The 57671-nt window shown below is 37.4% G+C and carries 34 protein-coding genes and 1 other annotated feature (1 of these 35 running past the window's edge); of the genes, 27 read left to right on the forward strand and 7 right to left on the reverse strand.

The window, feature by feature from the left end:
- The first annotated feature begins 196 nt into the window (after positions 1–196).
- Positions 197–315, forward strand: a sequence feature (Thr leader region).
- 21 nt (positions 316–336) lie between these two features.
- The 4 genes from thrA to PMI_RS00020 all read left to right on the forward strand — a co-directional run bounded on the left by thrA (position 337) and on the right by PMI_RS00020 (position 13534).
- Positions 337–2796 carry a bifunctional aspartate kinase/homoserine dehydrogenase I gene (thrA, locus tag PMI_RS00005; RefSeq protein ID WP_012367433.1) on the forward strand — a complete coding sequence of 820 codons (2460 nt, stop codon included), beginning with the start codon at positions 337–339 and terminating at the stop codon, positions 2794–2796.
- 2 nt (positions 2797–2798) lie between these two features.
- Entirely contained in the window at positions 2799–3728 is a 930-nt protein-coding gene (gene thrB / locus PMI_RS00010) for a homoserine kinase (protein WP_004248956.1), read from the forward strand.
- A gap of 3 nt (positions 3729–3731) precedes the next feature.
- A complete protein-coding gene (gene thrC, locus PMI_RS00015; protein ID WP_012367434.1) occupies positions 3732–5024 on the forward strand; it encodes a threonine synthase in 1293 nt (430 codons plus the stop codon).
- A gap of 179 nt (positions 5025–5203) precedes the next feature.
- Positions 5204–13534, forward strand: coding sequence for a calcium-binding protein (locus PMI_RS00020; protein ID WP_012367435.1), 8331 nt, complete (start codon positions 5204–5206; stop codon positions 13532–13534).
- A gap of 83 nt (positions 13535–13617) precedes the next feature.
- Here the strand turns inward: PMI_RS00020 and yaaA are convergent, their stop codons facing one another.
- Positions 13618–14403 carry a peroxide stress protein YaaA gene (gene yaaA / locus PMI_RS00025; RefSeq protein WP_004245218.1) on the reverse strand — a complete coding sequence of 262 codons (786 nt, stop codon included), beginning with the start codon at positions 14401–14403 and terminating at the stop codon, positions 13618–13620.
- A gap of 302 nt (positions 14404–14705) precedes the next feature.
- Here yaaA and tal point away from each other — a divergent pair, with 302 nt between their 5' ends.
- The 7 genes from tal to nhaR all read left to right on the forward strand — a co-directional run bounded on the left by tal (position 14706) and on the right by nhaR (position 24075).
- Positions 14706–15659: a transaldolase gene (tal, locus tag PMI_RS00030; RefSeq protein ID WP_004248961.1), complete on the forward strand. Its 954-nt coding sequence runs from the start codon at positions 14706–14708 to the stop codon at positions 15657–15659.
- Positions 15660–15843: 184 nt separating this feature from the next.
- Positions 15844–16827 carry an SEL1-like repeat protein gene (locus PMI_RS00035; RefSeq protein ID WP_004245216.1) on the forward strand — a complete coding sequence of 328 codons (984 nt, stop codon included), beginning with the start codon at positions 15844–15846 and terminating at the stop codon, positions 16825–16827.
- A gap of 161 nt (positions 16828–16988) precedes the next feature.
- Positions 16989–17576 (forward strand): molybdopterin adenylyltransferase, encoded by a 588-nt coding sequence (mog, locus tag PMI_RS00040; RefSeq protein ID WP_012367436.1) that lies wholly within the window; start codon positions 16989–16991, stop codon positions 17574–17576.
- Positions 17577–18100: 524 nt separating this feature from the next.
- Positions 18101–20026 carry a molecular chaperone DnaK gene (gene dnaK / locus PMI_RS00045; RefSeq protein ID WP_012367437.1) on the forward strand — a complete coding sequence of 642 codons (1926 nt, stop codon included), beginning with the start codon at positions 18101–18103 and terminating at the stop codon, positions 20024–20026.
- A 106-nt stretch (positions 20027–20132) separates the two neighbouring features.
- The gene (dnaJ, locus tag PMI_RS00050; RefSeq protein WP_004245212.1) at positions 20133–21269 is read left to right on the forward strand and encodes a molecular chaperone DnaJ; all 1137 of its coding nucleotides are present in this window, start codon (positions 20133–20135) and stop codon (positions 21267–21269) included.
- A gap of 542 nt (positions 21270–21811) precedes the next feature.
- Entirely contained in the window at positions 21812–22990 is a 1179-nt protein-coding gene (gene nhaA, locus PMI_RS00055) for a Na+/H+ antiporter NhaA (RefSeq protein ID WP_004245211.1), read from the forward strand.
- 188 nt (positions 22991–23178) lie between these two features.
- Positions 23179–24075, forward strand: coding sequence for a transcriptional activator NhaR (gene nhaR / locus PMI_RS00060; RefSeq protein WP_012367438.1), 897 nt, complete (start codon positions 23179–23181; stop codon positions 24073–24075).
- 94 nt (positions 24076–24169) lie between these two features.
- Here nhaR and rpsT read toward each other — a convergent pair whose 3' ends face one another.
- A complete protein-coding gene (rpsT, locus tag PMI_RS00065) occupies positions 24170–24430 on the reverse strand; it encodes a 30S ribosomal protein S20 (RefSeq protein WP_004248964.1) in 261 nt (86 codons plus the stop codon).
- 430 nt (positions 24431–24860) lie between these two features.
- Here rpsT and ribF point away from each other — a divergent pair, with 430 nt between their 5' ends.
- The 9 genes from ribF to PMI_RS18780 all read left to right on the forward strand — a co-directional run bounded on the left by ribF (position 24861) and on the right by PMI_RS18780 (position 37168).
- On the forward strand, positions 24861–25802 hold the full coding sequence (ribF, locus tag PMI_RS00070) for a bifunctional riboflavin kinase/FAD synthetase (protein WP_004245208.1): 942 nt from the start codon (positions 24861–24863) through the stop codon (positions 25800–25802).
- A 29-nt stretch (positions 25803–25831) separates the two neighbouring features.
- A complete protein-coding gene (ileS, locus tag PMI_RS00075) occupies positions 25832–28642 on the forward strand; it encodes an isoleucine--tRNA ligase (RefSeq protein ID WP_004248968.1) in 2811 nt (936 codons plus the stop codon).
- A gap of 3 nt (positions 28643–28645) precedes the next feature.
- Positions 28646–29161: a signal peptidase II gene (gene lspA, locus PMI_RS00080; protein WP_041707077.1), complete on the forward strand. Its 516-nt coding sequence runs from the start codon at positions 28646–28648 to the stop codon at positions 29159–29161.
- 70 nt (positions 29162–29231) lie between these two features.
- Positions 29232–29702: an FKBP-type peptidyl-prolyl cis-trans isomerase gene (gene fkpB, locus PMI_RS00085; RefSeq protein ID WP_004245205.1), complete on the forward strand. Its 471-nt coding sequence runs from the start codon at positions 29232–29234 to the stop codon at positions 29700–29702.
- Positions 29683–30636, forward strand: a complete 954-nt coding sequence (ispH, locus tag PMI_RS00090) for a 4-hydroxy-3-methylbut-2-enyl diphosphate reductase (RefSeq protein WP_012367440.1) — start codon at positions 29683–29685, stop codon at positions 30634–30636. The genes fkpB and ispH overlap by 20 nt, the downstream gene beginning before the upstream one ends.
- 242 nt (positions 30637–30878) lie before the next feature.
- A complete protein-coding gene (dapB, locus tag PMI_RS00095; RefSeq protein WP_012367441.1) occupies positions 30879–31700 on the forward strand; it encodes a 4-hydroxy-tetrahydrodipicolinate reductase in 822 nt (273 codons plus the stop codon).
- Between the two features lie 435 nt (positions 31701–32135).
- Positions 32136–33299: a glutamine-hydrolyzing carbamoyl-phosphate synthase small subunit gene (carA, locus tag PMI_RS00100; RefSeq protein ID WP_012367442.1), complete on the forward strand. Its 1164-nt coding sequence runs from the start codon at positions 32136–32138 to the stop codon at positions 33297–33299.
- A 16-nt stretch (positions 33300–33315) separates the two neighbouring features.
- Positions 33316–36543 (forward strand): carbamoyl-phosphate synthase large subunit, encoded by a 3228-nt coding sequence (carB, locus tag PMI_RS00105; protein WP_012367443.1) that lies wholly within the window; start codon positions 33316–33318, stop codon positions 36541–36543.
- 481 nt (positions 36544–37024) lie between these two features.
- Entirely contained in the window at positions 37025–37168 is a 144-nt protein-coding gene (locus PMI_RS18780) for a Hok/Gef family protein (RefSeq protein ID WP_012367444.1), read from the forward strand.
- Positions 37169–37239: 71 nt separating this feature from the next.
- Here PMI_RS18780 and PMI_RS00110 read toward each other — a convergent pair whose 3' ends face one another.
- The 3 genes from PMI_RS00110 to PMI_RS00120 all read right to left on the reverse strand — a co-directional run bounded on the left by PMI_RS00110 (position 37240) and on the right by PMI_RS00120 (position 46630).
- Positions 37240–44316: an Ig-like domain-containing protein gene (locus PMI_RS00110; protein ID WP_012367445.1), complete on the reverse strand. Its 7077-nt coding sequence runs from the start codon at positions 44314–44316 to the stop codon at positions 37240–37242.
- Between the two features lie 298 nt (positions 44317–44614).
- The gene (dkgA, locus tag PMI_RS00115) at positions 44615–45445 is read right to left on the reverse strand and encodes a 2,5-didehydrogluconate reductase DkgA (RefSeq protein WP_012367446.1); all 831 of its coding nucleotides are present in this window, start codon (positions 45443–45445) and stop codon (positions 44615–44617) included.
- A gap of 27 nt (positions 45446–45472) precedes the next feature.
- Entirely contained in the window at positions 45473–46630 is a 1158-nt protein-coding gene (locus tag PMI_RS00120; RefSeq protein ID WP_004248982.1) for an iron-containing alcohol dehydrogenase, read from the reverse strand.
- Between the two features lie 187 nt (positions 46631–46817).
- Between PMI_RS00120 and PMI_RS00125 the strand changes: the two genes are divergently transcribed.
- On the forward strand, positions 46818–47600 hold the full coding sequence (locus PMI_RS00125) for a class I SAM-dependent methyltransferase (RefSeq protein ID WP_004245193.1): 783 nt from the start codon (positions 46818–46820) through the stop codon (positions 47598–47600).
- A 177-nt stretch (positions 47601–47777) separates the two neighbouring features.
- Here PMI_RS00125 and PMI_RS00130 read toward each other — a convergent pair whose 3' ends face one another.
- Positions 47778–48449, reverse strand: coding sequence for a DedA family protein (locus tag PMI_RS00130; RefSeq protein WP_004248983.1), 672 nt, complete (start codon positions 48447–48449; stop codon positions 47778–47780).
- Positions 48450–48573: 124 nt separating this feature from the next.
- Complete coding sequence (gene metC / locus PMI_RS00135; protein ID WP_004245190.1) at positions 48574–49767, reverse strand: cystathionine beta-lyase; 1194 nt, start codon at positions 49765–49767, stop codon at positions 48574–48576.
- A 330-nt stretch (positions 49768–50097) separates the two neighbouring features.
- On the opposite strand from metC, the gene exbB reads away from it, so the two are divergent.
- The 6 genes from exbB to hybC all read left to right on the forward strand — a co-directional run.
- The gene (exbB, locus tag PMI_RS00140) at positions 50098–51108 is read left to right on the forward strand and encodes a tonB-system energizer ExbB (RefSeq protein WP_004248988.1); all 1011 of its coding nucleotides are present in this window, start codon (positions 50098–50100) and stop codon (positions 51106–51108) included.
- A gap of 6 nt (positions 51109–51114) precedes the next feature.
- Entirely contained in the window at positions 51115–51543 is a 429-nt protein-coding gene (gene exbD, locus PMI_RS00145) for a TonB system transport protein ExbD (RefSeq protein ID WP_004245188.1), read from the forward strand.
- Between the two features lie 1832 nt (positions 51544–53375).
- Positions 53376–54500 carry a hydrogenase 2 small subunit gene (hybO, locus tag PMI_RS00150; RefSeq protein ID WP_004245185.1) on the forward strand — a complete coding sequence of 375 codons (1125 nt, stop codon included), beginning with the start codon at positions 53376–53378 and terminating at the stop codon, positions 54498–54500.
- The gene (gene hybA / locus PMI_RS00155; RefSeq protein WP_004245184.1) at positions 54497–55510 is read left to right on the forward strand and encodes a hydrogenase 2 operon protein HybA; all 1014 of its coding nucleotides are present in this window, start codon (positions 54497–54499) and stop codon (positions 55508–55510) included. The genes hybO and hybA overlap by 4 nt, the downstream gene beginning before the upstream one ends.
- Positions 55497–56678: a Ni/Fe-hydrogenase cytochrome b subunit gene (gene hybB / locus PMI_RS00160; protein WP_004245183.1), complete on the forward strand. Its 1182-nt coding sequence runs from the start codon at positions 55497–55499 to the stop codon at positions 56676–56678. The genes hybA and hybB overlap by 14 nt, the downstream gene beginning before the upstream one ends.
- Positions 56675–57671, forward strand: the 5' portion of a protein-coding gene (hybC, locus tag PMI_RS00165) for a hydrogenase 2 large subunit (protein ID WP_004248989.1). The gene runs 707 nt beyond the window's last position; the window shows 997 of its 1704 coding nt (coding positions 1–997); the start codon lies at positions 56675–56677; its stop codon lies off the right edge, out of view. The genes hybB and hybC overlap by 4 nt, the downstream gene beginning before the upstream one ends.

The raw sequence follows: 57671 nt of genomic DNA on the forward strand, positions 1-57671 counted from the left end.
TCTGTAACTCCCCCTTATTAGTAGTAATATGTATACTACAATATAAGTAATGCTCGAATAAATTTTATTTAAATTGTAGGTAAATTGAGGCAATAGAAAAGAAAAAATTTGACATCTCTCTCGCTTTGCTTTAACCAGTATAGGGTCAAACTAATTTTGAGACAGACAGGATTGTTATGCGTACTTACAGCCCAGTGACTATGAATACAATTATTACCACCACCACCACCGGAATTTTATATTGCGGGGCGGGCTGTCGCATATAAAAAACAAAAAACGAAAAAGCCCGCATTGAGAAATGCGGGCTTTTTTTTGGCGAAAAATCAGGAGAGCTGTATGCGAGTGTTAAAATTTGGGGGAACTTCAGTTGCCAATGCAGAAAGGGTGCTGAATGTTGCTGATATCGCTGAGAAAAAACGAGAGCAGGGACAAGTCGCTCTGGTATTATCAGCACCTGCCAAGATAACGAATTACTTGGTGGCAATGATTGAAAAAACGGCAGAAGGAGAAGAACCTCTCACTCAAGTACGAGAAGCAGAGCAAATCTTCGCTAATCTATTGCAAGGTTTACGAGAAAATCAACCTGGTTTTGATTACCAAGGTTTAAAAGACAAAGTTGAGCGTGAGTTTGCTGAGATTAAACATATCCTGCATGGTATCTCCCTATTAGGGCAATGTCCTGATAGCATCAATGCTGCGATGATTTGTCGTGGTGAAAAGCTTTCGATTGCCATTATGGAGTCGGTGTTACAAGCTAGAGGATATAACGTTACCGTCATTGATCCGGTTAAAAATCTCCTTGCTCAAGGTCATTATCTCGAATCGACAGTGGATATTCCTGAATCAACTCGCCGTATTTCCGCCCTTAATATTCCGAAAGATCATATGATCTTGATGGCAGGTTTCACTGCCGGTAATGAAAAAAATGAGCTTGTGGTTCTCGGTCGTAATGGCTCAGATTATTCAGCCGCCGTATTAGCCGCGTGTTTACGTGCACAATGTTGTGAAATTTGGACGGATGTTGATGGTGTTTACACCTGTGATCCACGCCTCGTCCCAGATGCACACCTATTAAAAGGCATGTCCTATCAAGAGGCGATGGAACTTTCTTACTTTGGTGCCAAAGTCCTTCATCCACGCACTATTGCACCTATTGCTCAATTTCAAATCCCTTGTTTAATTAAAAATACGGGCAATCCAGAAGCACCGGGTACGTTAATAGGTGATGGTCAAAAAGATGACAGCACGCCGGTAAAAGGGATCACTAACCTGAATAATATGGCAATGATCAATGTATCAGGGCCAGGTATGAAGGGAATGGTGGGTATGGCGGCTCGTGTCTTTTCTGTGATGTCGCGTGCAGGAATATCGGTAGTATTAATTACTCAATCTTCATCTGAATACAGTATTAGCTTTTGTGTACCGCAAAAAGAGCTAATTAGAGCGCAAAAAGCACTGTCAGAAGAATTCTATCTAGAGTTAAAAGATGGCGTACTTGATCCGTTAGATATTATGAACAATGTTGCTATCATCTCGGTTGTCGGTGATGGTATGCGCACCCTTAAAGGGATCTCAGCCCGTTTCTTCTCTGCTTTAACTCGAGGCAATATTAATATTGTTGCTATTGCTCAAGGCTCTTCTGAACGCTCTATCTCTGCAGTTATTACTAATGATGCAGCGACGAATGCGGTGCGTTTATGTCACCAAATGCTCTTTAACACTAACCAAATCGTAGAAGTCTTTATTGTCGGTGTCGGTGGTGTTGGCAGCGCGCTAATCGAGCAGATCCATCGTCAACAAGCATGGCTAAAAAACAAACATATCGACCTACGTGTTTGTGGGATTGCCAATTCACGTGCGATGCTAACCAATATGCAAGGTATCGATTTAGATAATTGGCAACAAGCGCTACAAGCAGCTAAAGAGCCTTTTAGCTTTAGTCAGCTTATTCGCTTAGAAAAAGAGTACCACTTCCTCAATCCTGTGATTGTTGATTGCACTTCAAACGAAATGATTGCACAGCAATACGCCAATTTCTTACAAAATGGCTTTAACGTTGTTACGCCTAATAAAAAAGCCAATACGATGTCGATGGATTACTATCATCAAATTCGCCAATCAGCGGAAGCATCACGTCGTAAATTCTTATATGACACTAATGTTGGTGCGGGTTTACCTGTTATTGAAAACTTACAGAACTTGCTTAATGCTGGCGATGAGTTGGTGCAATTTAATGGTATTCTTTCTGGCTCACTCTCTTATATTTTTGGTCAGCTAGATGAAGGAAAAAGCTTGTCTGAAGCGACACTTTCTGCGAAAGAAAAAGGCTTTACAGAGCCAGATCCAAGAGATGATCTCTCGGGAATGGATGTTGCACGTAAACTGCTTATTCTCGCTCGTGAAGCGGGCTATCAATTAGAGTTGAGTGATATTGATGTAGAGCCTGTTTTACCTAGCTCATTTGATAGTACAGGTGATGTCGAGAGTTTCTTAAACCGCTTACCTCAAGTAGATGTTGAGTTTGATGCTAAAGTCGAAGAAGCCCAAAAGTCAGCGAAGGTATTACGTTATGTGGGGATCATCAATGAAGGGAAATGCCAAGTCAAAATAATGGCCGTTGATGCTAACGATCCTCTCTTTAAAGTAAAAAATGGTGAAAATGCGCTAGCTTTCTACACTCGCTACTATCAACCAATTCCTTTAGTTTTACGTGGATATGGTGCAGGAAATGATGTCACTGCTGCTGGGGTATTTGCAGATGTATTACGTACACTATCATGGAAATTAGGAGTTTAAAGGTGGTTAAAGTTTATGCACCGGCGTCAATTGGCAATGTGAGTGTCGGTTTTGATGTGTTAGGAGCCGCAGTTTCGCCTATTGATGGTCAATTATTAGGAGATTGCGTAACCGTTGAAGCGGCGCAAGAATTTCAACTTCACAGCAAAGGGCGCTTTGTTAGTAAATTACCTTCTGATGCTAAGCAAAATATTGTTTATCAATGTTGGGAGCTATTTTGTGAAAAATTAGGTAAACAATTACCTGTCTCGATGACACTTGAAAAAAACATGCCGATAGGTTCAGGATTAGGATCAAGTGCTTGCTCTGTTGTGGCTGCACTCGTTGCATTAAACGAATTTGCTCACAAACCATTTAGTGAAAGCCACTTATTATTAATGATGGGAGAGCTGGAAGGCCGTATTTCCGGTAGTGTGCATTACGATAATGTCGCGCCATGTTATTTAGGTGGTTTACAACTTATTTTGGAACAAAACGACATTATTTGTCAGCCTGTGCCGGCTTTTGACGATTGGTATTGGGTGATGGCTTATCCGGGGATCAAAGTCTCAACGGCACAAGCAAGGGCTATCCTCCCTAAACAATACGATAAAGCTGATATTATTAACCATGGTCGTTATTTATCTGGATTTATTCATGCTTGTCATACACAACAACCAAAACTTGCCGCAAGCTTAATGAAAGATGTGATTGCAGAGCCCTATCGAACACAGTTGCTCCCTGGTTTTGATAAAGCGAGAGAGGCTGCATTACAAAAAGGCGCGCTTGCATGCGGTATTTCAGGCTCAGGGCCAACGCTGTTTTCTATTACTGATTCATTGGCTATTGCCCAAGATGTGGCGCAATGGTTACAACAACATTATGTACAAAACGATGAAGGCTTTGTACACATCTGCCGTTTAGATACTCGTGGCGCAAGAGAGATAGGGTAAGTAATGAAATTATATAATTTAAAAGATAACCAAGAACAAGTCAGCTTTGCTCAAGCTGTTAAACAAGGTTTAGGAAAACAGCAAGGACTCTTTTTTCCCAAAGACTTGCCTTCATTTTCTCAAGCAGAAATTGATGCGCTATTAAAATTAGACTTTGCAACACGCAGTAGCCGTATTTTAAGTGCTTTTATCGGTGATGAAATTCCTGCTGATGTGTTAGCAAAACGTGTAAATACGGCATTTGCTTTTCCTGCGCCAGTGACACAAGTAGAAGAGGATATTAGTTGCCTTGAACTCTTCCACGGACCGACGCTGGCTTTTAAAGACTTTGGTGGCCGTTTTATGGCTCAAATGTTATCAGAAGTCGCGGGTGACCAGCCTGTTACAATTTTAACGGCGACATCCGGTGATACAGGAGCAGCGGTCGCTCATGCTTTCTATAAGCTAGATAATGTCCAGGTCGTGATCCTCTATCCACAAGGAAAAATCAGCCCATTACAAGAAAAGCTATTTTGCACATTAGGGGAGAATATTCATACTGTTGCTATTCAAGATGACTTTGATGCTTGCCAAGCATTAGTCAAACAGGCATTTGATGATGAATATTTAAAGAACACCATGCATTTAAACTCGGCTAACTCGATTAATATTAGCCGCCTACTGGCACAAATCTGCTATTACTTTGAAGCGGTTGCACAAATTCCAGCTGAAAAACGTCAACAATTAGTCATTTCTGTACCAAGTGGTAATTTTGGTGATCTCACTGCAGGATTACTGGCTAAATCTATGGGATTACCTGTTAAACGCTTTATTGCAGCGACCAATGTGAATGATACCGTTCCTCGCTATTTAGATAGTGGTAAATGGGAACCACATCGGACAATAGCAACACTTTCAAATGCGATGGATGTTAGCCAGCCTAATAATTGGCCTCGTATTGAAGAGTTATATCGTCGCAAAGGTTGGCTGTTATCGGATCTTTCGCATGGGGCTGTGAGCGATGAAACGACGGAAAAAACTGTACGTGAACTGGCACAAAAAGGCTATATTTCAGAGCCTCATGCGGCGGTTGCTTATCGTCTATTACGTGATGAGCTACAAGAAGGAGAATATGGGGTATTTTTAGGTACAGCTCATCCGGCGAAATTTAAAGAAAATGTCGAGCGTATTTTAGGTGATACATTACCTTTACCAAAAGAATTAGCTGAGCGTGCTGATAAAAAATTACTATCGCATCTTTTACCGGCAGATTTTTCTCAATTAAGAGCATTTTTGTTAGAACGAGCACCTAAATAAATATAATTATTTATATTAATTAATTTTGTTTTTATTAAAAAGCTCACTATAATGGTGAGCTTTTTTATTGTTTTAAATAATTTTATACCCAAATAAAAATAAGAAAATAATCATTTAATGCTAAGGAGAATTACACTAGTTTTTATCTCTTAATGTAATTAACAATAAAGAGGTAGACTATGGGTAGATTTAAGAAAATTAATATCAATGATGATATTGAAAGAATTACACTAGAAATAGTGAAATATATTAAAGAGCATAGTGTTGAATTACCTTTTAATATTGATTCAGTAAGACGTGTTTTAATTGAGAATTATATTTATATTCTTACTTATAAAAATGAATATGCTGCTAATGATTTTTTAATAAAAATAGAAAGTAATTTATCTCTTTATAATCGGGATAAATTTACTAAAGCGATTGATTTTATTGTAAAAGAGATTAATGCAAGTATAGAGAATTTATTTGTTAATAATTCTTATCTTACAAACAAAAATTATCAAAAGCTAAATAAAACACGTATTAATTCAGTATTTCAGCATTACCCATCAGGATTTTTTCACTTAAAAATAGAAAATAAAAACTTATTTATACAGATAGATAATACCAATCAATTATTTAAAATCATTGACTTTGAAGGTACAGTGGAATTCTTTTCTAAAAAAGATGACCTTATTCATACTATTAATCAAATGGTTAAAAACAGTGTTGCTGATAACTCTATATCTTACCGATTTTACGCTAAGAACGAATATTTTAATTTCTTTACTCTCGATAAATATTGGCAAGTAACACCTAAAGATATTTATGCCGAAGTTATTAATGATATTAAGGCAAAAAAACAGGTACATATTGATAGTCATTTAACTATTGAATTAATAGATAGCTATTCATATAAAAATATTTTTATTGTTAGAGACTCTAATGAAAACTCAGAAAAAATACTCCATATATATCTTAATAATATTGATGAAGCATTCTTGATTGCCGTAGCTAAACATCGTCAGCTAAAAGAAAATGGTGAACATTTACTTTATAAATTAAATAAGGATTGGTTCTTTACTAAAATGAAAGATAAATCCGTTAAATATTTTTCACAAACTTCTGATTTATTAATACCATTAGAAAAGATAATGGGCAGAATTAATCTTGTCGCTTCAGCTGAAAATAATTATAATTTTAGCCATTTTGATCCACTTTCAGGAGTATGTTATGGAATAAGTTTGAAATATTTATTGGAGGTTAGAAATAATGGTATAGAAGGAGGGAATAAATATTTACATTGGCTAAAGGAAAATATTAACCTTTACAAGGACAAAAAAGAAAAGATATCTGATAAGCTTGAAAAAATTATATTTGATAGTGTACAAGAATATGAAGTATTAAAATTGATTAAAGAGATCAAGGAAATTAAATTCGCACAGATTTTTCAAATGGAGAGAATATATGAAAAAATAAATTATACAATTTTTGATTTAACAAAGGCGACCGAATACCGAAAAATTTTAGCAGAAAATGGCTTGAAAGCATCGAATGCAAATAGGCTAGAAAGTAGTCTCTCACAAATAAATTATCACTTAGAATATATAATGCAATATTATAATGAATATTATGCGATTATTGCATTTAAAACACATGCCATTGCTCTTGCTTATAAGAGATATTCTAATAATCATTATAAATTTACGCTATTTGATTCTAATTCTGAATTGACGGAATTTTCTAATATAGAATCAATAAAAGACGCTTTAATAAAAATAATGGGCTCTTATACTCTAAATAAAGCTGATGGAAAAGAATATTTTATAATTGATGAATATAAAAGAAATCCTACAACAAAATATCGTAGTTTATGGGATCAAAATGAAATCGAGTTACATAAAGGTATTGCTGAAAATATAAAAAAAATTGGTTTTTCATTGCCTTTTAAAGATGGTGTTGTTGGACGAGTTATTCATTACAGTGAACAGCGTGATCTCATTTTAGAACTTAAAATAAATAGTAAATTAGTTGAAGTTGTGGTCAAAAATGTTTTTGTTGATGAGGGAATATTTTTAGTTAAAAATAATTTAGATAAAATTCTTGAGAATAATAAATCCAGTAAAGTAATTATAATGAGCAATAGTGATGGTATTGATATTCAATTTACTGAATTTAATGCACATCAAAAAATGAGTAAGCCAAAAGGATATCTGGAATTTAATGATGTTTATTATCGAGATTTAATTAAGATTAATAGTTATTTATTAAATGGTAAAAAATCATTTTCATTGAATAAAATTGTTTCATTAATTGATACACTAAGGGGGAATATTTATTTTGATAAAATAACAGCCAGTTTTTCTATAATTGATGAAATTATACTATTTAATCAAAACAATGAAAATATTTCTCTTGTTGATATCCTGAATCAAGTGAAACAGAAAATAGAAGATAAATTATTCTATGGTGATCTCCTTTATGGAAAGGAAAAGTTAATTGCATTAGCACAAAAAAATAGCCTAGTAGCAGCAATTTTTTATCGAATGATGGTTAATGAAATCAATGAAGGTTATACTGGAATTAGTAATTTTATTTATGAGCAAATTATTGATAACCCTTTTTTAATATTAGATAAAAATAGAAATGTCGGGGTTGTTGGTTATGATTATACGATTAATTTTAAAAATAATTATAAAGCGTTAAAAGAAATTATTGATGGTATTGATATTTCTGAAATAAAAAATATTTTTCTTTTAGATGATGAAAATAGACTGCACTTAAAAGTAACTTATCAAAGATTATCAGAATATAGAAACAACAAGTATGTTAATAAGCTTCTTCATTTGATTGAAGATGAAATTGATTCTATAAAAAAAATAGATAATACAGGTGTTTATCGTGATTTATATCTTGAGTTTTTTAGCAATCATCAGTTTAATAATAGAGTGATTATTCATGAAATAGCACAATTAGAAAGTTATTTTAATAATAATTATCAGGAGCGAAACCATGGCTATCATCCTAGTAATTTTTATATTAATGAAAATGATCCTCTTACCCTACTAGAAAAGTCATTTAATCAGAACAAAAATGAAATAGATGGTAGTTATCTGTTATTTAATGAAAGTAAAGAAAATTTTGATTTTTTATTTGTTGATAATAATTTTATTACTAGAGATTTTGTAGATAATATTATTATTGAAAGCATTAGTGGCGTTTATCAAGATGATATCGTCATTTATTTCTATAATGGTGTAAAAAGTGAACAATTAACACAATACTTAAAAGATAAACCAGAAATAGGCCGTTTTCTTGATTATTGTTTAAAACATGAAATAAGAGTGATTGCTGCTGGAAATGAAGAATACTTTCCTGCCACCAATGCGCTTGTTAAGCAGAAAAGCCGTGTTGAATCACTACAAAATGTTATTTTACAACATCAATTTGTTGGTGAAAGAACAATTGTTTTTGCCAATAAGGAGACTTTATTTAGTTATCAAAGTGGTCATTTATTTATTGAAGGGATTGCTCAGCGGCTAAATATGCCTATTTATACTGTGACGGATAACAATCTTATACTTGAAAATGAATACATTATGGTAAAACCGACGACTGAAAGTCAGTTTATTGGTCACCCTTTACTTGCTGATACAGGTGCATCTAATACGCTACTTACTGAAACAGTACCTAATGAGCCTAATACAATGTCTAATAGGCAAAGAGTAGATATTGAAAATAAAAACTATGCTGCAGAAATTTATCAATTCGTCTCACACAATTACACTAATTATAGAGATAATCAAGAGTTTAAGTTAGGTTATCAGAATGAGATTAGCACGATTTTTTCTGGCTATTCTGACAATATGACCATTGCTGATATTTTAAATTACATTCAGTTAAATCGCTATCAGATTAATTATACTCAATTAGGCACAATTATTAGGAAAGTTGATCAAATTAATCTTAAATATCATAAAGAAAAACTCACAGAACTCAGTGATAAAATAATTAATCATGATTTACTCATTGATAATGCAATTGAGAAATATTTGGTTGAATTATCGGCAGTATTTAATACGTCAGATAATAGTTTAATAAAAAGGAATTTAATTCAATCACTTTATGATCCCTCTGTTAATAAAGAATTTAACCAATTTTTAATGGATGGAATGAACTTTGAACAGTGGCAAGAAATAACTAATAAAGACTATGGAAACTATAATTTAACGGAAAGAACGTATCAAGTTATTGAAATTATTCATGCGATTTATGATACTCCTCACTTAATAGATAATTTAAGTGAACTATCTAAAAATAGGCTTAATGCTTTTTTTGATGAGGGTAATAAAGGTATTTTATCACGAGTATTATTGAGCAAAATTTCAAGCTTTGAACTCTATAAAGAGACCATAAATAATTTAAAAAAACTCGCTGTTATCAGTCAGTCTGATGAAGAGATTAGCGCTTTATCGCCGACAGAAGCATTAAATAAACTCAATGAATTTAAAGGTGAAGTTAACTTAGCCACAAGTGAAGATAGCTCTACCATTTCTTCTAAAGTGGAAATTAATAATCTTGTCATTGACAAAAGATTACTCTGTTATTTAGGTGCAAAGATAAATGGTGAAAGTATCGATGCGATAGATCTTAATCAGATAGAGAACTGGGATAAAAAAATTACTTTTGATCCTCAGCATCTTAATGATTATTTTTTATCTGTGACGGGCAATGAAAAAGATAAAGAAGTTATTGCATTATTACGTTATCTATTAAATAACAAACAAGATAAAATTAAATATTTTCTTTCTCATATGTCCAGTAGAGCTGATTATGTCGCGGCTCATGAAAGATTAATGAAAATAATAGCATTAGGTAGTAAACAGTATAATCAGCAAGATTGGGAAAATTTAAGAATACCTTCATTAAAAATTCCCAGACATATGAGAGTTATCAGTAAAATTGGTTACGCTAATATTAGCTTCGGTATATGGCAATCAATCAATTCAACCTTTATGCTTGCTGAGCAACTTAATAATCCGCTATTAACCCCTCAAGAGCATAGAGAGATCATCAATAATCTTGCCATAACATGGTCAGAAATGGCCTATAATGGCTTATCTGAACTCATTGAAATCGCTTTAGCTAAAGGATTATTAAAGTACCGTAATAATCCTTTGGAGTATATTAGTAAAACCAGCACTCGAATAGGTATCGGGCTTAATATCCTGTCTATTGGATTTGATATCTATAATATCTACGATAACTTTAGTCGTATCTCAGTAGAAAAAAATGAAAAACGACGTATTGACTATATTGTAAATGGCTCTTTAGCTATAGTCTCCGGATTGGTCACTTTGGGGGTTTCTATCGCAATGCTTGCTGGCTCTACGGTCGCGGGGCCTATTGGTATTGTCGCGGGAGCTGTTATCGCCTTAGCCATTTCAATTTATAATGCCGCAAGACTGATAGAAGAAGCGAAAGAAAAAATAGGATTTACACCACTAGAAGAACTTAATAATGGTTTTTATGCATTTTTAATGGGGGATATCTTACCAAGCAAAAAGAATGAAATCGTCTATTTAGAGACAATATCACAGTTAGAAACCATGATTGACCAAAATGCGCAAGAACATCTTAAAGAAATAAAAAAACAGGAGCCTCACAGTTATTATTTTTATACGAATGAGAAACAATTTTATGAAGAACATCATTATTATAAAGTGATCCCTCGTATATTGGGGAAAACGTTAGATAATATACTTAATCCGTTTGGAGAAATTGTTGTACAACGAGTGGCGAAAAATTTAAGTAAAGAAGAAGCAGAAAAGATAGCTGCGCTTTCTCATTATCTTAGTGTCGAAAGAACGGAATATAAATACTATGTTCCTAAAGAAGCCATCGCAACAGATGAAATTCTCATTTTTGATATGGATTTTTATGTTAATCAATTAAATCGTTATACGATTAATTTTGCATTTGAAGATGATAATCCTGTTTTTGAGGATGAGGTGGATATCTCTTTTTTTGATAAAATAAGAACAACAAAAGAAAAAACATGGCAAAATTTATCATCAGGAGAATTAACAGATGATTTAATTAAATCAACAGCTGAAAAACAATATTTTGAGCCAAGTTGGCGTGAGAATGAGCTATTTTATTTTAATACTTATAATGGGGATGATATTATTGCTGCACCATTAATAACACAAAATATATTTGATGTTCATAATGGGACTAAACGATTAAGTGGAGGAGAAAAAGATGACACCTTTAATGTGTTCACTTCTGAATCTCCTCGTTATGCCAGCCGTTTTTATGGTAGAGAAGGTAATGATACATTACGTATTATTCAGACAGAAAAAAAATATATAGGGTATGAAGTTAATTTATCTAAAAATTATATTAAATTTATCGGGGGAGAAAATAAATCCAATAGCCAGAGTTTTCATGCCAGACTTTTTATCTTTCAAGAGCAAGGACAAATCTATACCCATAAATTAGCGGATACAATGCCTAATATAACACTACAAAGACAACCCGTTATTGCCTATTTAGAGAGTATTGAAAATGTAGTAGGCAGTGAAATAGGTAATGATATTATTTATGGTGACCAAAAAAATAACTATTTAAATGGCATGGGAGGGGTAGATTCATTATATGGATTAGCTGGAGATGATACGCTGGTATTACGGGAAGGTTATGCACAAGGAGGGGCAGGGAATGATAGTTATACTATTCTAAGAGCATCAAATACAGATAATAATGTTAAACAACTTGAAACTATTATTGATGAAGAGACGCATACAGAAGCTAGTCTTATCCAGTTAAATTATACTTTTGATGAAATTGCTGCTATTTCTCGTCGTGAAACAGATATTGTTTTTACGCTTAAAGTTGGTAATGATAAAGATCCTGATCAATTTATCGAGCATTTAATTGCATTAAGTCATGTATACCAAGATAAAAATAGTCAATTATTAGCCCATCGATATACCATTGTGACTATGGATGGTTTTATACTTACTATTAATGAAAATAATAATCAACCAAGAGAGGTATCATATAACTTTAGTTATTTAGAAAAGTATAATCAGCAAGAGAAACTACAACAGCTTTCTGTTAATGACGATAAACACACATTGTCTATTCAATCTGAAAATAAAACTAAACTTATTCAATTATTACCTGAGCTACAATACAGTGGTTTCTCTTCTGGAGAACATTTAAAGCTTAATCTACAGGGTAATAGCGAAAATAATCATTATGCTGGAATTGCGGCTCATTCATCAATTAAACTGAGTCGCGGTTATGACAATTATCAAATAAGCTCATTGCTAGCTAAAAATAGAAATGAAAAGATCATTATTTCTCTGAGTGATAATGATAAACAATTAACATCTGATTGTACTAGTCATTTCTTTTTATCCGATGTGAGTGGATTTGATTTGATGTTTAGTGATGGCGTTTTATCTCATCGCTATAATCCTGATGCTCATATTAAACTTGTTTTCGATACGGAAAGTGTTAGTGCTATTTTTAACTCAGGAATGACACTTCAATTTATTGATAAAGATAATCGAGTTTTTCATTTGCCTAAGCCAGACAGCGGTCAGCGTTTACTGATCCCCACTATCACTTTGGATGTTAGGTTGAGTCATCAAAGTGATGTTCTGATGATCCCACCCTCCCTACGTTTAAATAAAGAGGCATTATCATTGTATCCTCAGTATTTTCATAGAGAAGAACCATCATCACGTTCAACGCAATTACAGCGTATTATATCCACTCAAACACTAGAGCCTTATCCATTAAAGGTAACAGAATTACTGAGAGATGATATTGCTGTTAATGATAATCAACCTGTTAATTCTATTTTGTCTCTCAATAAACTATTTTCAAACAGATCACAAGATATATTCTCTCAAGCTATAGATTTATTACCAATGATAGAATTAATGGATGGTGATGATATTGTTGTTAATCATAATCAAAGTAGCTCAGTGATTGATGGGGGTAAAGGTGATGATCATATTGTTGTCAATGAAGGGCACCATATTTTAATTGCTGGAGAAGGTAATGATAATCTTAATGGCGGAAGTGGACATGATCTGTTTATTTCAACCTCAGGAAATGATTATCTAGGTGGAGGAAGTGGTAATAATGTTTATGTGGTACAAAAACGCCATGGTGAAGTGACGGTGTATGATGAAGGTGAAATGAGCCATATTTTTGTATCAGGATTATCTGAGCATGAAAAATTAATATCCTCTCAAGCAGGTAAAGATAAACAGTATCGAACGGCTGATAATCAATTTGTCTTGACTGTTAAAACAAACCGAGTAGAGAAAATAGAAACTGATCCTGTGAAGGTTATCGAAAAAGAACAGACATTATCAATGGGATCCCTTGCGACAATTATTCAACAAATGGCTCAATTTAATCAGCAACAACTATCGACGATGCAAGGCAGTGACGTTATTCCCTCATCAAACTGGTCGCCTTTAGCTGTGGTCGTTAAGCATTTATAATTTCCCTTGTGACCCAATAAAAATAGCCCTATTTTCAGGGCTATTTTTATGAATTACTATCATTTGATAGCAAAAAATGAGGCTTATTTTGCTAGATGTTCTGCACGTTTAAAGACAAGGGTATTGCCTTCAGACTCGGCGGCATTAAATTGATAACCCTCTAGATTAAATTCTTTAAGTTGTGCCTTATCACTTAATCTTTCTTGAATAATAAAACGGCTCATTAAACCTCTTGCTTTTTTAGCATAAAAACTAATCACTTTATATTTGCCATTTTTCTCATCAAGAAAAACAGGTTTAATAATTTCCGCATTGAGTTTTTTTGGGTTGACTGATTTAAAATATTCATCAGAGGCTAAATTAACCAAGATATTATCCCCTTGAGCTTCAAGGGCGTTATTTAACGTTTCAGTAATTATGTTACCCCAAAACTGGTATAGATCACTGCCTTTTTTATTGTTCAGTTTTATGCCCATCTCTAAGCGGTAAGGTTGCATTAAATCGAGTGGGCGCAATACGCCATATAAACCGGAAAGGATACGTAAATGCTGTTGTGCAAATTGAAAGTCGTCATCTGTGAAAAGTTCAGCGGCTTGCATTCCGGTATAAACATCACCTTTGAACGCTAAAATGGCTTGTCGCGCATTATCGGGTGTAAAGTCAGGTTGCCATTCACCAAAGCGAGCCGCATTTAGTCCTGCCAATTTATCACTAATTTTCATTAAGCTTGCGATATCACTGGACGACAGTTTTCGACATTCTGTAATAAGTTGTTGGGAATATTTTAGCAATTCAGGCTGGGTGAACTGCGTTGTTGCTAAAGGCGATTCGAAATCCAGTGTTTTAGCTGGTGAAATAGTAATTAGCATAATTCCCTCAATAGTTATTTTGATTTAGTTCTACTATAGCAAATTGTTTGGTAGATAAGTTAAATCATAATAATAGGAAAAAACAATACTTTCACCAATGTGCCATAAAATAGACATATTAAACGATTCAGCCTGAGTTGTTATTCTGTTTTTTGCTACTTTTGTTTTGCGAAATCGTTTGGCATTCAAATAATTGCTTTCGATGAATCTAAGCATCTTGTAGTGTGAGCAGTCCATGTTATTATCAATAGATATCCGCAGGTGACTGCAAACAGATTTACCTAGTAGATGAGATAAACAAAATGACCAACAAATTAACTTCTTTGCGTAAACTGACTACAGTTGTAGCTGATACAGGTGACATTGCAGCAATGAAACTGTATCAACCTCAAGACGCAACTACCAACCCTTCTTTAATTTTAAATGCAGCCCAAATTCCTGAATATCGTAAATTAATCGATGAAGCGATTGAATGGGCGCGTTCACAAAGCGATTCTCGCGAGCAACAAATCGTTGATGCGTGTGATAAACTTGCTGTCAATATCGGTTTAGAAATCTTAAAACTGATCCCAGGTCGTATTTCAACAGAAGTTGACGCACGTCTTTCTTATGATACCGAAGCCTGTATCGTCAAAGCGCGTCGTTTAATTAAACTGTATAACGAAGCGGGTATTAGTAACGATCGTATCCTGATTAAACTTGCTTCTACATGGCAGGGGATTCGTGCAGCTGAGCAATTAGAAAAAGAAGGTATCAACTGTAACCTAACTTTACTGTTCTCTTTTGCTCAAGCTCGTGCATGTGCAGAAGCTGGTGTATACCTGATCTCTCCATTCGTTGGCCGTATTATGGATTGGTATAAAGCCAATACAGATAAAAAAGAGTTTGCACCAGCAGAAGATCCAGGTGTTATTTCTGTAACTGAAATTTATAACTACTATAAAGAGCATGGTTATAACACCGTCGTTATGGGAGCTAGCTTCCGTAATATTGGTGAAATTTTAGAATTAGCAGGTTGTGATCGCCTAACTATTTCTCCTGCGTTATTAAAAGAGTTATCAGAAGCACAAGGTGAAGTAGAGCATAAACTATCCTTTAATGGTGAAGTTAAATCACGTCCTGCGCCAATCACTGAAGCTGAATTTTATTGGCAACATAATGCTGATCCAATGGCCGTTGATAAATTATCTGATGGTATTCGTAAATTTGCGGTTGATCAGGAAAAATTAGAGAAAATGATTGCAGATTTATTATAATCTGGCGTTTAATTCTTATAAAAACTGACAACACCCACTTTAAATAGGGGGGTGTTGTCTTTTTTTTTATTGCAAAATAATATTTAAAATAATTTTAAGATTAAATTGATTTGAATAAATAATTTATCCGGTAATAATTATAAAAATTAATTATTAAAAGCATCCTATTTATTATTGGTGAATTATGAAAAAGATGGTTTTGGCAACAGTACTGGCATCGCTCTTTTTTAGTAGTGTTGCTATGTCAGAAGATAAAACAGCCTTCTCTTTACCTGCGATTGAAAAAAGTGCGGAAGAAGGGAATGCCGCTTCTCAGTATCAACTTGGTGTTAAATATGAAGGTGGCGAAGGTGTAGAACAAAATACACAAAAAGCATTGGAGTGGTACACAAAAGCGGCTGAACAAGGTCATGCAGAAGCGCAATTAAATTTAGCGTTAATGTATGATATGAATGATGATATTGAGCGTGATGCTGAAAAAGCGGTTTATTGGTATAACAAAGCGGCTGTTCAGGGACTCTCTTTAGCACAATACAATTTGGCCGTCTCTTTTGATGAAGGGGATGGTGTAGAGCAAGATCATGAAAAAGCAGTGTATTGGTATACAAAAGCCGGTGAGCAAGGTGATAGCGATGCGCAGTATAATTTAGCGATTTCATATGATGAAGGTATTGGTATCGAACAAGATCATGAAAAAGCGGTGACTTGGTACACTAAAGCCGCAGAGCAAGGTCATGCTGATGCACAATACAACTTAGCTGTCTCTTACGATGAAGGCGAAGGGGTCGAGCGTGATGGTAGCAAAGCGGTATTCTGGTATACCAAAGCGGCAAATCAAGGTAATCGAGATGCGCAAAATAACCTTGGTGTGATGTATGACGAAGGTGATGGTGTAGCAAAAGATCAACGTAAAGCGAACGAATGGTATAAAAAAGCTGCGCTACAAGGTAATGGCTTGGCACAAAATAACCTTGCAATAAACTATTATTATGGCAAAGGGGTTAAACGTAACTTGAAAGAAGCCTATGCATGGTTTGCTGTTGCTGTAGAAAATGGTGAAGGTGATGAGGCTATGCTAAAACGAACCGCCCGTGCCCTCAATGCTGCTCAATTAGCAGAAGCTAAACTTTTAGCTGCTTCTTATATTGCTAAATATCTTGATGACTAAGATTAAATCATTAATGTGATAAAAAACGGGAGTATAAAACTCCCGTTTTTTCATAGCTAAAATAACATAATAGCTTTTACTGAGATTGTTTTTAATTCACCCGTGTTCTCGTGTTAATATCAGCACGCTAATTGGCAGTTATTGATTAATTTGAGGTTGATATGAATGAATTACGTATAGGACTGGTTTCTGTTTCTGATCGTGCATCCAGTGGTGTTTATGAAGATAAAGGCCTGCCCGCTTTAGAAGCTTGGCTAAAAAAAGCAATCACAACCCCTTTTCATATCGAATCACGTTTGATCCCCGATGAGCAACTGATGATTGAACAAACATTATGTGAACTGGTTGATGAAGCAGGATGTCACTTGGTTTTAACAACGGGAGGCACAGGGCCTGCTCGTCGTGATGTTACGCCTGATGCAACATTGGCGATTGCTGATAGAGAGATGCCAGGCTTCGGTGAGCAAATGCGCCAAATCAGTTTGAAATTTGTTCCTACGGCGATTTTATCTCGTCAAGTGGGAGTGATTCGTAATCAAGCCTTAATTTTAAATTTACCGGGACAGCCTAAAGCGATCGCAGAGACATTAGAGGGATTAAAAGACAGTGAGGGACAGGTGATTGTCAGTGGTATTTTTGCCAGTATTCCTTATTGTATTCAATTATTGGATGGCCCTTATATCGAAACTAACGAAGAAATTGTGGTTGCCTTTAGACCTAAATCAGCACGCCGTTCTACATCTGCTTAATACATTGCATCGGTTGTTTTTGTTATTAATATCGAATGTGAGTACGTTTTGCCCTAATAAGATTAAATAAGAACAACCTGCTATTTTTACCTATGAGTGATGCTTCTGTTGATGATTTATTGATCATTGAGATAACCCCCTTTGTGTAATAATTGATTGAAACTGTTATATTTCAATTGGTTATTTTTTATATTAATGGATTATCGCTGTTGTTTTACATCATCATAATGGGTGAAAGACAATACTTTCTATAACCTATTGATATATAATATTTATTTTTTATATTGTTATTTTACTAGATCTTTTTTTTATCTTTTTACTATTTTTTTTTATTTTTCCCCTTGATGAATGTATTTATGACCCCATCTATTTTTCAACTGCAATTACCACTATTGAGTTGCGTTGATGTTTATCCGCTTTGTGATGATATTGAGTCCATTAATTTTTTGACTTGAAAAATGAATATTCATCCTCATATAGATTGGTAATCAAATTGATAAAGAATTCTCTTTGGAGGCGTTTAAATGGGTAAAATTATTGGTATTGACCTGGGTACAACTAACTCTTGTGTTGCTGTAATGGACGGTAAGAATGCCCGGGTTATTGAAAACGGTGAAGGCGATCGTACCACTCCTTCGATTGTTGCATATGCACAAGATGGTGAAATTCTAGTTGGTCAACCGGCAAAACGTCAGGCTGTGACTAACTCACAAAATACATTATTTGCCATCAAACGTTTAATCGGTCGTCGTTTCGAAGACGCGGAAGTACAACGTGATGTTTCTATCATGCCTTACAAAATTATTAAAGCTGATAATGGTGATGCATGGGTTGAAGCACGTAACGAAAAAATGGCTCCACCACAAGTTTCTGCTGAAGTATTGAAAAAAATGAAAAAAACAGCGGAAGATTACTTAGGTGAACCAGTTACAGAAGCTGTTATTACAGTTCCTGCTTACTTTAATGATGCGCAACGTCAAGCAACTAAAGATGCGGGTCGTATCGCGGGCTTAGATGTTAAACGTATTATTAACGAACCAACAGCTGCGGCATTGGCTTATGGTTTAGATCGTGAAGTGGGTAACCGCACTATCGCTGTTTATGACTTAGGTGGTGGTACATTCGATATCTCTATCATCGAAATTGATGAAGTTGATGGCGAAAAAACCTATGAAGTTCTGTCAACCAATGGTGATACTCACTTAGGTGGTGAAGACTTCGATAGCCGTTTAATTAACTACTTAGTTGATGAGTTTAAGAAAGAACAAGGCATTGACCTGCGTAATGATCCATTGGCAATGCAACGTCTGAAAGAAGCTGCAGAAAAAGCAAAAATTGAATTATCTTCAGCTCAACAAACAGATGTGAACTTACCTTATGTTACTGCTGATGCGACAGGGCCTAAACACTTAAATATCAAAGTGACTCGTGCAAAACTGGAATCTTTAGTTGAAGACTTAGTAAAACGTTCAATGGATCCAGTAAAAGTTGCATTAGAAGATGCGGGCTTGAAAGTTAGTGAAGTAAACGACGTTATTCTGGTTGGTGGTCAAACTCGTATGCCTATGGTACAAAAAACTGTGGCTGAGTTCTTCGGTAAAGAACCACGTAAAGACGTTAACCCAGATGAAGCTGTTGCTATGGGTGCTGCTGTTCAAGGTGGTGTATTAGCAGGTGATGTTAAAGACGTTCTGTTACTTGACGTGACTCCACTGTCTTTAGGTATTGAAACTATGGGGGGCGTGATGACTTCGCTGATTGCGAAGAATACCACTATCCCAACTAAACATAGTCAAGTATTCTCTACCGCTGAAGATAATCAATCAGCTGTAACTATTCACGTATTACAAGGTGAGCGTAAACGTGCGAGTGATAACAAATCACTGGGTCAATTTAACTTAGATGGTATTCAACCTGCACCACGTGGTATGCCACAAATTGAAGTGACTTTTGATATCGATGCTGATGGTATCTTGCATGTATCTGCAAAAGATAAAAACAGTGGTCGTGAACAAAACATCACCATTAAAGCTTCTTCAGGTTTAAATGAAGAAGAAATCCAAAAAATGGTACGTGATGCAGAAGCTAATGCAGAAGCAGACCGTAAATTTGAAGAGTTAGTGCAAACACGTAACCAAGCAGATCAATTAGTTCACGGTACACGTAAACAAATTGAAGAAGCGGGTGACAAATTAGCGGCTAACGATAAAGAAGCTATCGAAAAAGCGTTAAGCGAATTAGAAATTGCTTCTAAAGGTGAAGATAAAGCTGCTATTGAAGCAAAACTGCAAGCGTTAGTTGAAGCTTCAAAACCTCTGTTAGAAATTGCACAACAACAAGCTCAAGCGGGTGCAGGTAATACTGCCGATGCAACTGATGCAGGTGCGAAGAAAGATGACGATGTTGTCGATGCAGAGTTTGAAGAAGTAGACGGCAAAGATAAAAAATAATGCCCTTAACGGGCCGCGGTAACTCAATGATGAACAGTTACTGATACCGAAACACGGGCGTCGAGGCAACTCTACGCCCGTGTGCTTATGTCAAGGGTAATCCAGAATGGCGAAAAGAGATTTTTACGAAGTACTCGGGTTAAGTAAAACAGCCGATGAAAAAGAGATCAAACGTGCTTATAAGCGTTTAGCGATGAAATATCACCCAGATCGTAATCAAGGTGATAAAGATTCGGAATCTAAATTTAAAGAAATTAAAGAAGCTTACGAAGTTCTTAGCGATCCACAAAAACGTGCGGCCTATGATCAATATGGTCATGCTGCCTTTGAACAAGGTGGTTTTGGTGGTCAAGGCGGTGGTGGCTTTGGTGGCGCTGACTTTAGCGATATCTTTGGTGATGTGTTTGGCGATATTTTTGGTGGTGGTCGTCGTCAACAACGTGCTGCACGCGGCTCAGATTTGCAATACAACATGGACTTAACGCTAGAAGAAGCTGTTCGTGGTATTACCAAAGAGATCCGCATTCCAACCTTAGAAACCTGTGATAAATGCCACGGAAGTGGGGCAAAAGAAGGCACATCAGCGGAAACTTGCTCAACATGTCATGGGGCAGGTCAGGTTCATTTACGTCAAGGTTTCTTCACCGTTCAACAACCATGCCCTACCTGTCATGGTCGCGGTAAAGTAATTAAAGAGCCTTGCTCTAAATGTCATGGTGATGGCCGTGTTGAACGTTATAAAACCTTATCAGTTAAAATCCCGGCGGGAGTGGATACCGGTGATCGTATTCGTTTAAGTGGTGAAGGTGAAGCGGGTGAGCAAGGAGCACCGGCAGGCGATCTGTATGTACAGGTTCATGTTCGTCAGCACCATATATTTGAACGAGATGGTAATAACCTCTATTGCGAAGTACCTATTAACTTTGCGGTTGCAGCATTAGGGGGAGAAATTGAGGTGCCAACTCTCGATGGTCGTGTGAAACTAAAAATTCCAGCAGAAACACAAACTGGCAAAATGTTCCGCATGAAAGGCAAAGGTGTTAAATCTGTACGTAGCCATGGTGTCGGTGATTTAATGTGCCGTGTTGTTGTTGAAACGCCAGTGAAACTGAATGAAAAACAAAAGCAGCTTATGGAACAGCTAGGTGAATCATTTGGTGGTAAAGGTGGTGAAAAAAATACACCGCGCTCTAAGAGTTTCTTAGATGGAGTAAAAAAATTCTTTGATGATTTAACCAAATAATTTTTGCGTTATCTTCATTCCCAAAAAGCCTGATAATGTATTGCCTATCAGGCTTTTTCTTATTAATTTCATAAAAATACCTAGAAACTTATTCTCTGTTATCTTTAATAGTCATTCCCCTCTTATTTCATTAGGTATCCTCTGGTAACAAAAAAGGTTGAACAATATTATATTCACCTCTTATTATTCTTGTGAGTAAATTATCAACTATTCTTAATAAAAAGCACACTATAGTCACAATAATATGGATAAAAAATAGAATATTTACCTGTTTTCTATCAATTCTTATTTTAAATGTGAATTATTACTTATGTTTATCATAAAAAATAATTGTATCAATAGGTTGTATTTTATTTTTTTTATTTTTGTTTTTTATCTTTCGTGATATTACTTATTGATTATTTTTTACATAATTCCTTCTTTACTCTTGATATAAGCGATTGAGATCGAAAAAGCCGAATTATTTTTGCTAAATAATCTGTTTTTTACGAATTCATAATTAGCATATTATTAACACAAATAGACATTTTTAGGTTAACAATATGACAGCAATTATTAGACAATTTTTAAGATTAGAGGCATCAGGCGGTATTCTTCTGATTGTTGCTGCTATTATCGCATTAATAATGGCGAATACACCTCTTAGTGCTTTGTATAATGAGTTTTTATCTATCCCAATAATGATTAAATTTGGGGCATTAGAGCTAGATAAACCGTTGATCTTATGGGTTAACGATGCACTCATGGCCATCTTTTTCTTAGTGGTAGGATTAGAAGTCAAACGGGAGCTAAAAGAAGGTTCATTAGCGCAACGTGATCGCGCTATTTTTCCTGCAATTGCTGCAGTAGGAGGAATGTTAGCACCTGCTTTGATTTATCTATTTTTTAATCATGGCGATGCGATTGGTCAGCAAGGATGGGCTATTCCGGCAGCAACAGATATTGCTTTTGCTCTAGGTGTAATGGCGTTACTAGGGCGTCGCGTTCCTGTGGAATTGAAAGTCTTTTTATTAGCGCTAGCCATTATTGATGATCTTGGTGTCATTGTGATTATTGCTCTCTTTTATTCTAAGAGTGTGGCATTAGTCCCGTTATTATTGGCAGCGCTAATCACCATCATGTTGTTTATTCTTAATTGGCGTAAAGTGAGTAATACAGCAGTTTACTTAGTCCTAGGCTTTATTTTGTGGGTGTGTATTTTGAAATCAGGTATACATGCCACAATAGCGGGAGTGATTGTTGGATTCCTGATCCCATTAAGAGATAAAGAGGGGGCTTCACCGTCGGAAGAGTTAGAGCATGTTTTACACCCGTGGGTTGCCTACTTAATATTACCGCTATTTGCTTTTAGTAATGCGGGGGTTTCTTTAAATGGCGTTACCCTTGATGGCATGTTATCGACCTTACCCGTTGGTATTGCATTAGGGCTTTTCTTAGGTAAGCCGATTGGGATTTTTCTCTTTAGTTGGGTTTCGGTAAAACTAGGGATTGCAAAATTGCCAGATGCGATTAATCTTAAGCAAATATTTGCCGTTTCTGTTTTATGTGGTATCGGTTTTACTATGTCTATCTTTATCGCAGGTCTTGCGTTTGAAGGTGCTATAGAAGCCTATAATACATACTCTAAACTGGGTATTTTAGTTGGCTCCACCATGGCTGCTGTTGTGGGATATTTATTGCTTAACTCTGTTTTACCGAAGTTGAAGCAGAAGCAAAAATAGCGAAATTGAGTAGGGAACTCGTTTTCTAAACACAATAAAAACCGAGCTATAAACATAAACCTACGGCGCAATACCTTGTATTGTGCCGTAGGTGTTTTTATGAGGATTGGAGAAAGGAACACCAATCGCTAATGCGTTGTTAACGAAGTCTGTGTGATGAGATCACAGAAGTTGAAAGGAAAATCACTATGCGTGTGTCACATCTCAATTTTAATCATCTTTATTATTTTTGGCATGTGTGTAAAGAAGGCTCTGTTGTAGGAGCTGCGGAAGCGCTGTATCTGACACCTCAGACAATTACAGGGCAAATTAAAGCATTAGAAGAAAGATTAGGGGGAAAATTATTCAAGCGTCAAGGGCGCGGATTAGTTCCCTCTGAATTAGGTCAGCTTATTTTTCGCTATGCCGATAAAATGTTTATGCTGAGCCAAGAGATGCTAGATATTGTCAACTATAGTCGAGAATCTAACCTGTTATTTGATGTTGGGGTTGCCGATGCGTTATCCAAACAACTTGTTAGTCGTGTATTAGAAACGGCGGTTATTGATCATGAACAAATACATTTACGCTGTTTTGAATCGACTCACGAATTGTTGTTAGAGCAATTAAGTCAGCATAAGTTAGATATGATTTTATCTGATTGTCCCGTAGATTCCTCACAACAAGAGGGGCTGTTCTCTGTTAAATTGGGTGAGTGTAGTGTCAGTTTTTTCTGCAGTCAGCCAATACCAGAAAAGCCATTCCCAGAATGTTTAGAAGATAGAAAATTGCTTATCCCTGGTCGACGCTCTATGTTAGGTCGTCATTTGTTAACTTGGATACGCAATAAAAATCTTCAAGTAGAAATTTTAGGTGAATTTGATGATGCCGCATTAATGAAAGCATTTGGTTTAAATCATAATGCTATCTTTGTTGCACCTTCTATTTATACCAATGAGACATTTGTCCAAAGTAATATTGAGGAAATAGGCACATTAGACTCGGTAAAAGAAGAGTATTACGTTATTTTTGCTGAACGAATGATCCAGCATCCGGCAGTACAACGTGTATGTAATACCGATTTTTCAGCTTTGTTTAGTGGTTAAAAGAAAGCCAATAACGAATGAAATACGTAGAGTTTGCATAGACAGAATGTAAAAAAACCGGCCTAAGCCGGTTTTTTAAACACAAAAACAATAATTACATTGCTTTGATTTGTGCTTGCAGATTAGCTTTATGACGTGCTGCTTTATTCTTATGAATTAAGCCTTTAGTTGCCTGACGGTCAACAATTGGTTGCATGTCATTAAATGCTTTTTGTGCTGCTTCTTTATCACCAGAAGCAACTGCTGCGTATACTTTTTTGATGTAAGTACGCATCATTGAACGACGGCTTGCGTTGTGCTGACGACGCTTTTCAGACTGAACCGCACGTTTCTTAGCTGATTTGATATTAGCCAAGTTCCAACTCCCAAATATATTCTAGCGAGGACAATACAAAGGTGAAGGAATATGCCTTTTCAACCTAAGTTTGTCAATGGATTTATACAAAATTAGCGTCGTTGTACGCGACACTGGTTTCGTTGTGATGGCGCAAGATTTTATCAGTTAAGACGGGTAGAATACAGTCTTTTGAGTGAAAAAATCATCAAAATCGTGTATATGAGTAATAAATAATAGATTCTAAGCGGATCTACGGTTGATTTTGTGCGATTTTATAACCAACAAGTGAGTAATCGTTTATTTTTTGTTAGCAGTGAGCATGTTAATTTAACAATCATAGTGAATTGACAAAGCAAGATATTACTCACCAATAAACATTGATATATTGGGTTACTCTCGAGCCTTTGACAAGGTATAATCCAATTATTTCCACGGTATTGAGCCAGTTATGGAGCTAATTCGCGGTATACAGAATATTCGAGCACAACATCATGGTTGTGTTCTAACAATTGGCAATTTTGATGGTGTCCATCGCGGTCATCAGGCATTATTAAAACACTTGAAGCAAGAAGCATCACGTCGTGGCCTACCTACTGTTGTGATGACATTTGAACCTCAACCTCTGGAGTTTTTTTTGCCAGAGAAAGCACCTGCTCGTCTAACGCGCCTACGCGATAAGATAAAATATTTGGCAGAGTGTGGTATTGATTACCTGTTATGTGTCAAATTTGATAAGCAATTTGCGGCACAAACACCGGAAGAGTTTGTTTCATCACTCTTAGTTGATAAATTAGGTGTGAAGTTTTTAGCCATTGGCGATGATTTTCGTTTTGGTAAAAATAGAGCAGGTGATTTTCATTTTTTACAACAAGCCGGTGCTCGATACGGATTTGAGGTGGCAAATACCGAAAGTTATTGTGACAAAGGATTACGTATTAGCAGTACGGCGGTACGAGAAGCCTTATTCAATGACGATTTAGCATTAGCTGAATCATTGCTTGGACACCCTTATAGCGTTTGTGGACGCGTGGTACATGGTAATCAATTAGGCAGAACTATTGGTTTTCCAACCGCCAATATTCCCATGAAACGCTTAGTGGCACCTGTTGCTGGTGTTTATGCGGTTGATGTTTATTTAGCCGACCATCAATCGCCTTTAGCGGGGGTGGCTAATATTGGCAGTCGTCCTACCGTAAAAGGTAAGGGTGTACAATTAGAAGTTCATTTAATCGACGTTAATATGGATTTATATGGACGTCGTATTGATGTTGTGTTACGAAAGAAATTACGTAATGAACAGCGATTTGCATCATTGGATGCGTTGAAACAGCAAATCGCAAATGATGTGGCTGCTGCTAGGGATTTTTTATTGCAGCGGTCGGAGTCATAAACTAGCGGAAACTTGGAACTGAGAATCGAATGAGTGACTATAAAAATACCCTGAACTTACCAGAAACAGGGTTCCCTATGCGCGGGGATTTAGCAAAGCGCGAACCAGAAATGTTATCACGTTGGTACAAAGAAGGTTTGTATCAAGCTATCCGTCAAGCTAAAAGTGGTAAGAAAACATTTATTTTGCATGATGGCCCTCCTTATGCCAACGGCAATATTCATATTGGTCACTCAGTAAACAAAATTCTCAAAGATATTATTATTAAATCCAAAGGGCTGTCAGGCTTTGATTCTCCGTACATTCCAGGATGGGATTGTCACGGATTACCTATTGAATTAAAAGTTGAACAAATTGTAGGTAAACCAGGAGAAAAAGTCTCTGCAGCTCAATTCCGCGAGGAGTGCCGTAAATATGCTTATGAGCAAATAGAGGCGCAGAAAAAAGATTTTATTCGTTTAGGTGTGCTAGGAGATTGGGACAAACCTTATCTCACTATGGACTACAAAACGGAAGCCAATACTATTCGTGCATTAGCGCGTATTATCGCTAATGGTCACCTATTAAAAGGGGCAAAACCTGTTCACTGGTGTACGGCTTGTGGTTCATCGCTAGCTGAAGCGGAAGTGGAATATTACGATAAAACCTCTCCTTCTATCGATGTGCGTTTCCGTGCGGTTGATTCAAACGCTGTAGCGGCTAAATTTGGTGTCGTCACTGATAAACCTATTTCTTTAGTTATTTGGACTACCACACCATGGACATTACCTGCTAACCGTGCAATTGCATTAAATGGCGAATTTAATTACGCATTAGTTTCATTTGATGATGAGTGCGTCATTTTAGCGGCAGACTTAGTTGAACACGTTATGAAACGTATCGGTGTCACAGACTGGGCTGTTTTAGGTGAATGTAAAGGTAGTGATTTAGAATTATTGCGCTTCAATCACCCATTTATGGGCTTTGATGTGCCAGCCATTTTAGGCGATCACGTTACATTAGATGCCGGTACGGGGGCTGTTCATACCGCACCGGGTCATGGTCCTGATGACTTTGTTATTGGTCAAAAATATGGTTTAGAAGTGGCTAATCCGGTTGGACCTAATGGTTGTTATCTTCCTAATACGTATCCGACCTTAGATGGTGTGTTTGTTTTTAAAGCTAATGATGTGATTGTTGAGTTACTAAAAGAAAAGGGTGCTCTATTACATCATGAAGCAATGCAACATAGTTATCCTTGCTGTTGGCGACATAAAACACCGGTTATCTTCCGTGCCACTCCACAATGGTTTATCGGTATGGATAAAAATGGATTACGTCAACAATCCTTAAAAGAGATCAAAGGTGTTAAATGGATCCCTGATTGGGGCCAAGCACGTATTGAGTCAATGGTGGAAAACCGTCCTGACTGGTGTATTTCTCGTCAGCGTACTTGGGGAACACCAATGTCGCTGTTTGTGCATAAAGAAACACAAGAGCCTCATCCTCGTACTCTAGAGTTAATGGAAGAAGTCGCTAAGCGTGTAGAAGTGAGTGGTATTCAAGCTTGGTGGGACTTAGATATCCGCGAACTGCTGGGTGATGAAGCTGATGACTACATGAAAACACCTGACACACTTGATGTTTGGTTTGATTCAGGATCAACACACTCAACCGTAGTTGATGCTCGCCCTGAATTCCATGGCAATTCAGCTGATCTCTATTTAGAAGGTTCAGACCAACATCGTGGTTGGTTTATGTCTTCTCTTATGATTTCAACAGCAATTAAAGGCAAAGCGCCTTATCGTGAAGTATTAACACACGGTTTTACCGTAGATGGACAAGGCCGTAAAATGTCGAAATCCATTGGTAATACTGTTAGCCCTCAAGATGTAATGAACAAACTGGGTGCGGATATTTTACGTTTATGGGTTGCCTCCACCGATTATACGGGTGAAATTGCGGTTTCCGATGAGATCTTAAAACGTTCTGCTGATACTTATCGTCGTATTCGTAATACAGCGCGTTTCTTCTTAGCGAACTTAAATGGCTTTGATCCAGCTAAACATCAAGTTAAACCTGAAGAGATGGTAATACTTGATCGTTGGGCGGTCGGTCGTGCGAAAGCGGCACAGGAAGATATCCTCAAGCATTATGAAAACTACGATTTCCATAATGTTATTCAGCGTCTTATGCAGTTCTGCTCAGTAGAAATGGGATCTTTCTATCTAGATATCATTAAAGACAGACAATACACTGCGAAAAGCGACAGTGTTGCTCGCCGTAGTTGTCAAACTGCGCTATACCATATTATCGAAGCATTAGTACGTTGGATGGCACCAATTATGTCGTTCACTGCGGATGAGATTTGGGCACAGTTACCGGGTGAGCGTGCGAAATTTGTGTTCACTCAAGAATGGTACACAGATTTATTTGGTTTAGAGGCATCTGAAACCTTAAATGATGAGTACTGGGCGGAGTTATTAGCCGTTCGTAGTGAAGTCAATAAGGTGTTAGAGCAAGCTCGTACCGATAAGCAACTACGTGGCTCTTTAGAAGCGGCAGTAACACTGTATGCGGATAAAGCCTTAGCGGAAAAACTGAATGCATTAGGAAACGAATTGCGTTTTGTTTTACTTACCTCTCAAGCGACCGTTGCTGATATTCATGATGCGCCAGAAAACGCGTTAGCATCTGATATGGCGGGGCTGAAAATTGTCTTGAGTAAAGCGCAAGGTGAAAAATGTCCACGTTGCTGGCACTATGCAACTGACATTGGTCAAGTGGCGGAACACGCTGATTTATGTGGTCGCTGTGTTACTAACGTAGCCGGTAACGGTGAAGAACGTAAGTTTGCTTAATTGATGAAGAAAACACTTTGCTCTACAGGTTTACGCTGGCTCTGGTTGGCTATTGCTGTAGTGGTGTTGGACTTAGGTACAAAACAGTATTTCATGCAGACATTCCGTCTGTATGAATCTGTGGCTGTTATGCCTTTTTTCAACTTCACTTATGCTCATAACTATGGCGCAGCTTTTAGCTTTTTAGCCGATAAAGGCGGATGGCAACGTTGGTTTTTTGCATTAATCGCACTGGCAATCTGCATTGTCTTAGTGGTGATGATGTATAAAAATAAAGCGAGTACTAAGCTAAGTAATATTGCTTATGCGCTTATTATAGGCGGAGCATTGGGTAATCTTTCTGATCGTCTGATCCATGGATTTGTCATCGATTTTCTGGACTTTTATGTCGGTGATTGGCATTGGCCTACTTTTAATATTGCTGATGTGTCTATTTGTCTTGGTGCAGGTTTAATTATCATTGAGAGCTTTTTCCCTGATAAGAATGCCAGCCCACAAGAAGCCAACAAGCAGAAGTAATCTGACAGATCAGTTAACTAAAATAACCCCTGCCTAATGGCGGGGGTTACGCTTAATAGAAGGTATTAGTATGAGTATGCAGATCCTCAATAATAGTGCGGTATTGCTGAATTTCACCTTAAAATTGGCAGACGGCTCTGTTGCTGAATCTACACAAGCACATGGAAAACCAGCGTTATTTCGTCTTGGTGATGAAAGCTTATCGCCTGCTTTAGAAGCAGAGTTGGTAGGACTTAAAGAAGGGGAAAAGAAAACCTTCACGCTTGCGGGGGAGCATATTTTTGGTAAATATAATCCTGATCTTATTCAATACTTTATGCCTTCTGATTTTGCGCAATCCGGTATTCCTGAAACAGGTACCATTATGCTGTTTACGGCAATGAATGGTAATGAAATGCCAGGCATTGTGCAGGAAGTGACGGAAGATTCTGTTACTGTCGATTTTAATCATCCATTAGCGTTACAAGATGTCACATTTGATATTGAAGTCGTCAGTATTGATCCACAGGAGGAAACAACAAATGCAAATATTGCTGGCTAACCCACGAGGCTTTTGTGCGGGTGTTGACCGAGCTATCAGCATTGTTGAACGTGCATTAGAAATCTATGGCGCGCCAATTTATGTACGCCACGAAGTGGTTCATAATCGCTATGTAGTCAATGATTTACGCGAACGTGGTGCTATTTTTATTGAAGAAATCTCCGAAGTGCCGGATAACGCTATTTTGATCTTCTCAGCACACGGTGTTTCTCAAGCTATTCGCCAAGAGGCACGCTCTCGTAATTTAACGATGCTTTTTGATGCCACTTGTCCTTTAGTGACCAAAGTACATATGGAAGTCGCAAGGGCGAGCCGTAAAGGTAAAGAGGCCATTTTAATTGGCCATGCCGGACACCCAGAAGTTGAAGGGACGATGGGGCAATACAATAACCCAGAAGGGGGAATGTATTTGGTTGAATCGCCAGATGATGTATGGAAACTAAAAGTGAAAGATGAAGATAATCTTTGCTTTATGACACAAACCACATTATCAGTCGATGATACTTCCGAAGTGATTGATGCCTTAAATAAGCGATTCCCTAAAATCATCGGGCCTCGTAAAGATGATATCTGCTATGCGACAACCAATCGTCAAGAAGCTGCTCGAGAGCTTGCAGAGCGTGCCGATGTCGTGTTTGTTGTTGGCTCTAAAAACTCATCTAACTCAAATCGATTAGCAGAGCTTGCACAACGTGCAGGCAAACCCTCTTATTTAATCGATAGTGCTGAAGATATTGATGAAATATGGGTAAGCCATGCCAATATTGTTGGGGTGACAGCAGGAGCATCAGCACCAGATATTTTAGTTCAACAAGTCTTAGCACGATTAAAGGCCTTTGGTGCAGAAGAAGTGATTGAGCTATCTGGCAGAGAAGAAAACATTGTTTTTGAAGTGCCAAAAGAGTTACGTCTTGACTATAAAGTAGTCGAATAATAACAATAGCTATAAACATTTAATTTACCAAGCAGAGCCTAGGCTCTGCTTTTTTTATCTCCTTTTTTATAAATCGTAAAATTTAATGAATAATCATGCGGTTCATCGCTTTTGCTGATGATCTCTATCCTTTTGTTCGTTTTTCTTATTATCGTCGTTAAATGCTGGCATCAAACGAATGACATCGTTAATCTGTAAAGTATTAATAAAGATCATAAGTGTTACTAAGGAGAACATAGATTATGTCTGCAACAGAACTTCGTCTTGCGGTAGTGGGGGCTGGAGGGCGTATGGGGCGCCAGCTGATCCAAGCGATTAATCAGCAACAAGGTGTGGTATTAGGTGCTGCTTTTGAACGTACTAATTCTTCATTGATAGGGGCTGATGCAGGAGAGTTAGCGGGAATTGGTCATATCGGTATCACTGTTACTGATAATTTATTAGCTCAAGTCGGGCAATTTGATATTTTAATCGATTTTACGCGTCCAGAGGGTACGTTGTCTCATCTGGCATTTTGTGTTGAGCATCATAAAGGCATGATTATTGGAACTACCGGTTTTGATGAAGAAGGTAAAAAAGCCATTAATTGTGCAGCACAAACTATTCCTATTGTCTTTGCTGCTAACTTTAGTGTTGGCGTTAATTTAGTGCTTAAATTATTAGAGAAGGCAGCTAAAGTGATGGGATCTTATAGTGATATTGAAATTGTAGAAGCTCACCATCGTCATAAGGTTGATGCACCATCTGGTACGGCCTTAGCGATGGGCGAGTCGATTGCAGAGACTTTAGGTCGAGATCTGAAAGATTGTGCGGTTTATCAACGAGTTGGACATACAGGAGAACGTGATCCTCGCAGTATTGGCTTTGCGACTATTCGTGCAGGGGATATTGTGGGTGAACACACTGCTATTTTTGCAGATATTGGTGAGCGAGTAGAGATTAGCCATAAGGCCTCGAGTCGAATGACCTTTGCAAATGGCGCGGTTAAGTCAGCTATTTGGCTAAGTGAAAAAAAATCGGGTCTTTATAATATGAAAGATGTGCTTTCTTTAGAAGAATTGTGATTTTATTTTATATTTAATTTATTGAAAACCCATGATTATTTATATTATTTGTGGGTTTTTGTTGTTGTTTATATAATATTTGTTTGTTGTTTTTGTTTTTTTATAACTTCCTTTATTTTCTTCCATTTTTATAGTTAAAATTTCGCTTAAGTCTCTTTTTTTCTTTTCTCTATCATCTTTTTAAAATATCTTGGTAAGCAAACGGTTAAATTTGTAAGATGGGTGATAGAAATTGTCATTTAGCTGATTAAATTGCTAATGATTGATATTTTTTTAATTAAAAGAGTGTTTTTTCTAGACATCTGCTCATGGGATCTTTAGAATGCGCCCAATTTGCCAAAAATTTGCCCAAATTTATGTTTTTGGCATTGATTTAGAGTCTTAAATCTGAATTAATATGCATGAAATGTGATTTATTATTCTCTGGAGGGCGTTTTGATTAAATCAGCTATACTGGTTCTAGAAGATGGGACCGAATTCCACGGCAGGTCGATAGGCGCAGAAGGCGCTGCTATCGGTGAAGTCGTTTTTAATACTTCCATGACCGGTTACCAAGAAATATTAACCGACCCTTCTTACTCCCAACAAATTGTTACTCTCACCTATCCTCATATTGGCAATACCGGCGTTAATTCCTCAGATGAAGAATCAGCAACTATCCATGCTCAAGGGTTAATTATTCGCGATTTACCCCTAGTGATGAGTAATTATCGTGCCGAAGAGAGCTTAGCCGATTACCTTAAACGTCATCAGATTGTGGCGATAGCTGATATTGATACACGTAAATTGACGCGATTATTGAGAGAAAAAGGCGCACAAAACGGTTGTATTATCGCAGGCACTCATCTTGATGCTAAACAAGCGCTTGAAAAAGCAAAAGCGTTTCCAGGATTAAAAGGAATGGATTTGGCGAAAACGGTGACAGTGGAACAACCTTATCAATGGACACAAGGCAGTTGGACATTAAAAGGAGAGTTGCCCGCCACTCAATCACCACAAGATCTCCCTTTACATGTGGTGGCCTATGATTTTGGTGTGAAACGTAATATTTTACGTATGCTGGTGGATAGAGGCTGTCGAGTAACAGTGGTTCCAGCACAAACCTCAGCCCAAGAAGTGTTAGCGCTCTCACCTGATGGCATTTTTCTCTCTAATGGTCCGGGGGATCCAGAGCCCTGTGATTATGCAATTGACGCCATCCAAACTTTCTTAACTACCGATATTCCAGTATTTGGTATCTGCTTAGGGCACCAATTATTAGCCTTGGCGAGTGGTGCAAAAACCGTAAAAATGAAATTTGGTCATCATGGTGGCAACCATCCCGTTAAAGATTTAGATAATAACAGTGTGATGATCACCGCCCAAAACCACGGCTTTGCTGTTGATGAAGCATCGTTACCTGATTGTTTAAGAGTGACACATAAATCACTATTTGATGGTTCTCTACAAGGTATTCATCGCACAGATAAAGCTGCATTTAGTTTCCAAGGTCACCCAGAAGCGAGTCCAGGGCCGCATGATGCGGCGCCGCTTTTTGATCACTTTATTGAACTTATTGAGCAATATCGTCAAAACCTGCAATCAGTGACAAACAAATAAATCAGGAGTGAAAAAAATGGCTAAAAGAACAGATATTAAAACAATCCTGATTTTAGGTGCAGGCCCGATTGTGATTGGTCAAGCGTGTGAATTTGATTATTCAGGCGCACAAGCGTGTAAGGCATTGCGCGAAGAGGGATATCGTGTTGTTTTGGTAAATTCAAATCCTGCTACCATTATGACAGATCCTGAAATGGCAGATGCCACTTATATTGAGCCTATTCATTGGCAAGTGGTCAGAAAGATTATTGAGAAAGAGCGCCCTGATGCCATATTACCGACAATGGGCGGACAAACGGCATTAAACTGTGCCTTAGAATTAGAGCGTCAAGGGGTGTTAGCTGAATTTGGCGTAACAATGATAGGTGCAACGGCTGATGCTATTGATAAAGCGGAAGATAGACAACGCTTTGATAAAGCGATGAAAAAAATTGGTCTGGATACGGCTCGTTCAGGCATCGCTCATACTATGGACGAAGCATTTGCAGTGGCTGAGCAAGTGGGTTTCCCTTGTATTATTCGCCCTTCATTTACTATGGGGGGAACGGGAGGCGGGATCGCCTATAATCGTGAAGAATTTGAAGAAATTTGTACTCGAGGTTTAGATTTATCACCGACAAATGAACTATTAATTGATGAATCATTAATTGGCTGGAAAGAGTATGAAATGGAAGTGGTGCGCGATAAAAATGATAACTGTATTATCGTTTGCTCCATTGAAAACTTTGATGCGATGGGGATCCATACCGGTGACTCTATCACGGTTGCTCCAGCGCAAACGCTAACAGACAAAGAATATCAAATTATGCGTAATGCCTCGATGGCAGTATTACGCGAGATTGGGGTTGAAACTGGTGGCTCCAATGTGCAATTTGCCGTTGATCCTAAAACAGGGCGTTTAATTGTTATTGAAATGAATCCTCGTGTTTCTCGCTCATCAGCATTAGCGTCAAAAGCAACAGGTTTCCCAATTGCAAAAGTCGCGGCCAAACTTGCAGTAGGTTATACCCTCGATGAGTTGATGAATGATATCACTGGAGGAAGAACCCCAGCCTCTTTTGAACCTTCTATTGATTATGTAGTGACTAAAATCCCTCGCTTTAACTTTGAAAAATTTGCCGGTACCAATGACCGTTTAACCACGCAAATGAAATCTGTTGGTGAGGTGATGGCTATTGGGCGCACTCAACAAGAGTCAATGCAAAAAGCATTACGCGGACTAGAGGTTGGTGCAACTGGGTTTGATCCTAAAGTAAACCTCGACGATCCTGAAGCGCTCACCAAAATTCGTCGTGAATTAAAAGAAGCCGGATCGGATCGCATTTGGTATATCGCGGATGCTTTCCGCGCTGGAATGTCGGTTGATGGGGTGTTTAATCTCACCAATATCGATCGTTGGTTCTTAGTGCAAATAGAAGAGATTGTTCGCCTAGAAGAGCAAGTGGCACAACTTGGTTTAGCAGGTCTAAATGCTGATTTCTTGCGTCAATTAAAACGTAAAGGTTTTGCTGATGCGCGCCTAGCTAATATCTTGAATGTGAAAGAGCAAGCCATTCGCCAATTACGAGAACAATATCAATTACACCCAGTTTATAAACGGGTTGATACTTGTGCGGCAGAATTTGCTACGGATACCGCTTATATGTACTCCACTTATGAAGAAGAGTGTGAGTCGGATCCAAATCAAGACAAACCTAAAGTGATGGTCTTAGGTGGTGGTCCAAATCGTATCGGTCAGGGGATAGAGTTTGATTATTGTTGTGTTCATGCCGCTCTAGCATTACGGGAAGATGGGTATGAAACCATTATGGTCAATTGTAATCCAGAAACGGTTTCAACGGATTATGATACCTCCGATAGACTTTATTTTGAGCCAGTCACCCTTGAAGATGTATTAGAAATAGTACGGATCGAAAAACCACAAGGCGTGATTGTGCAATATGGTGGTCAAACGCCATTAAAATTAGCAAGAGCTTTAGAAGCTGAAGGGGTGCCTGTTATCGGTACCAGTCCTGATGCAATCGATAAAGCAGAAGACAGAGAACGTTTCCAAAAGGCCGTGGATAAGTTAGGGTTAAAACAACCAGAAAATGCCACAGTGACGACATTAGAAGAAGCGGTAGATAAGGCAAAATCTATTGGTTACCCGCTGGTGGTACGTCCATCTTATGTCCTTGGTGGACGAGCAATGGAAATTGTTTACGATGAAATTGATTTACGTCGTTATTTCCAAACGGCGGTCAGTGTTTCTAATGATGCTCCCGTACTGTTAGACCGATTCCTAGATGATGCCATTGAAGTGGATGTTGATGCGATTTGTGACGGTCAACAAGTGGTGATAGGCGGTATTATGGAGCATATCGAACAAGCGGGTGTTCACTCTGGAGACTCAGCTTGCTCTCTACCTGCTTATACTTTAAGCCAAGATATTCAAGATATAATGCGCAAGCAAGTACGTGAACTCGCTTTTGAATTAGGCGTTAAAGGGTTGATGAACGTACAGTTTGCGGTGAAAGGTAATGATGTTTATCTTATCGAAGTGAATCCTCGTGCCGCACGTACAGTGCCTTTTGTCTCTAAAGCAACCGGTGTGCCATTAGCAAAAGTTGCTGCTCGAGTGATGATAGGACAAAGTCTTGAACAGCAAGGCGTTACCAAAGAGGTGATCCCTCCTTACTACTCGGTTAAAGAGGTGGTACTTCCCTTTAATAAATTCTCAGGTGTCGACCCTATTTTAGGGCCTGAAATGCGATCTACCGGTGAAGTGATGGGGGTTGGTGCTACTTTTGCACAAGCTTTTGCTAAAGCGATGTTAGGTAGCAATTCCACCATGAAGAAAAAAGGAAGAGCGCTACTTTCGGTTCGTGAAGGTGATAAAAAACGTGTCGTTGATTTAGCAACTAAGCTATTGAAAAATGGTTTTGAGTTAGATGCAACACATGGTACTGCCATTGTCTTGGGGGAAGCCGGTATCAATCCTCGCCTAGTGAATAAAGTGCATGAAGGGCGACCTCATATTCAAGATAGAATTAAAAATGGTGAGTATGACTATATTGTCAATACGACTGCCGGTCGCCAAGCTATTGAGGATTCAAAATTGATCCGCCGTAGTGCATTACAATATAAAGTTCACTATGACACCACATTAAATGGCGGATTTGCGACAACACTGTCATTGAGTGCTGATCCTACTATTGATGTTATTTCAGTCCAAGAGATGCATGCAAAGATAAAAAAATCTTAATTTTTTAGTTGTTGTTATAACAATCCCGAATGGGTATTAATTACCTATTCGGGATTTTTCTTTTTTCGATGTAATAGAAAAAAGAAAGCCCCACATAACGACATGTAGGGCGAGTGCAAAACAAAGAGGTGGGTGCAGATCTTTTTTCAAGAATGGAGGCAAGAAAATAAAATAAGTAAATTTCTTTGTTTTAGCGGATTGATTTTGTCTTTTTTAGATGTCAGTGTCAACAAGAATATTTATTAGTTATTCATGTAACATGTTGTTTTAATTTGATTAATTTTAAAAAATACTACCAGTAAGGTATAGAGGTGAGGGAAAATTCTGCTACTATAGCGGTGGGTGCTTGGATCGTTTTGGTTCAAGCATTGCGCTAGAGCCAAAAAGACAAAAGCCCCGAATTTTATTTTCATAAAATCCGAGGCAGTCTCAAAGCTCAACAACTTGATTCTGCCTCCTTTATTAAAAGGAGTCAATCAAATTGACGAAAATAACCTTATTTGGCATTACGGTTGTCTGTGTGACGGTACTTATGTTTGCTTTAATTGTCGGTGAACGATTATGTTCGCTTAACATTAGTAACGGAAACATGGTCGTTCAAGCTATTTTGATGTGTCATCAATAGCTTGATGGGGGAGGTTTCCTCCCCCCAATTTTTGTTCAAGTTGTGAGATATGTGGTACAAGCACCCGGTCTTTAAAAATATCCCCCTATTTGGCCATCCCAATGAAATTCTTTTTTAAGATAACTGGATCTGTTACCTATGGTTATATTTGCTTTTAACGTACCATGACCAGAATCATTAATTCTACATTCTTCGTCTAATGCGTAGTGTGCTGATGTCGGCGATATTTCAGCTATTTTTTTAGAATGCTCGCTAAATATAATCTTATCTGGATAAGTTAATTTCTCATTAATATGTCCGATGAGTTTATCCGATGGATTTAATGTTACATCATATAATTCCGTAGTAATATAAATGGGATAAAGTAAGTTTTTCGGCTCACCTTTAAATACTAATCTTGGCGTTAAAATAAGATGTGTTGTAGTGGTTGACCAACCATTTTGACAAGATGAAGCAAGGGCACCTGTATCTGTATAGATAAATTTAGAATTATAATCAAGAGAGATTATTTTATATGCGTTATTGGCAGGAAAATAGTCAATATTAATTTTATACTTTTTAGGATCGACGTAAGGCTGATTATTACTATCAAAGGTTGTGACTTCTAGTGTTAATTGTTTTGGACTGGTTAGATATTGTTTCGGTACCTGAATTTTTACCGGGTCATGTATATTATGTTTAGGTGCATAGTTTTGTCTTTCTTCTAAGGCGATAGAAGTGCCGTTTTCATCAAATAACTCGAAGTTAATCGCTTTAGGTGTGTCTGATGAAGACCATTTAACAATAAACTGATCGTCTGAAGTGTATAAAGGTTGCCAAGTTAAATCATCCAAATGTGTATTTGATTTGCTCTCTCCCGCAGATAGAAACTCAAATGAGTTAATTGTGATGCGAGGCGATGCTTGTATAATGACGTTATAGCTTTGCTCATGATCTTGAAAATAATTATTATTTTTCACCTCAAGTGTTAATGTTGTTTGCCCAATATTAAGGTTTTTGATAATCCCATCTGGGGTGATTTCAACTATGTTAGGTTGACTACTATACCAAGTTGCATTCGCTTCAACGGGGACATCTGGCGTAGGGCTTTGAGCCATCAATAATTTATCTGCAGCAGAATCAGTTGTTAATACAATATAATTCTTTTTAAAATAATAACTTAGTGCAGCTTTTTCTTGCTGATAGTCTACAGTTTGGCTATCAGCTAGGAATTTATCTGTAGCATCACTTTGTATTACTATTTTTGTTTTTCCTGGTTTAATGGCGGTTAAGTTACCTTTACTATCAATGGTGGCTACCAAGGTATCGCTACTAGAGAAATGAATGGGGGTATTTTTAACCTCTGGATTATCAAATTCCGCTGTTATTTGATGGGTAATGCCATCATTCCAGATCGATTGTATGGTGTGAGGAGAGGTTACTTTCAGTTTTGGTGGCGCTTTTTCTATCACTAAAGGATAGCTATTTTTAGCTGATGGATATTGCTCATTACCTAAGGTTTGTAAGGTAATAATTGTAGTACCAGCCTTTTTCATGGAGATTTGCCCACTTGTTGTATCAATGGAAGCAACAGTAGGATCAGAGCTTGACCATATTACCTGCATATTTTGTGGTACACCTTTATAACTTAACGCATCAATCACAGTTGATTTGTAGATTTCCTGTTGGATAGGTTTCTCAAAGGTAATTTCAGATTTAGGGATAGCCACTTTAATCGTCAATGGCTCTGCGATAGTTATTGTTTCAGCTTGAGCGGTTAAGATAATATCGGACATCGTATTTGCTGTAACATTTGTTTGATATTCACCATTGCCCACTGACTTTAATGGATTGTCACTAAAATTAGGCTTACCACTGATAGTTTTAATCTCAACATTCTTACCATCAATGGTATTACCGTATTTATCCATTAATTTTACGCTTAATAACGTACTATCTTTATTATCAGCATTTATAGAACGACGATGACTATTAAAGGTTGATTTATGAATATCTATTTCAGCCGGTATTACAGTAATATCTTGTGTTGATTTATAATTATTAGAATCAAGATAAGCGCTCATCTTCAAGCGTCCCGCGACATGACTAGTCACTCGATTCGTTGCTATCCCCTTATCATTAGTATAAGTGCTGTAATGATAATCATCTGCTGATCCGAGTAATTTCCATGACACAATAACATTAGGTAATACATTATTATTGGCATCAACGACAGTTGCTTGGTAGTTAACACCTTTATCTCCTGCGGTTATGGTTGTTCTATCAACCTCAACAGCGCGTATTTTCCATGTCGTCACATCGGCATTAAGTTGTAATATTTTTTGTTTTTTGAAATGGGTGCCATTTACCATAACACCAATCTGTGCTGTGCCCGATTGAGTTCCTGTTATTTCAATCTCATAGCGTCCCGGTGATATTTGTTGTGCTTGACTAAATTTGATGGTTGGATTTTTAGAAAATCCGCTTACTTGTTGGTTGGGGATGATATTTCCATTTTTATCTTTAATAACAAATGTCAATAATGCCTTATCTTTGCCATTAGCAATGATTTGACTCGGGTTCAACGACAGTTCTGACATCGTTTCATCAATGTGACCCGTTAAAAAGTGAACATCATCTGCTATATAAGTACCTGTTTCTAATATTGCGCTGACTTTGGCAACACCGACAGAGCGTCGAGATAATCCAACTATTGCTACACCATTATCATCTGTAAAAGTTAATGGTGTTTCGAGTTGACTACCTTCATTCGTTGACCAAGCGACAGGTACACCCATACCGACAGGATTATCATGGTTATCAACTAAATAGGCTTTATAAGTAATAGACTCCCCAGCATGTGGTTGAATATTGCTAATAGTAAAGTTTTTCACCTTTGCTGTTGTGTTATTAGGGAGCACCGTTAAAGAAACGGATTGTTTTATTGCTAATGGAGCAACGTGAGCCGATAACGAGGTTTTTCCGGTTTTTAATGCGCTCACTTGGGCTTGATAAATGCCTTTTTGTTTCTCTTTAAAGGGCGTAATCGTTGTTTGTAAATTAGTCTGCGGCGTTAAGGTGATTTTATTGGCTAAGTTGGGCAATAAATTACCTTCTTTATCCTTTAAGGTTATTGTTACGGTCGCTTTATTTGCCCCTGCGACAATAGTGTCAGGGAATATGGCAACAGTAGAAAGAGAGGCCGAAATATCACCTTCCGTAAAGGTGACAATGTGATCAGCATTGACAGATTGTTGGTTATTGAGCACTGCCGTTACTTTCGCTTTTCCTGCCTGAGTACTTGAGAGGGTAATTTCAGCTATTCCTTGCTTATTGGTCATGCTTAATGGTGCTGCAAGCTTACCGAGATCACTTATCCAACCGACAGTAACGCCTTTTGATACTGGATTGTTATGTTTATCGGTGATTTGTGCTTGAATAATGACTTTGTCTTTACCATTCGCTGTTACGGTATAAGGTGCCATAACCTTAACGGAGTGGATCTTGACTGTTTTATTATCTGTTAAAAATCCTAAAGATTGCGTTACCGTAATACTATCAATAGTGGCGGTAATTTGACTGAGTCCCGCTTTTGTACCTCTAATATGAGCTTGATAATTGCCGTTAGCCGTTTCTGTGATTTTACTGAATTGGATGGTGCTGTTATCCCCAATTAACGCAATATCGTTACTACGACCTATTACCGGATTATCAAATTTATCACGCAGGTCTATTTTACCCACAGCAAAGGCATTACCATCGGCAATGATAGATTGTGGTTCAATCGTCAAATAACTATTTTGTTGCACTGGCGCTCCCGCAACAAAGGTTACCTGAATGCTTTTTTTCTCTTTATTTGATAAATAGGCGGTAATTGTTGTTGGCTGTGCTTTGGTTCCTGAAATGACAACTTGCGTTCTGCCTTTTTCATCTGTTTGAGTAGTAGTTTCATCAATATGATTAATACTTGATTGCCAATAGACAGGGATATTTTTCAATGGGTTATGATAAGCATCAGTTAAGTTTGCTACTACGGTAATGCTATCTTGGTTATCTGCTATGGCAGATTGCTTATTATTTAATGTCGTTAATGTGAGAGTGGCACTTTTGAGATCTGCAACGGCAACTAAGTTAGTTTGTGCATGTTGACCATTATTTAATCGCGCGGTGATGGTTGTGATACCTGATTGTGATGTTGTTAGCGTATTTTTGGCGATACCTTGAGCATCGGTCTTAGTTTGTTGCTGAGCAAATTGAGTACCAGCACTCCCTTGCCAATTAACAATAGTATCAGGAAGTTGATTACCCAGTTTATCTGTTACTATTGCAGTAAGTTCTGCGGGATCTTGCTTATCTGCAACAATCTGATTTTTATTAACCAATAATTCACTAATCAAAGCTTGTTGCCCATTAGCAATAAAAGTAATTGGCTCAGCAGTAAAGGCATTGTTATTTATACGCGCAGTTACCCGCACACTGAGTGCTTGTGTACTGGTTAACTTGTTGGTGGTGATCCCTTGCTCATTAGTCATTGTGGTATGTTCAATGTTAACAATACTTTTATCGTGCTCAGTTTCCCAGCTAATTTGTGCATGAGGGAGCGGCTTACCAAACTGATCTTGTACTAATGCAGTAAGGAAGACCGGGGTTTGACCATCTGCGACATGAGTTGTAGAGGATGGGGTTATGGAGACAATAACCCCCTTAGCTTGGTTGGCGATAAATTGGGTTGTCGCGTGAGTCATCTTGTCGTTTATTTTGGCCCTCACGGTGACCGTACCGGCGACTTTACTTATCATAGTGGTGGTCGCCTTACCTTGCTCGTCTGTGGTTAATATGGTTTGTTTTAATTGTGCTTGGTTATCTGCCGATAATGTCACATGAGTAGCGGGTATCGGATTATTTTGCTTATCAACAACTTGTAATGAAATGGTTTTTTCTGTTTTACCATCGGCTAGAGAAAGTGGTGGTGTGATCGTGAAGTTTTGTTGTGGAATATAGGCGCTATCATTATCCACACTAAAATGGACTTCAGTCGAATAGGTTATCCCTTTTACTTGTACACCAATCTGCGAACTCCCTACTTGAGTATTAGTCACTGAAGCAATAATCTCACCTTGTTCATCCGTTTTTCTTGAGCTAATGACATTAGCACCATTACTGGCAGTAAAGTTGACTGGATAATGAGCCAATGGATTGTGGTTGCTATCAGTGACTCGTACTTTGATTTTATTTTGACTTTTACCGTCGGCTGGCTCGTTATCTTTTGTAACCGTTAGGTTGCCTTTTGCAATATGGGCAGTTTGATTATCGGCAATAAGTGTCACGGTTGCTGAGTTGAAGGTATTATCACGGAATACGGGGGTTAGGGTTAATTTTTCCGGTATGCTTCCTGCTGTAACCGTTAATTGATATTTCCCAGCAGCTAAACGAGAGAAAGTAGAAATACGGCTATTGCCTTTTTCTGTATCAGACTGTTGCTGTAAAGTAATTTCTTTACTATCAATATCAACGGGTAAATTATCATTATCAACGATGGATAATATTAACTTTTGGGTTGCTTCACCGTTAGCGAATAGTTGGCTCTGTTTAGGTGAAAATAGGCTATTACGCGTATTGATTAACGATTTATCTACAATAACCGTTGTTTGAACAGGCGCTGAACGATTGCCATGGGTATCAATGGCAACAGCACTAATGATATAGCTATTTTTCTCAATTGCACCAATTTGATATTGAGGCAAAATCACGGTGTAGTGAGTTCCACCATGATGTTTTATTTGCCCGCCTTGGGCATTTAACTTACTTGCGGACCATTCAATATTGGCTAACGGATATTTTGTTTTTACTTGAACTTGTAAATCGCGCTCCTCTTTAGCATAACCATTTATTGAATCAACCATAGAAAGGAAAACTAAAGTTTCCTTTTTATATTCTAAAATCATATCGTTATTACGATTAACAAAGTCATAACGACTTCCTGCTAATGTACGTATTGCTTTGACATTATCAGGATTAAGTTGTGAAGCGAGTGATTCTCCTATGCGGTAGGACAAGTTGATATTCAAGTTATTATCAGCACGATCATGTAAGCCAATACGACGCTCGGCATTTAATGTGACTAATGGTATCGGAGTATAATTAATCCCTAATGTGTAGGTATGTGGATTTTTGTCCCGTTTATCTTTGCCAAATAGACCAACTTCTTTACCGTAGTATTGTTCAAAGATTAATTTAGTGCCTAATTGTGGATAAGCTGGAAAATAGCCTTCTGTTCGAATGTCCCAACCATTCGCAGGGCGTTCACTATAATCTAAGATATTATTAGAGGCTCGCCAACTTGATAGACGGTGATAATGGTTAGAACTTAATTTGAAATAGTCTCGCCAAATTTCGGCGCCAATTCCCAAACGATTATGATGATGCGTTAAATCATGATCATAAAAGCCATTAATGCCGACCATAAATTTTTCAGTAAAATAGCGATAACCAATACCATAATTAAATTGGCTACGAAGATCTTTGCGATGATAGTTAGTTTGAGCAAAGATCAGCTTTTCTTTTTGTTCATATAATGGAATTAACAATTCCGCTGAGCTATTTTTTAAGGTGAGATTTTTATCTGCTGAAAGTGAAACTCGCGCATGCCCAAATTGATTAAGCCATTGTTCTATTTTCTGATTGGATTTACTGGAGATTTGGCTAATTGCATATTGTGTTACATCGATATCTTTATTGAGTAAAAATGAATTATCAACAATAATTTTAGCGAGCTCTTCGCCCTCTGTTGAGGGGATTGCCTCATCTTGATTATTGAGCCACTTTTTTTTTAATAAATATTCATTAGGAATATTAAGAATAGTTCCATCATTTATTTTTAGCTCACCCGTTAACGATACATGTTGTGGATTAGCTTCAATCAATTTAAATAATTTTATATTAAATTTTTTTGCGATAGATTCTGGGGTATCACCCGCTTTGACTTGATAAGTATTTTGTTGATTTATATCGCTAATATTATGTTTTTTAAAGTTATTCTCATTGGCAAAAGTCTGCGTAGGCATGGTTGTCACAATAGGAAATGCTAATTGTATAAAAATATTAAGCCAAGCGACTTTTCTCGTAATAGAACTGGGGCGTGGGGAAGGTACATTATTTAACGTCGTCATTTTTAAACTCATCGTAACAAATAATGATGAGATTTTCGTATTTATAGTTTTTTTAGATATCAGAAACTGAACTTTAAGTAACTAACTTAACAATATATAAAAAATAGCAGATGAAAATTTTAAATGTAAATAAAGATTTAATTTGACTTAGTTAGACATGCGCTAATCATATATTAAAAAACAATAAATTTACTTTGTCTTATTTTAAAGTGTAATGATATAAAATATATATCATTGGTATAGTTAATAAAAAGCCAATAGCAAGAGTACTATTGGCTTACTTATAGAGCGTGAAATACTAGATATCAACAAAAGTATCAGGATCAGGCCCCAACCGCTTTCCTTTATCTAGTTGTTTTATTTCAGCAACTTCTTCTTTTTCTAATTTGAAATCAAAGATATGGAAGTTTTCTTCAATACGAGAAGGGGTAACTGATTTAGGAATAACAACCAAGCCACTATCTAAATGCCAACGTAACACAATTTGTGCCGGTGTTTTTTGGTATTTTTCTGCCAGTTTCTGAATAATTGGTTGATCAAACACGCCTTCACCACCTTGTGCTAAAGGACTCCATGATTCTGTCACAATATTATGGGTGGTATTCCAAGCTCTTAATGAAGCTTGTTGCATCAATGGGTGAATTTCAATCTGATTAATGACAGGGGAAACGCCCGTTTCTGTAATAATGCGCTCAAGGTGCTCTTCTTTAAAATTACATACCCCAATACTTTTAACCAGTCCCTCTTTTTGTAACACAATCATCTGCTTCCAAGCGTCAAGGTATAGCTCGCGAGATGGCACTGGCCAATGCATTAAATAGAGATCAACATAATCAAGTTGTAATCGCTCAAGGCTTTCAAGTAATGCACCACGAGCATGGGATTGATCGTTGTTCCATAATTTGGTGGTAATAAATAATTCGTCTCGAGGAATAGTGCTTTGCTTTAATGCCTTACCAACACCTTCTTCGTTATGATAAATAGCGGCGGTATCAATCAGACGATAACCTGTGTCTAAAGCATGATGTACCGCTTTAATAACTTGATCATTATCTGCTTGCCAAACCCCAAGTCCAAGTTGTGGAATAGTGTTGCCATCAGATAGTTGGATCAATTTAGGATTACTCATTATATACCTCCAGTTGCCTTTAAGTACTTAGAGTGCTGCCATATAGATACGCTGGCTGACTTCCAAGGTGATATCCTGATGTTCACCGAGTGCGGTTTGTCCATGTTGTTGCAGTTTTTGCACTAAGGCAGGAATATCCGCTTCACTGATATTAAAGTCAGACAGCCGTGTTTTTAGTCCCATGCGTTCAAAGAACTTACGAGTCTCATTGATGGCGCTATCGATTTTAAATGCATCAGAGCCTTGATGGATCCCCCACACTTTTTGTGCATATTGGATCAACTTAGCGTATTTCTCCTGACGTTTTTCGTTTAATAGCGCGGGTAAGACAATCGCGAGGGTTTGTGCGTGATCAAGCCCGTGTAATGCAGTAATTTCATGGCCTAATGCATGGGTTGCCCAATCTTGCGGTACACCGACACCAAGAATACCATTAAGTGCTTGGGATGCTGTCCACATTATATTAGCACGGATATCGTAGTCTTGTGGTGAGGTGAGGGCTTTCGGTCCTTCTTCGATTAAGATCCTTAATAGGCCTTCTGCATATTCATCTTGTACAAGCGCATTTACCGGATAAGTAAGATATTGCTCTAAAATATGAATAAATGCGTCAACAACGCCATTAGCGGTTTGTCTTGGTGGTAAAGAAAACGTTGCAGTTGGATCTAAAATAGCGCAATGAGGATAAACATGTGGGCTAGCAAAACTTTGTTTATCCATCGTTTGTTTTTTACTGATCACGGAAAAACAATTGGTTTCAGAGCCAGTTGCTGGAAGGGTTAGTACACAGCTTAATGGCAGTGCTTTTTCAATTGCCTGACCTCGGCTAGTGACAATCTCCCAAGGCTCTCCTTGATAAGGTATTGCAGCCGCAATAAATTTGGTTCCATCAACAACAGAGCCTCCTCCTACAGCCAGTAAATGAGTAATACCGTGATAACGAGCGTAAGCAACAGCTTTCATTAGCGTTTCATACGAAGGATTGGGTTCAATACCGCCAAACTCATGAATTTGATACCCTGGTAAGGCCGCATGCACTTGATCAAGTATCCCATTGCGCTTAATACTTCCACCGCCATAAGTTAATAAAATTCTTTCATTTTTCCCAATTTCAGAACGTAATTTTGCAATTTGTCCTTGACCAAAATGAATTCGAGTGGGGGAGTAATAAGTGAAATTTTGCATGGTTGTTTCCACCTTAATTTTATGTTCTTGATATGCTGTAGCATGACAAATCATTAGGAAAAATTATTTCACTGTATATAGACGGGATAATATGACATCACTATAACAGCGGGGTTATGAATGCGAGTGTTAAACCCTTTTTTTCATAACTATAGTTATTAATTGTAGTTAATTTATAAGGAGTAGTATGAAAAGTCATTATTTAACATTAAACCAAGCTCATTGGGATAAACAAGCCGCAATGCAAAATCAATGGTCTAAACCCGTGGACGATAAAGAAATTATCGAGGCAAAAAAAGGAAACTGGAAAGTACATTTAACGCCGAATCCCGTTAAAAAGGAGTGGTTAGCAGATATTAAAGGTAAAAATATACTCTGCTTAGCTTCAGCTGGTGGGCAACAAGCACCTATTTTAGCTGCTGCTGGTGGTATTGTGACCGTTTTTGATTTATCTGAAGGGCAACTGAGTAAAGATAGTCAATTGGCACAAAAACATCAGTTAGCTTTAACTACTCAACAAGGGGATATGGCTGATTTATCGGTATTTTCTGATGAAAGTTTTGATATTGTTTTTCATCCAATTTCAAATCTTTATGTACCTGATGTTAATCCTGTTTGGCAAGAATGTTATCGTGTATTGAGAAAAAACGGAGTTCTTATGGCGAGTTTTTATAACCCTGTAGTTTTTGTTGATGACAGAAATCAGGCATTGCGTGCACAAGGATTAATGAGACCGACTTATCGTTTGCCTTATAGTGATCAAAATTCATTACCTTCAGATATTTTGCAAGAAAAAATTGCAAAGGGAGACGGACTTGTATTTGGTCATTCGTTGACAGATTTGATTGGTGGGCAATTAAGAGCAGGTTTTTTATTACAAGATTTTGTTGAAGATTTTGCTCCTCAGGCTCGTTTTTTAATTGATAGTTATATTCCAACATTTCTTGCTTCGAAAGCCATTAAAATATAATAAATCAATTAGTTGAAATATTACCATTACAATAATAAATCTGTTTTATAAATATCTTAATAGGATAGGAGATAAGAAAATGAACAACTGAACGTGTGTCACAGCATCGAATAATACATAAAAAACGCCATTATTTTCACTTTAAATAATGGCGTTTTTGGTGTTACTCGAAATGGCTTATTTGGCGCTGTTATTGCTACTTTTACGATGACGAATATACATCACAATAGAGCCAATTAAACCGGCAGTTAATAGTAATACTGGTAATGTCATAAGAATATTCATCACCAATGTTTCATGTTTTTGAATAAAAGGGATCAGGTTCAGTATATAACCTAATGAGACAATAAGACCGACCCATAAGAAGCCACTAATCCAGTTAAATAGTTGAAAGCGACGTTGTTGTAATTCAGATAAACCGGCCAAAGTTGGTAGTAATGTACGTACAAAACCGATAAAACGGCCAATTAATAGTGCGTACAGGCCTCGACGATGGAAAAGATCATTGGCTTTATGGTGATATTGTTCGGGTAATTGAGCCATCCAACGTTTGACCACTTTAGTATCACTTAGCCAGCGGCCTTGCAGAAAGCCAAGCCAGCTACCAATACTCGCGGCAGTACCTAACACAATAATGGTTGGCAAGAAATGTAAAACATCTTTGGCAATTAATGCACCACAGAGAATTAATAATGTATCGCCGGGTAGAAATGCGGCAGGTAGAACCCCATTTTCCAGCATAATAATAACAAAAAGAACAATATAAATAATCCACAAAATATTTGGATCAGCTAGCACCATATAATCATGTTGCAGTAGCGCGTGAATTATCTCTTTTAATGTACCCATTCGGCGAACTCGCATCACAAAAAAACTATATGAGAGCTATTCTAACGTAAAAAGAAGATGATCGTTTGATTTAATCCCTGTGAAACCACAGGGATAGCTTTTTTTTAATAAAAAAAGAGATGAATTAGTTAGAAATACGTAAAAATGCTTGCTCTAGATCTTCAATTAAATCATCAATATTTTCTAAGCCGATATGTACTCTAAATAAGGTTCCTGCGAGAGTGGGCTGAGTGTCATATTGTCGCATCGCTTTAATATCATTGGGATGATAGCCTAAAATAAGAGATTCAAATCCACCCCATGAAAAGGCCATTTTAAACAGGGATAAGTTATCAAGAAAACGTGAAAATTCCTCAGTGGTGAGGATCTTTTTTAGACTAAAAGAGAACAACCCATTACTTCCAGTAAAATCACGTTGAAAATAGGTGTGCCCCGGACAAGAAGAGAGTGCTGGATGGTAGACATTATCCACTAGCGGGTGCTGTTTTAACCAACGCGCAATTTCTAATCCACTTTGCTCATGTTGTTTCATTCTAACTGCTAAGGTTCTTAAACCACGAGCTGCCATATAAGCTGTATCCGGATCTGCGCACTGGCCTAATAAATACGTGTTTTCACGTAATTGTGGCCAACAACGTTGATTAGCAACAGCAAAACCTAACATACCATCTGAGTGACCAATAATATATTTGGTCGCTGATTGGATAGAAATATCAGCACCTAAAGTAAGAGGTTTAAGTAATAAACCTGCTGCCCACGTATTATCAATCATTATAATAATATTTGGGTTATAGTGTCTTACCGCAGTGATAATACCTTGTAAATCTTGCACTTCCATCGTAATAGAGCCGGGTGATTCTAGAAAAACAATTTTTGTTTCAGGGCGTAATAATTGACTAATTTCAGTGCCGATTAAGGGATCAAAATAGGTTGTGGTGACAGAAAATTTACTTAATATCTGATCACAAAAATTTTGCGTGGGATCGTAAGCGGAACCAGTCACAAGGATATGACAACCTTGTTCAATAAACGCAAGAATAGATTGAGTAATAGCCGCCGCACCTGATGGAAATAATGCGCAACCGGTCCCTTGTTCTAGTTCGGTTAGTGCCTCTTGTAGTGCAAAATGCGTGGTAGTACCTCTTCGCCCATAAAATAGAGCTCCTTCAGCTCGTTTTTGGGTGGCTTCACGTTTTTGGGCAACCGTATCAAAAATAACCGATGAAGTTCGCTGTATAATAGGGTTTACTGCGCCTTGTGAATATTTTTTTGATCGACCACTTAATAGCAGTGAGGTTTCTGGTTTTTTTTGCGTCATCCGTTATACCTACTTGTTATGTAATGATGTGTTTACCCCAAGTTAATGCATTTTTTACTGAAGTACAAAAGAGGATCGCGACAGTTGATAAAATTTCACGTTATATGAAATAACGAAAAATTGTCTTAAAAATCGACAAATGAAAAAAAAATGGCTAAATAGTAATGATAATTACTATCAAAATGCTTCATGTTTGATATCATCTGAGCGTTTCTCTTTTTCCTGATGGCAACAGGATGATTGTAAATAAACGATTTTGGGTAAGTAGTGAAATAGAAACTTCATTACTGAATAGATAATTAGATAAGAAAGAGAGTAAAAGGCCAACTGATGCGTAATTTGACAGCTTCTATTATATTGGCAATCGGTCTGACAGGCTCTGCTTTTGCGGATACGACACCGGCTAAGCAAACTGAGCAACCTGCGACTACGGCCACTTCTTCAACCGCTTCTACACAGGGAACGGCGACTACAACGATTGCACCAACAGCAGAAAATACGGCAACGCCAACGGGGGAAGCAGCCAAAACGGCAACTTCTGAAACACCAGTGGCAGAAGAGAATACATCGACGAGCACAGGAGATGCTGCACAGACAGCTCTAGAGCCAGAAAATGCCACGCAAGGTGCGACACCTGAAATCGTCACTGGAGGGGGATTTGCTGAAGATCTCTCTGTTATGGGAATGTATCGCAATGCAGATCTCGTGGTAAAAAGTGTCATGATCGGTTTGCTACTCGCCTCTATTGTCACTTGGGCGCTGTTCTTTGCTAAAGGTAGCTACTTATTAGCATTACGTCGTCGTTTAAGAAATGAAAGTGCGCAATTAGTAGAAGCGAAATCCCTCAAAGAGGCATTAGCGATTAGCCAAAAATTTGGCAATAAAAGTGCGACAGCCGATTTTTTTAATGATGCTGAATTAGAGCGTACTTACTCTCAAGATAGTCACGTTGCATCCGGTATTAAAGAGCGTGTTGAGATGCGCATGGAGCGTCGTGTCGCGGCTATTATTCGTGAATTAGGACGTGGTAATGGTTATTTAGCGACCATTGGGGCAATTTCTCCTTTTATCGGTTTGTTTGGTACGGTTTGGGGGATCATGAATAGTTTTATTGGTATTGCGCATTCTCAAACTACCAACTTAGCGGTGGTTGCCCCCGGTATCGCAGAAGCATTATTAGCAACCGCCATCGGCTTGATTGCAGCTATCCCTGCGGTCATTATTTACAATATTTTTGCACGTATGATTTCCGGTTATCGTGGTGAAATTGGCGATATTGCAACAGGTGTAGTGACCTTAGTCAGTCGTGACTTAGATATTGAAAACAGCAAATCAAGGTAATGAATTATGGCAATGAATCTTGGTAATGATTCAGGTGAAGATAATGAATTGCATGATATTAACGTCACACCTTTTATTGATGTGATGTTAGTACTGCTGATTATCTTCATGGTAGCAGCCCCCTTAGCGACGGTTGATATTAAAGTCAATTTACCTGCTTCGAGTGCCAAGCCTCAACCTCGGCCAGAAAAACCTGTTTATTTGACGATTAAATCAGATAAACAGATTTTTATCGGTGAAGAGATGGTAACTCATGAGACGATGGCCAGTGTCTTGGATTCTATGACGCAGTCGAATAAAGAAACGACTATCTTTTTCCAAGCCGATAAAACGGTCGATTATGAAACTTTAATGGGGGCAATGGACTCATTAAGGAAGGCGGGATACCTCAAAGTAGGGCTAGTGGGGATGGAAACCGTATCATCGGGTAACTAATTTTTTACTTATATTATACTTAAAAATATCAGCACTCTATCAGTCATATTGTAATGATTAATAGAGTGCTTTTTTATTCACTAAAGATATAAATATGGTTATCTTTTTGTACTATTTATTTTTCTAGTATATTAATAGTTGCGCTAAAATAAAATTTAGCTTTAGTGTTAAATGTTATTAATCGTCTTTAGATTAAATTTTGTATAGTAGTATTAATTAAATTACTTAAGTGATTATGTGCTGAATCAATTAATAATAAGTAGATACTATTATTAAAGTTCCAATAGTATCAATATTCGTTAACTATTCATATTTTTTCACTTTTTATTTGATAAATATTTTTGTTCTTATGGTAAATATGACTATAACCACATGATTAATAATGTTTTTATTGCTATTTGGTTTAAGTGTAAAAAAACTTGCGCAAAAAATTCTATTGGATATAATGCATTCCAGTTACAAATTGAAACATGTTGTAACCTGTAACAACGCCTAATTTATTTATTATCTAAGTTTCCGTTTTGGTTACTTACTTTTTTTATTACACCAGGTAGATCGTTGTTTTCAGTCATTCAATTACTGATAAGTTGATTTTATTTACTTATCTATACTGCAACGGATATTTTTGTCGGTTGTGAGTAAAATATAAAGAGAAAGGCAGAGAACTACACATAGCATTTTTATTATTTTAATAAATTTAAAAGCCATAGTACTTCGCGGTACTATGGCTTTTTGTTTTATTACGCAGCAAATGTGTGTTTCATCTTGTCTAGAGCCCGCTTATACCATCGGTTGTTTTCTTTCTTTCTATCTATCTATCTATGCAAGTCCTGCTACACCAACAAATTGTTAACACTCTTCGCGAGGCGTTTTTAGATTTTGTGACACATTTTTCTGCTATTGTGCCAAAAACACATTATTACTTTGTCTTTGTCAGTATCAAGCATCAATTTGCTACCAATATTTAACATCAAAATTGAGTTAGCGTTATCCAACTAGCAAAATCGCAATGTTATAAAATAACCATTAGTAATAATTTCAAAATAATATTAATTAGCTATTGTGGAGTATTTCTGGGAGTTAACCACCGGTTGTTATAATGGATTACTTATCTAACAAGTCGTTTTTACGACACTAAATTGTTATTCCAAAAACGAATATACTTATAACTATATGAAAAATTATGAGAAAAACAGGTTGATCGCTGGTTAAAATATAGACGGTTTAAGTATTGATTACGATAAAGTCATCAATAAAGATCGTAATGAAGATAACTTTGTTGATTAATCAATCTAGTAATGAAATTAGAGATATTAATGTAATTATTTATTATTTATAAAATCCAGTTTTTAACAATTTATATAATGTAATACAAAGGTTGATAATATGAAAATAACCATCATATTTATAATTAAAAAAATATATTAAGTTATTTATAATAATGTGGGTTGAAAATTAGAAATAATAAATTATTATTTTTGTATTATTTTAAATATATTGTCTTATAAATTGATTGTTTTTTGTGTTTTCTGTATCTATTTGATTTTAAATGATTTGTATTATTTTTAATTAGCTCATTTTTTGATAATAAGAATTATTACTACTTATTTTATCATTACTATATAAAGAATAATTAATTTTAAATTGACCATATATATTAAAAATCCATCTTAAACATTAAATAGCTGAAACGTTTTTTCTCGCATAAAAGAATAATTTATTTTTTAATGAATTATCGCTTGATAATGATCAAGTCATTATTGTGTCGGAGTGTTAAAAAGGCGGTGTTTTAAAATTATTCCAATTAAAAATCATCATATCAGGAGAGATATATGGCCTTGGGGAATAATGTTTTTTCCCAACATGGTATTAACCGACGCGATTTTATGAAATTGTGCGCAGCGTTATCAGCTACCATGGGATTAAGCGGCAAAGCAGCCGCGCAAATGTCACAAGCAATGACATCACCTGAACGTCCACCTGTTATTTGGATTGGTGCTCAAGAGTGTACAGGTTGTACGGAATCTTTATTACGTGCGACTCACCCAACACTTGAAAACCTTGTTCTGGATGTTATCGCACTTGAATATCACGAAGTGCTCTCTTCCGCTTTTGGTTATCAAGCAGAAGAAAACAAACATAATGCGATGGAGAAATACAAAGGTAAATACGTCCTTGTTGTCGACGGTTCTATCCCTGACAAAGATGGCGGTATTTACTGTATGGTGGCAGGCAAACCTATTCTTGAGCATATCAAAGAAGCCGCTGAAGGTGCGGCGGCAATTATTGCTATCGGTTCTTGTTCTGCATGGGGTGGTGTGCCAGCTTCTGGAGGTAACCCTACTGGCGCTAAATCACTGGAAGCTATTTTACCGGGTAAAACAGTTATCAATATTCCAGGGTGTCCACCAAACCCACATAACTTCTTAGCTACAGTTGCACATATTATTACCTTTAATTCATTACCTAAGTTAGATAGCAAAAATAGACCGCTATTTGCATATGAGCGTCTAATACATGAAAACTGTGAACGCCGTCCTCATTTTGATGCGGGTCGTTTTGCTAAAGAATTTGGTGATGAAGGACACCGCCAAGGCTGGTGCTTATACCATTTAGGTTGTAAAGGACCTGAAACTTACGGTAACTGCCCAACATTAGAGTTTTGCGATATTGGTGGAGGAATTTGGCCTGTTGGTATTGGTCACCCTTGCTATGGCTGTAATGAAGAGGGTGTCGGATTTACGAAAGGTATTTTCCAACTTGCGAATGTTTATCAGCCAACACCAAAAGCACAAGTACCCGATGTTAACGCCAAAGAAGGTGGTGGTGTTTCTTATGGTGCAGCAGGCTTATTAGGTGCAGTTGTTGGTGCTGTTGCTGGGGTAAGTGTGATGGCTGTGCGTCAATTAGGCCGTGACAAAAATACCACAGGAGCCTCACAGGAGGATAAACGGTGAATAGGCGTCATTTCTTTAAGCTGGCATCAGGTGGGGTTCTCCTTGCGGGAATGGCACCCACTGCGAGTCATGCTGCGGCGCAGAACCGTCCTCCAATTCCTGGGGCTCTCGGTATGCTCTATGACTCTACACTCTGTGTAGGCTGTCAAGCATGTGTGACAAAATGTCAGGAAATTAATCATCCGGAACCCATGGAGCGTGGTGATACTTATGCTAATGGTGATCCGATCTGGTCAAACAATGACAAACTAAGTCCTTACACAAATAACATTATTCAAATTTGGCGTGATGGAACAGGTGAAAATAAAGATCAACTGGAAAACGGTTATGCCTTTATTAAGAAACAATGTATGCATTGCGTTGATGCTAACTGTGTTTCTGTGTGTCCTGTTTCAGCGTTAACCAAAGATCCGAAAACCGGTATTGTGCATTATCATGCAGATATCTGTACAGGTTGTCGTTACTGTATGGTGGGTTGTCCTTATAACATTCCTAAATACGATTATGATGATCCCTTCGGTAAGCTTTATAAATGTGAACTATGTAACCAAAAAGGGGTAGAGCGCTTAGATAAAGGCTTATTACCCGGCTGTGTTGAGGTTTGTCCAACAGGTGCTGTGATTTTTGGTACTCGTGAAGAGTTGCTTGAAGAAGCAAAACGCCGGTTAGCGAAAAAAGCGGGTGAAGAATATCACTATCCACGCCAAACCATTAATGGTGGCGATACTTATCTACATAAGATCCCAGAATATCAAGATCATATCTATGGTGAGTTTGAAGGTGGTGGTACGCAGGTGATGGTACTTTCCGCGGTGCCTTTTGAAAACCTAGGTATGCCAGAAGTGGCTCCATTATCAACGGGTGCGCGTTCTGAACATATTCAACATACGCTGTATAAAGGTATGGTTTTACCAATAGCAGCGCTTGCGGGCATTACTTATTTGGTTAACCGTAATAGTAAAAAACAAGAGCAGGAACACCATAAGGAGGATAACGATGTCGAGTCATGATCCTCGTCCACTTGGCGGTAAGTTATTTACTTTAGCTGTTAGAGTGTTTTTACCGCTTGCTGTGCTTGGTTTTATTCTTATTGGTAAGCGTTTGGTATTGGGTCTTGGGGATGTTTCCGATCTAAATGGCGGTTATCCTTGGGGTATTTGGATAGCCTTTGACTTACTTATCGGAACAGGCTTTGCGTGTGGTGGTTGGGCACTGGCATGGGCTGTTTATGTTTGTAATAAAGGTGAATTTCATCCCTTAGTACGTCCTGCATTATTAGCGAGCTTGTTCGGCTATTCGTTAGGTGGATTATCCATTGCAATCGATATTGGTCGTTACTGGAACATGCCTCACTTCTTTATGCCTCAATACTTTAACGTTAACTCCGTATTGTTTGAAACAGCAACTTGTATGACCATCTACATTATGGTGATGGCATTAGAGTTTTTACCTGCACTACTGGAACGTTTAGGTTGGAAAGTTTCGTTAAGACGCCTTAATAAAGCGATGTTCTTTATTATTGGTCTAGGCGCCTTATTGCCAACCATGCACCAATCCTCCATGGGATCATTAATGATTTCGGCAGGTTGGAAGGTGCATCCTCTGTGGCAATCTTATGAAATGCTACCGCTGTTCTCTTTATTAACCGCCTTTATCCTCGGTTTCACTATTGTTATTTTTGAAGGTTCTTTATTAAAAGCGAGCCGTACTATTAATGACGATGAAACACCGCTATTTACCAAGTTAACTAAAATCATAGAAGTACTTCTGATCACCTTCTTGGTATTACGTTGGGGTGAAGTGATCTGGAACGGTAAGCTGAGTTATATCGCTAAAGGGGATATGTTCTCTTGGTTATTCCTTGCAGAAAGTGCCTTGTTGTTTATTCCTCTGGTATTGATGCACCTGAAAAATAATCGTCGTAGCCCAAGAATGTTATTTGTCTGCGCATTATTTATGTTAGTGGGTGCGGCAATGTGGCGTATGAACTATTCATTAGTCGCTTATAACCCAGGCAACGGCTATCACTATTTCCCAACTGCAAGTGAGTTGTTGATTTCTATTGGCTTCGTTGCATTCGAAGTTACTGCTTACATTCTTATTATCCGTTTACTGCCGGTACTACCAGCACAAACAGAGTCAAATATACAATTAAAAAAGGCTGAGGTTAAATCATGAGCCAACGCATTACTATTGATCCTATTACCCGTATTGAAGGGCATTTACGCGTCGACTGTGAAATCGATAACGGAAAAGTCGTTAAAGCTTGGTCTTCCGGTACTATGTGGCGTGGAATGGAGGAGATCCTAAAAGGAAGCGATCCTCGTGATGCATGGATTATTGTGCAACGCATTTGTGGTGTTTGTACAACGGTTCACGCAATAGCCTCAGTACGTGCTGTAGAAGATGCCTTAGGGATGGATATTCCGGTTAATGCTCAGTATATCCGTAACTTAATTCTGGCTTCTCACATTATTCATGACCATATCGTCCATTTCTATCAGTTGTCTGCGATGGATTGGGTTGATATTACGGCAGCATTACAGGCAGATCCTGAAAAAGCCTCAGCGATGCTTAAAGGGGTTTCTCAATGGCAATTGAACTCTGCTGAAGAGTTCAGAAAAGTGCAGAAGAAAATTCAAGATTTGGTTGATAGCGGTCAGTTAGGTATTTTCGCTAATGGTTACTGGGGTCACTCAGCCATGAAATTACCTCCTGAAGTGAACTTGATTGCGGTAGCCCACTATCTACAAGCATTGGAATGCCAGCGCGATGCAAACCGCATTGTGGCCGTGTTAGGGGGTAAAACACCGCATATTCAAAACTTAGCAGTGGGCGGTGTTGCTAACCCAATTAACCTTGATGCACCGAATGTTCTCAATTTAGAACGTTTAATGTATGTAAAACACTTTATTGATAACTTGGGTGATTTTATTGAACAGGTTTATAAAGTGGATACTGCTATTTTTGCTGCTTATTATCCAGAGTGGTTAAAAATCGGTAAAGGGGCTAATTACTACTTATCTGTGCCTGAATTGCCTATTAATGGCAATAATACTGAGTTTTTACTCTCAGGTGGCTATATGGAAGGCGTTGATTTTTCTACTTATCGTCCAATCAAAGATTGGAAAGATCAAAACCTGAAAGACGGCATTGAAGAGAGTGGTAAAC

The organism is Proteus mirabilis HI4320, from assembly GCF_000069965.1.
Lineage (GTDB): Bacteria > Pseudomonadota > Gammaproteobacteria > Enterobacterales > Enterobacteriaceae > Proteus > Proteus mirabilis.

Bases quoted from the DNA above. Each gene is read 5' to 3' on its own strand.
- thrA (WP_012367433.1), top strand. From the start codon at position 337: ATGCGAGTGTTAAAATTTGGGGGAACTTCAGTTGCCAATGCAGAAAGG.
- thrC (WP_012367434.1), top strand. From the start codon at position 3,732: ATGAAATTATATAATTTAAAAGATAACCAAGAACAAGTCAGCTTTGCT.
- PMI_RS00020 (WP_012367435.1), top strand. From the start codon at position 5,204: ATGGGTAGATTTAAGAAAATTAATATCAATGATGATATTGAAAGAATT.
- yaaA (WP_004245218.1), bottom strand. From the start codon at position 14,403: ATGCTAATTACTATTTCACCAGCTAAAACACTGGATTTCGAATCGCCT.
- tal (WP_004248961.1), top strand. From the start codon at position 14,706: ATGACCAACAAATTAACTTCTTTGCGTAAACTGACTACAGTTGTAGCT.
- PMI_RS00035 (WP_004245216.1), top strand. From the start codon at position 15,844: ATGAAAAAGATGGTTTTGGCAACAGTACTGGCATCGCTCTTTTTTAGT.
- mog (WP_012367436.1), top strand. From the start codon at position 16,989: ATGAATGAATTACGTATAGGACTGGTTTCTGTTTCTGATCGTGCATCC.
- dnaK (WP_012367437.1), top strand. From the start codon at position 18,101: ATGGGTAAAATTATTGGTATTGACCTGGGTACAACTAACTCTTGTGTT.
- dnaJ (WP_004245212.1), top strand. From the start codon at position 20,133: ATGGCGAAAAGAGATTTTTACGAAGTACTCGGGTTAAGTAAAACAGCC.
- nhaA (WP_004245211.1), top strand. From the start codon at position 21,812: ATGACAGCAATTATTAGACAATTTTTAAGATTAGAGGCATCAGGCGGT.
- nhaR (WP_012367438.1), top strand. From the start codon at position 23,179: ATGCGTGTGTCACATCTCAATTTTAATCATCTTTATTATTTTTGGCAT.
- ribF (WP_004245208.1), top strand. From the start codon at position 24,861: ATGGAGCTAATTCGCGGTATACAGAATATTCGAGCACAACATCATGGT.
- ileS (WP_004248968.1), top strand. From the start codon at position 25,832: ATGAGTGACTATAAAAATACCCTGAACTTACCAGAAACAGGGTTCCCT.
- lspA (WP_041707077.1), top strand. From the start codon at position 28,646: ATGAAGAAAACACTTTGCTCTACAGGTTTACGCTGGCTCTGGTTGGCT.
- fkpB (WP_004245205.1), top strand. From the start codon at position 29,232: ATGAGTATGCAGATCCTCAATAATAGTGCGGTATTGCTGAATTTCACC.
- ispH (WP_012367440.1), top strand. From the start codon at position 29,683: ATGCAAATATTGCTGGCTAACCCACGAGGCTTTTGTGCGGGTGTTGAC.
- dapB (WP_012367441.1), top strand. From the start codon at position 30,879: ATGTCTGCAACAGAACTTCGTCTTGCGGTAGTGGGGGCTGGAGGGCGT.
- carB (WP_012367443.1), top strand. From the start codon at position 33,316: ATGGCTAAAAGAACAGATATTAAAACAATCCTGATTTTAGGTGCAGGC.
- PMI_RS00110 (WP_012367445.1), bottom strand. From the start codon at position 44,316: ATGACGACGTTAAATAATGTACCTTCCCCACGCCCCAGTTCTATTACG.
- dkgA (WP_012367446.1), bottom strand. From the start codon at position 45,445: ATGAGTAATCCTAAATTGATCCAACTATCTGATGGCAACACTATTCCA.
- PMI_RS00120 (WP_004248982.1), bottom strand. From the start codon at position 46,630: ATGCAAAATTTCACTTATTACTCCCCCACTCGAATTCATTTTGGTCAA.
- PMI_RS00125 (WP_004245193.1), top strand. From the start codon at position 46,818: ATGAAAAGTCATTATTTAACATTAAACCAAGCTCATTGGGATAAACAA.
- PMI_RS00130 (WP_004248983.1), bottom strand. From the start codon at position 48,449: ATGGGTACATTAAAAGAGATAATTCACGCGCTACTGCAACATGATTAT.
- metC (WP_004245190.1), bottom strand. From the start codon at position 49,767: ATGACGCAAAAAAAACCAGAAACCTCACTGCTATTAAGTGGTCGATCA.
- exbB (WP_004248988.1), top strand. From the start codon at position 50,098: ATGCGTAATTTGACAGCTTCTATTATATTGGCAATCGGTCTGACAGGC.
- exbD (WP_004245188.1), top strand. From the start codon at position 51,115: ATGGCAATGAATCTTGGTAATGATTCAGGTGAAGATAATGAATTGCAT.
- hybO (WP_004245185.1), top strand. From the start codon at position 53,376: ATGGCCTTGGGGAATAATGTTTTTTCCCAACATGGTATTAACCGACGC.
- hybB (WP_004245183.1), top strand. From the start codon at position 55,497: ATGTCGAGTCATGATCCTCGTCCACTTGGCGGTAAGTTATTTACTTTA.